Source organism: Pseudomonas zanjanensis (assembly GCF_014268745.2).
Classification (GTDB): domain Bacteria; phylum Pseudomonadota; class Gammaproteobacteria; order Pseudomonadales; family Pseudomonadaceae; genus Aquipseudomonas; species Aquipseudomonas zanjanensis.
In genome coordinates this window covers 115,344-172,809 of the sequence record NZ_JABWRB020000001.1, presented here as the reverse complement: position 1 = coordinate 172,809, position 57,466 = coordinate 115,344, and the positions used below count along the sequence as shown (strand labels likewise).

At 61.3% G+C, this 57,466-nt stretch carries 51 protein-coding genes (2 of these 51 only partly in view); 19 read left to right on the top strand and 32 right to left on the bottom strand.

Features of this window, described 5'->3' with window-relative positions:
* From pyrG to rpsB, 19 genes are all read right to left on the bottom strand, one after another.
* Window positions 1–1,489: the 5' portion of a CTP synthase gene (gene pyrG / locus HU715_RS00765; RefSeq protein ID WP_003184880.1), read on the bottom strand. The gene continues 143 nt to the left of window position 1, outside the view; the window shows 1,489 of its 1,632 coding nt (coding positions 1–1,489); the start codon lies at window positions 1,487–1,489; its stop codon lies off the left edge, out of view.
* Between the two features lie 274 nt (window positions 1,490–1,763).
* Entirely contained in the window at window positions 1,764–3,089 is a 1,326-nt protein-coding gene (gene tilS, locus HU715_RS00760; RefSeq protein WP_186705507.1) for a tRNA lysidine(34) synthetase TilS, read from the bottom strand.
* A 150-nt stretch (window positions 3,090–3,239) separates the two neighbouring features.
* Complete coding sequence (locus tag HU715_RS00755) at window positions 3,240–4,187, bottom strand: acetyl-CoA carboxylase carboxyltransferase subunit alpha (RefSeq protein ID WP_053182408.1); 948 nt, start codon at window positions 4,185–4,187, stop codon at window positions 3,240–3,242.
* A 149-nt stretch (window positions 4,188–4,336) separates the two neighbouring features.
* The gene (gene dnaE / locus HU715_RS00750) at window positions 4,337–7,858 is read right to left on the bottom strand and encodes a DNA polymerase III subunit alpha (protein ID WP_186705506.1); all 3,522 of its coding nucleotides are present in this window, start codon (window positions 7,856–7,858) and stop codon (window positions 4,337–4,339) included.
* A 190-nt stretch (window positions 7,859–8,048) separates the two neighbouring features.
* Entirely contained in the window at window positions 8,049–8,702 is a 654-nt protein-coding gene (rnhB, locus tag HU715_RS00745; protein WP_186705505.1) for a ribonuclease HII, read from the bottom strand.
* Window positions 8,699–9,829 (bottom strand): lipid-A-disaccharide synthase, encoded by a 1,131-nt coding sequence (gene lpxB / locus HU715_RS00740; protein WP_186705504.1) that lies wholly within the window; start codon window positions 9,827–9,829, stop codon window positions 8,699–8,701. The genes rnhB and lpxB overlap by 4 nt, the downstream gene beginning before the upstream one ends.
* Window positions 9,830–9,831: 2 nt before the next feature.
* Entirely contained in the window at window positions 9,832–10,608 is a 777-nt protein-coding gene (gene lpxA / locus HU715_RS00735) for an acyl-ACP--UDP-N-acetylglucosamine O-acyltransferase (protein ID WP_186705503.1), read from the bottom strand.
* Window positions 10,605–11,045 carry a 3-hydroxyacyl-ACP dehydratase FabZ gene (fabZ, locus tag HU715_RS00730; RefSeq protein WP_003184897.1) on the bottom strand — a complete coding sequence of 147 codons (441 nt, stop codon included), beginning with the start codon at window positions 11,043–11,045 and terminating at the stop codon, window positions 10,605–10,607. Before fabZ ends, lpxA begins: the two co-directional genes overlap by 4 nt.
* Window positions 11,046–11,150: 105 nt before the next feature.
* Window positions 11,151–12,206 (bottom strand): UDP-3-O-(3-hydroxymyristoyl)glucosamine N-acyltransferase, encoded by a 1,056-nt coding sequence (lpxD, locus tag HU715_RS00725; protein WP_186705502.1) that lies wholly within the window; start codon window positions 12,204–12,206, stop codon window positions 11,151–11,153.
* Window positions 12,207–12,209: 3 nt separating this feature from the next.
* Complete coding sequence (locus tag HU715_RS00720; RefSeq protein WP_003184901.1) at window positions 12,210–12,713, bottom strand: OmpH/Skp family outer membrane protein; 504 nt, start codon at window positions 12,711–12,713, stop codon at window positions 12,210–12,212.
* Between the two features lie 45 nt (window positions 12,714–12,758).
* Window positions 12,759–15,146 (bottom strand): outer membrane protein assembly factor BamA, encoded by a 2,388-nt coding sequence (gene bamA, locus HU715_RS00715; protein ID WP_186705501.1) that lies wholly within the window; start codon window positions 15,144–15,146, stop codon window positions 12,759–12,761.
* A 74-nt stretch (window positions 15,147–15,220) separates the two neighbouring features.
* Window positions 15,221–16,573 carry an RIP metalloprotease RseP gene (gene rseP, locus HU715_RS00710; RefSeq protein ID WP_186705500.1) on the bottom strand — a complete coding sequence of 451 codons (1,353 nt, stop codon included), beginning with the start codon at window positions 16,571–16,573 and terminating at the stop codon, window positions 15,221–15,223.
* Window positions 16,574–16,625: 52 nt separating this feature from the next.
* Window positions 16,626–17,816 (bottom strand): 1-deoxy-D-xylulose-5-phosphate reductoisomerase, encoded by a 1,191-nt coding sequence (ispC, locus tag HU715_RS00705; RefSeq protein ID WP_186705499.1) that lies wholly within the window; start codon window positions 17,814–17,816, stop codon window positions 16,626–16,628.
* Window positions 17,813–18,619: a phosphatidate cytidylyltransferase gene (locus HU715_RS00700; protein ID WP_186705498.1), complete on the bottom strand. Its 807-nt coding sequence runs from the start codon at window positions 18,617–18,619 to the stop codon at window positions 17,813–17,815. The genes ispC and HU715_RS00700 overlap by 4 nt, the downstream gene beginning before the upstream one ends.
* Entirely contained in the window at window positions 18,619–19,374 is a 756-nt protein-coding gene (gene uppS / locus HU715_RS00695) for a polyprenyl diphosphate synthase (protein WP_186705497.1), read from the bottom strand. The genes HU715_RS00700 and uppS overlap by 1 nt, the downstream gene beginning before the upstream one ends.
* A 13-nt stretch (window positions 19,375–19,387) precedes the next feature.
* Complete coding sequence (gene frr / locus HU715_RS00690) at window positions 19,388–19,945, bottom strand: ribosome recycling factor (RefSeq protein WP_060739001.1); 558 nt, start codon at window positions 19,943–19,945, stop codon at window positions 19,388–19,390.
* Window positions 19,942–20,685, bottom strand: coding sequence for a UMP kinase (gene pyrH, locus HU715_RS00685; protein WP_186705496.1), 744 nt, complete (start codon window positions 20,683–20,685; stop codon window positions 19,942–19,944). The genes frr and pyrH overlap by 4 nt, the downstream gene beginning before the upstream one ends.
* 216 nt (window positions 20,686–20,901) lie before the next feature.
* A complete protein-coding gene (gene tsf / locus HU715_RS00680; RefSeq protein WP_024619613.1) occupies window positions 20,902–21,765 on the bottom strand; it encodes a translation elongation factor Ts in 864 nt (287 codons plus the stop codon).
* Window positions 21,766–21,960: 195 nt separating this feature from the next.
* Entirely contained in the window at window positions 21,961–22,698 is a 738-nt protein-coding gene (gene rpsB / locus HU715_RS00675; RefSeq protein WP_003198231.1) for a 30S ribosomal protein S2, read from the bottom strand.
* 432 nt (window positions 22,699–23,130) lie between these two features.
* On the opposite strand from rpsB, the gene map reads away from it, so the two are divergent.
* From map to dapC, 3 genes are all read left to right on the top strand, one after another.
* Window positions 23,131–23,913 (top strand): type I methionyl aminopeptidase, encoded by a 783-nt coding sequence (gene map / locus HU715_RS00670; RefSeq protein ID WP_186705495.1) that lies wholly within the window; start codon window positions 23,131–23,133, stop codon window positions 23,911–23,913.
* A 53-nt stretch (window positions 23,914–23,966) separates the two neighbouring features.
* Window positions 23,967–26,669 (top strand): [protein-PII] uridylyltransferase, encoded by a 2,703-nt coding sequence (locus tag HU715_RS00665; RefSeq protein WP_186705494.1) that lies wholly within the window; start codon window positions 23,967–23,969, stop codon window positions 26,667–26,669.
* Window positions 26,670–26,791: 122 nt separating this feature from the next.
* Window positions 26,792–27,991: a succinyldiaminopimelate transaminase gene (dapC, locus tag HU715_RS00660; protein ID WP_181289171.1), complete on the top strand. Its 1,200-nt coding sequence runs from the start codon at window positions 26,792–26,794 to the stop codon at window positions 27,989–27,991.
* A gap of 385 nt (window positions 27,992–28,376) precedes the next feature.
* On the opposite strand, the gene HU715_RS00655 is transcribed toward dapC, so the two are convergent.
* Window positions 28,377–28,739 carry a DUF6124 family protein gene (locus HU715_RS00655; protein WP_039591988.1) on the bottom strand — a complete coding sequence of 121 codons (363 nt, stop codon included), beginning with the start codon at window positions 28,737–28,739 and terminating at the stop codon, window positions 28,377–28,379.
* Between the two features lie 686 nt (window positions 28,740–29,425).
* Between HU715_RS00655 and HU715_RS00650 the strand changes: the two genes are divergently transcribed.
* From HU715_RS00650 to HU715_RS00625, 6 genes are all read left to right on the top strand, one after another.
* Window positions 29,426–29,728: a type II toxin-antitoxin system HigB family toxin gene (locus HU715_RS00650; RefSeq protein ID WP_053118835.1), complete on the top strand. Its 303-nt coding sequence runs from the start codon at window positions 29,426–29,428 to the stop codon at window positions 29,726–29,728.
* A 5-nt stretch (window positions 29,729–29,733) separates the two neighbouring features.
* Window positions 29,734–30,105 carry a helix-turn-helix domain-containing protein gene (locus tag HU715_RS00645; protein WP_186705493.1) on the top strand — a complete coding sequence of 124 codons (372 nt, stop codon included), beginning with the start codon at window positions 29,734–29,736 and terminating at the stop codon, window positions 30,103–30,105.
* 844 nt (window positions 30,106–30,949) lie between these two features.
* Window positions 30,950–31,312, top strand: a complete 363-nt coding sequence (locus tag HU715_RS00640) for an ArsC family reductase (RefSeq protein WP_186728925.1) — start codon at window positions 30,950–30,952, stop codon at window positions 31,310–31,312.
* Window positions 31,313–31,344: 32 nt separating this feature from the next.
* Complete coding sequence (gene dapD / locus HU715_RS00635; protein WP_186705492.1) at window positions 31,345–32,379, top strand: 2,3,4,5-tetrahydropyridine-2,6-dicarboxylate N-succinyltransferase; 1,035 nt, start codon at window positions 31,345–31,347, stop codon at window positions 32,377–32,379.
* Between the two features lie 177 nt (window positions 32,380–32,556).
* Window positions 32,557–33,762, top strand: a complete 1,206-nt coding sequence (locus HU715_RS00630; protein WP_186705491.1) for an aminotransferase class V-fold PLP-dependent enzyme — start codon at window positions 32,557–32,559, stop codon at window positions 33,760–33,762.
* Complete coding sequence (locus tag HU715_RS00625; RefSeq protein WP_186705490.1) at window positions 33,759–34,163, top strand: SufE family protein; 405 nt, start codon at window positions 33,759–33,761, stop codon at window positions 34,161–34,163. Before HU715_RS00630 ends, HU715_RS00625 begins: the two co-directional genes overlap by 4 nt.
* Before the next feature lie 126 nt (window positions 34,164–34,289).
* Here HU715_RS00625 and tcdA read toward each other — a convergent pair whose 3' ends face one another.
* On the bottom strand, window positions 34,290–35,108 hold the full coding sequence (gene tcdA / locus HU715_RS00620; RefSeq protein ID WP_030139502.1) for a tRNA cyclic N6-threonylcarbamoyladenosine(37) synthase TcdA: 819 nt from the start codon (window positions 35,106–35,108) through the stop codon (window positions 34,290–34,292).
* Window positions 35,109–35,500: 392 nt separating this feature from the next.
* Between tcdA and dapE the strand changes: the two genes are divergently transcribed.
* The 3 genes from dapE (at window position 35,501) to HU715_RS00605 (ending at window position 37,918) form a co-directional block, all read left to right on the top strand.
* Entirely contained in the window at window positions 35,501–36,652 is a 1,152-nt protein-coding gene (gene dapE, locus HU715_RS00615; protein WP_186705489.1) for a succinyl-diaminopimelate desuccinylase, read from the top strand.
* Window positions 36,652–37,461, top strand: coding sequence for a putative RNA methyltransferase (locus HU715_RS00610; protein ID WP_186705488.1), 810 nt, complete (start codon window positions 36,652–36,654; stop codon window positions 37,459–37,461). Before dapE ends, HU715_RS00610 begins: the two co-directional genes overlap by 1 nt.
* Before the next feature lie 79 nt (window positions 37,462–37,540).
* The gene (locus HU715_RS00605) at window positions 37,541–37,918 is read left to right on the top strand and encodes a hypothetical protein (protein WP_186705487.1); all 378 of its coding nucleotides are present in this window, start codon (window positions 37,541–37,543) and stop codon (window positions 37,916–37,918) included.
* 148 nt (window positions 37,919–38,066) lie between these two features.
* Here HU715_RS00605 and HU715_RS00600 read toward each other — a convergent pair whose 3' ends face one another.
* Window positions 38,067–38,276 carry a cold shock domain-containing protein gene (locus tag HU715_RS00600; RefSeq protein ID WP_003198198.1) on the bottom strand — a complete coding sequence of 70 codons (210 nt, stop codon included), beginning with the start codon at window positions 38,274–38,276 and terminating at the stop codon, window positions 38,067–38,069.
* 250 nt (window positions 38,277–38,526) lie between these two features.
* Here HU715_RS00600 and plsB point away from each other — a divergent pair, with 250 nt between their 5' ends.
* The 4 genes from plsB to HU715_RS00580 all read left to right on the top strand — a co-directional run bounded on the left by plsB (window position 38,527) and on the right by HU715_RS00580 (window position 42,796).
* Window positions 38,527–41,025 carry a glycerol-3-phosphate 1-O-acyltransferase PlsB gene (plsB, locus tag HU715_RS00595; RefSeq protein ID WP_186705486.1) on the top strand — a complete coding sequence of 833 codons (2,499 nt, stop codon included), beginning with the start codon at window positions 38,527–38,529 and terminating at the stop codon, window positions 41,023–41,025.
* A gap of 190 nt (window positions 41,026–41,215) precedes the next feature.
* Window positions 41,216–41,578 (top strand): hypothetical protein, encoded by a 363-nt coding sequence (locus HU715_RS00590; protein ID WP_186705485.1) that lies wholly within the window; start codon window positions 41,216–41,218, stop codon window positions 41,576–41,578.
* 93 nt (window positions 41,579–41,671) lie between these two features.
* Window positions 41,672–42,076 (top strand): YbaY family lipoprotein, encoded by a 405-nt coding sequence (locus HU715_RS00585; protein ID WP_186705484.1) that lies wholly within the window; start codon window positions 41,672–41,674, stop codon window positions 42,074–42,076.
* Window positions 42,077–42,106: 30 nt separating this feature from the next.
* Window positions 42,107–42,796 (top strand): DUF4197 domain-containing protein, encoded by a 690-nt coding sequence (locus tag HU715_RS00580; RefSeq protein ID WP_186705483.1) that lies wholly within the window; start codon window positions 42,107–42,109, stop codon window positions 42,794–42,796.
* Window positions 42,797–42,984: 188 nt separating this feature from the next.
* Here the strand turns inward: HU715_RS00580 and HU715_RS00575 are convergent, their stop codons facing one another.
* Both HU715_RS00575 and HU715_RS00570 read right to left on the bottom strand, forming a co-directional pair.
* Window positions 42,985–46,050, bottom strand: coding sequence for an efflux RND transporter permease subunit (locus HU715_RS00575; RefSeq protein WP_186705482.1), 3,066 nt, complete (start codon window positions 46,048–46,050; stop codon window positions 42,985–42,987).
* Window positions 46,051–46,055: 5 nt separating this feature from the next.
* Window positions 46,056–47,156, bottom strand: coding sequence for an efflux RND transporter periplasmic adaptor subunit (locus HU715_RS00570; RefSeq protein WP_186705481.1), 1,101 nt, complete (start codon window positions 47,154–47,156; stop codon window positions 46,056–46,058).
* A gap of 93 nt (window positions 47,157–47,249) precedes the next feature.
* Here HU715_RS00570 and HU715_RS00565 point away from each other — a divergent pair, with 93 nt between their 5' ends.
* A complete protein-coding gene (locus HU715_RS00565; protein ID WP_186705480.1) occupies window positions 47,250–47,885 on the top strand; it encodes a TetR/AcrR family transcriptional regulator in 636 nt (211 codons plus the stop codon).
* A gap of 245 nt (window positions 47,886–48,130) precedes the next feature.
* Here the strand turns inward: HU715_RS00565 and HU715_RS00560 are convergent, their stop codons facing one another.
* Window positions 48,131–48,913, bottom strand: coding sequence for a class I SAM-dependent methyltransferase (locus HU715_RS00560; RefSeq protein WP_186705479.1), 783 nt, complete (start codon window positions 48,911–48,913; stop codon window positions 48,131–48,133).
* 109 nt (window positions 48,914–49,022) lie between these two features.
* On the opposite strand from HU715_RS00560, the gene HU715_RS00555 reads away from it, so the two are divergent.
* Window positions 49,023–49,643 carry an energy transducer TonB gene (locus tag HU715_RS00555; protein WP_186705478.1) on the top strand — a complete coding sequence of 207 codons (621 nt, stop codon included), beginning with the start codon at window positions 49,023–49,025 and terminating at the stop codon, window positions 49,641–49,643.
* Between the two features lies 1 nt (window position 49,644).
* On the opposite strand, the gene HU715_RS00550 is transcribed toward HU715_RS00555, so the two are convergent.
* The 7 genes from HU715_RS00550 to ppc form a co-directional block, all read right to left on the bottom strand.
* Window positions 49,645–50,343 (bottom strand): extensin-like domain-containing protein, encoded by a 699-nt coding sequence (locus tag HU715_RS00550; RefSeq protein WP_186705477.1) that lies wholly within the window; start codon window positions 50,341–50,343, stop codon window positions 49,645–49,647.
* Window positions 50,344–50,359: 16 nt separating this feature from the next.
* On the bottom strand, window positions 50,360–51,181 hold the full coding sequence (locus tag HU715_RS00545) for an isocitrate lyase/PEP mutase family protein (protein WP_186705476.1): 822 nt from the start codon (window positions 51,179–51,181) through the stop codon (window positions 50,360–50,362).
* 33 nt (window positions 51,182–51,214) lie between these two features.
* The gene (locus HU715_RS00540) at window positions 51,215–52,075 is read right to left on the bottom strand and encodes a DUF72 domain-containing protein (RefSeq protein WP_186705475.1); all 861 of its coding nucleotides are present in this window, start codon (window positions 52,073–52,075) and stop codon (window positions 51,215–51,217) included.
* On the bottom strand, window positions 52,075–52,383 hold the full coding sequence (locus HU715_RS00535; RefSeq protein WP_186705474.1) for a hypothetical protein: 309 nt from the start codon (window positions 52,381–52,383) through the stop codon (window positions 52,075–52,077). The genes HU715_RS00540 and HU715_RS00535 overlap by 1 nt, the downstream gene beginning before the upstream one ends.
* A 331-nt stretch (window positions 52,384–52,714) precedes the next feature.
* Complete coding sequence (gene tsaB / locus HU715_RS00530) at window positions 52,715–53,392, bottom strand: tRNA (adenosine(37)-N6)-threonylcarbamoyltransferase complex dimerization subunit type 1 TsaB (protein ID WP_186705473.1); 678 nt, start codon at window positions 53,390–53,392, stop codon at window positions 52,715–52,717.
* Window positions 53,393–53,486: 94 nt separating this feature from the next.
* Window positions 53,487–54,134, bottom strand: coding sequence for an adenylate kinase (gene adk / locus HU715_RS00525; protein ID WP_186705472.1), 648 nt, complete (start codon window positions 54,132–54,134; stop codon window positions 53,487–53,489).
* 291 nt (window positions 54,135–54,425) lie between these two features.
* Window positions 54,426–57,056, bottom strand: coding sequence for a phosphoenolpyruvate carboxylase (gene ppc / locus HU715_RS00520; RefSeq protein WP_186705471.1), 2,631 nt, complete (start codon window positions 57,054–57,056; stop codon window positions 54,426–54,428).
* 180 nt (window positions 57,057–57,236) lie between these two features.
* Here ppc and HU715_RS00515 point away from each other — a divergent pair, with 180 nt between their 5' ends.
* On the top strand, window positions 57,237–57,466 hold the 5' portion of the coding sequence (locus HU715_RS00515; protein ID WP_186705470.1) for a pilin assembly protein. 115 nt of this gene lie beyond the right edge of the window; the window shows 230 of its 345 coding nt (coding positions 1–230); its start codon is at window positions 57,237–57,239; the stop codon falls past the right edge of the window.

The following is a 57,466-nucleotide window of genomic DNA, read 5'->3' as shown; positions in this document are numbered from 1 at the left end:
CCAGCGCGCCGTCACCGGAGCGACCGGAAATCTTCAGGCCGGCCTCGATCAGTTGTGGCAGCAGGTTGTTGTTCACTTCGTAGCGATGACGGTGACGCTCGACGATCACATCCTTGGCGTAGCAATCGTGCACCTTGGAGCCGGCTTCGAGCAGGCATTCCTGGGCACCGAGACGCATGGTGCCGCCCAGGTCCGAGCTTTCGGTACGCACTTCCACGGCGCCGGTGGCATCTTCCCACTCGGTGATCAGGCCGACGACCGGGTGGCCGCTGGCGCGATCGAATTCGGTGGAGTTGGCGTCTTTCCAGCCCAGCACGTTACGGGCGAACTCGATGACCGCCACTTGCATGCCCAGGCAGATCCCCAGGTAAGGCACCTTGTTTTCACGAGCGTATTGCACGGCGGTGATCTTGCCTTCCACGCCCCGCAGGCCGAAGCCGCCCGGCACGAGGATCGCATCGGCGCCTTCGAGCAGGCCGGTGCCCTGGTTCTCGATGTCTTCGGAATCGATGTAGCGCAGGTTGACCTTGGTGCGGTTGCTGATACCGGCGTGACTCATCGCTTCGATCAGCGACTTGTAGGCGTCCAGCAGTTCCATGTACTTGCCGACCATGGCGATGGTGACTTCGTGTTCCGGATTGAGCTTGGCATCGACCACGGCGTCCCATTCGGACAGGTCGGCGCCGGCGCATTGCAGGCCGAAACGCTCGACGACGAAATCGTCCAGGCCTTGGGAATGCAGGATGCCCGGGATCTTGTAGATGGTGTCGGCGTCTTCCAGGCCGATGACCGCGCGCTCTTCGACGTTGGTGAACTGGGCGATCTTGCGGCGCGAAGAAATGTCGATCGGGTGATCGGAGCGGCAGATCAGCACGTCCGGCTGCAGGCCGATGGAACGCAGCTCCTTGACGGAATGCTGGGTAGGCTTGGTCTTGGTTTCGCCGGCGGTGGCGATGTACGGCACCAGTGTCAGGTGCATCAGCATCGCGCGCTTGGCGCCGATTTCGAAACGCAACTGGCGGATGGCTTCGAGGAACGGCTGGGACTCGATATCGCCCACGGTACCGCCGATTTCCACCATCGCCACGTCGGCGTCGCCGGCACCCTTGATGATGCGGCGCTTGATTTCGTCGGTGATGTGCGGAATGACCTGGATGGTCGCGCCCAGGTAGTCACCACGACGCTCCTTGCGCAGGACGTGCTCATAGACACGACCGGTGGTGAAGTTGTTGTTCTGGGTCATGGTCGTGCGGATGAACCGCTCGTAGTGGCCCAGGTCCAGGTCGGTCTCGGCGCCGTCGTGGGTGACGAACACTTCACCGTGCTGGAACGGGCTCATGGTGCCCGGGTCGACGTTGATGTACGGGTCCAGCTTGAGCATGGTGACCTTAAGTCCCCGCGCCTCCAGGATGGCCGCCAATGAAGCCGAGGCAATGCCTTTCCCCAATGAAGAAACAACACCGCCCGTGACGAATATGTAGCGCGTCATGAAAAACCCTAGAAGTCTGCGTTAAAGCGGTCCGAGCCGCCGGGGAAAGCGAAGGAAGGCCGAAGCCCCCGATCACCTGCATTAATCACAGTGCACCTTTCAAAAAAACCGCCGCGTTGGGACAGACCGGAAGTGAAATCACCGGTACGTTGCTCGCTACACATTTTTTGGAATCGCCCAGCAAAGACTGCTTGGTAATCGGCAACTCCTGCAATTCAGGCGAATCCACAGAAGTTGTATCAAGAAGGGAGCGTAGTCTACCGGAAAGCCCCTTTCAGCTCAAACCCAGATCTTGGTTTCCTGGCGTCCAGATCAATTGCCAACTGCCATCAGCCTGTGCATCGAGGCCGGCCAGGTTGGCCACCGCCAGCAATTGCTCGCCCTGATAGAGCAGCGGCAATCGGTCGCGAACGAACGCCGGCACGCCCTTTTCGTTGAGCAAACGCTTGAGATCACGATGACCACGGCCAGGTAGCACCATCACTTCGCCGCCTTGACGATAGCGCACGCTAAGCGGTCCCGCAGGCGGCTTGCCGTTGAGCACCAGCTGACCATTGCCCGGCAAGCGCAGCGCAACCGCCGGATCCGCCCAATCGACGGCGCCTGGCGGCGAAGACAGCCAGTGGTCGGATAACCACCAGACCCGCCCGCCGGCCCGGTGCAATTCGCCACCGGCCAGGCGCCAGACTGGCCGGGCATCGTCCGCGGCATCGCGCAACGAATCCCAGCTCGCCCAGTGATCGCTGTCGGGCAGCAGGGTCAGCGGCGCCAGCCAGTGGCTCAAGGCATTGCGCTGACGGGCCGGCGACAACGCCCGCAAAGGCGCCAGCGCCAGGGATTGCAGCCCAAGCCAGTCGAACGCACACGGGGTGGCGGCCTGGGCTAGGTCGATCCGCGCCAAGTCGTCCAGCAAGCCTTGGGCCTCGCCCATGTGCGCTGCGCCGCGAGCCAGCGTTGACGAGGCCTGCGGCCAGTGCTCGGCCAGCATCGGAAAAACCCGCTGGCGCAGGTAATTGCGCGCGTACCGGTGATCGTCGTTGGACGGGTCGTCGATCCAGCTCAAGCCTTGCTGCGCCGCATAGGCTTCCAGCTCCAAGCGGGACACATCGAGCAACGGCCGCAGCAGATGCCCCAGGCCCAATGGCCGCTGCCGTGGCATCGCCGCCAGCCCCCTCACCCCCGCCCCCCGCAGCAGGCGAAACAACAGGGTCTCTGCCTGATCATCACGATGTTGGGCGGTGAGCAGCACTTCATGACTGCCGATCGCCGCGACGAAGGCGGCGTAACGCGCCTCGCGGGCAGCGCGCTCGACACTGGCGCCGGGACGCACGTGTACATTCACCACGTCCAACGGCACGCCCAGGGCCGCACAGACCGAACGGCAATGCTCCGGCCACGCATCGGCCACAGCTTGAAGGCCGTGATGCACATGGATGGCGCTCAGCGCGGGCAAGGCGTGGTGTTGCGAAAGGGTCGCGAGCAGGTGCAACAGGACGGTGGAGTCGAGACCACCGGAGAAGGCGATGCGCCAGGTGGCGGCGTTGCGCCAGGGAATGAGCTGGGCCAGCAGGCGGCTTGGCAGATCGTTGCTTGCGTTCATCGGTCTCAGCCTTGGCACAAATCAAATGTGGGAGCGGGCTTGCTCGCGAAGGCGGTAAATCAGTCAACACATGGGCTGAATGTTAAACCGCTTTCGCGAGCAAGCCCGCTCCCACATCGGCTCCCCACAACTGCTGGAGGCTTGGTCAGATCAGAGACCGTAGCTCATCAACCGCTCATAGCGACGGGTCAGCAGCGCGTCGTTGTCGAACTTCTTGAGCATCGACAGCTGCGAACTCAGCTCCGCACGAATCAGCGCTGCGGCTGCGGCTGGGTCGCGATGGGCGCCGCCCACTGGCTCGTTGATCACTTTATCAACGATGCCCAGCCCCTTGAGACGCTCGGCGGTAATGCCCATGGCTTCGGCGGCATCCGGCGCCTTTTCGGCGGTTTTCCACAGGATCGAGGCGCAGCCTTCCGGCGAGATCACCGCGTAAGTGGAGTATTGCAGCATGTTCAGCTGGTCGCAGACACCGATGGCCAACGCACCGCCGGAACCGCCCTCGCCAATCACGGTGGCGATGATCGGGGTTTTCAGGCGCGCCATGACGCGCAGGTTCCAGGCAATCGCTTCGCTCTGGTTGCGCTCTTCGGCATCGATGCCTGGGTAGGCACCCGGGGTGTCGATGAAGGTCAGGATCGGCATTTTGAAGCGCTCGGCCATTTCCATCAGGCGGCACGCCTTGCGGTAGCCTTCCGGACGCGGCATGCCAAAGTTGCGGCGTACCTTCTCACGCACTTCGCGACCTTTCTGATGACCGATGACCATCACCGGCTGGTCGTCCAGGCGGGCAACGCCGCCGACGATCGCGGCGTCGTCGGAGAAGTGACGGTCGCCGTGCAGCTCATCGAACTCGGTGAAGATGTGGTCGATGTAGTCCAGGGTGTAGGGACGACGAGGGTGCCGCGCCAGGCGGGCAATCTGCCAACTGGTCAGCTTGCCAAAGATGTCTTCGGTCAGCGTGCGGCTTTTGTCCTGCAGACGAGAGATTTCATCGCCGATATTCAGCGAATTGTCATTACCGACCAAGCGCAACTCTTCGATCTTGGCTTGCAGGTCGGCGATCGGCTGTTCGAAATCTAGAAAATTCGGGTTCATAGGCGTCCGTCTAGGGTCGACGTCCAAGAGAGCTTGGGCCGGCCGGTTGTCTATTCGCGCCTACCTTAAGGGAGAGGCGCGTTCAGGTCGAGATTAAAAATTCGGGTCGAGATCAGGGGCTTTCCGGTTTCAACAGTGGCCCCTGGCCGTCAACGGTATTGGAGGAAGACGTTGTCTTTGCCGAACTGGTCACGCAAGGCTTGAATCAACGCATCCGCCGGATCGATCCGCCAGCCTTCGCCGAACTGCAGCACGGCCTTGGCATCGGGGCGTACGTACTCCATGGTGATCGGGCAAGCACCGCGATGGCGCTTGAACAACTCGCCCAACCAGCGTAGCTGATCGCCCTTCAGATCCTGGGTCTGCAACTTCAGGCGCAGGCTCTCGGCCAGGTTGGTGCGGGCATCTTCCATGCTCATCACCCGCTTGACCCGCAGCCGCAGGCCACCGGAGAAGTCATCGTTACTGACCTCGCCTTCCACCACCACCATCGCGTCGGTCTGCAACAACGACTGCGCCGAATGGAACGCATCGGCGAACAGTGACGCCTCGATACGCCCGGAGCGGTCGTCGAGGGTGATGAAGCCCATCTTGTCGCCCTTTTTGTTCTTCATCACCCGCAGGGCGATGATCATGCCGGCGACGGTCTGGGTGTCGCGCGCCGGCTTGAGGTCAATGATGCGCTGGCGGGCGAAACGGCGGATCTCGCCTTCGTATTCGTCGATCGGGTGACCGGTCAGGTACAGGCCCAGGGTGTCTTTTTCACCCTTGAGACGTTCCTTGAGGGTCAGCTCCTTGGCCTTGCGATGGTTGCCGTAGACATCGGCGTCCTCCTCGACGAACAGCCCGCCAAACAGGTCGGCGTGGCCGCTGTCGTGGGTGCGGGCGGTCTGTTCGGCGGCCTTGATCGCCTCTTCCATCGCCGCCAGCAAGACCGCGCGGTTGCGGTCGATGTTGGCCTGGTAGGCCTTTGGCTCGTCGTGGAAGTAAGGGCCCAGCCGGTCCAGGGCGCCACTGCGGATCAAACCGTCGAGGGTGCGTTTGTTGATGCGTTTGAGGTCGACCCGGGCGCAGAAGTCGAACAGGTCCTTGAACGGCCCATCCTGGCGCGCTTCGGTGATGGCTTCCACCGGCCCCTCGCCCACGCCCTTGATCGCGCCGAGGCCATAGATGATCCGGCCCTCGTCGTTCACCGTGAACTTGAACTCCGAAGCGTTCACGTCCGGCGCGTCGAGGCGCAGCTTCATGGTTCGCACTTCTTCGATCAAGGTCACGACCTTGTCGGTGTTGTGCATATCCGCCGACAGTACCGCCGCCATGAACGGCGCCGGGTAATGCGCTTTCAGCCACGCGGTCTGGTACGACACCAGGCCATAGGCGGCGGAGTGGGATTTGTTGAAGCCGTAGCCGGCGAATTTTTCCACCAGATCGAAAATGTTACCGGCCAGGTCAGGGTCGATGCCGTTGGTCGCGCAACCTTCAATGAAACCGCCGCGCTGCTTGGCCATTTCCTCGGGCTTTTTCTTACCCATGGCCCGGCGCAGCATGTCCGCGCCGCCGAGGGTGTAACCGGCCATGACCTGGGCAATCTGCATCACCTGTTCCTGATACAGGATGATGCCGTAGGTCGGTGCCAGCACCGGTTTCAAGCCTTCGTACTGATAATCCGAGTGCGGGTAGGCCAGCTCGGCGCGACCGTGCTTACGGTTGATGAAGTCATCCACCATGCCCGATTGCAGAGGCCCCGGACGGAACAGGGCCACCAGTGCAATAAGGTCTTCCAGGCAGTCGGGCTTGAGCTTTTTGATCAGCTCCTTCATGCCCCGGGATTCAAGCTGGAACACCGCCGTGGTTTCGGCTTTTTGCAACAGGCTGTAGGTCGGCTTGTCATCCAGTGGGATGAAGGCAATGTCCAGCGGTTCTTCGCCGACCTTGGCCCGGTCGCGGTTGATGGTCTTCAGCGCCCAGTCAATGATCGTCAGGGTCCGCAGGCCGAGGAAGTCGAACTTCACCAGGCCTGCCGCCTCGACGTCGTCCTTGTCGAACTGGGTCACCAGGCCGTCGCCTTCTTCGTCGCAATAGATCGGCGAGAAGTCCGTCAGCTTGGTTGGCGCGATCACCACGCCACCGGCGTGCTTGCCGACGTTACGCACCACGCCTTCGAGCTTGCGGGCCATCTCCCAGATTTCCGCGGCCTCTTCGTCGACCTTGATGAAGTCCCGCAGGATTTCTTCCTGCTCGTAGGCTTTCTCCAGGGTCATGCCGACTTCGAACGGAATCATCTTCGACAGACGATCCGCCAAACCGTAGGACTTGCCCTGCACCCGCGCCACGTCACGCACCACCGCCTTGGCGGCCATGGAACCGAAGGTGATGATCTGGCTCACCGCGTTGCGGCCGTACTTCTCGGCCACGTAGTCGATCACCCGGTCGCGACCGTCCATGCAGAAGTCGACGTCGAAGTCGGGCATGGAGACCCGTTCCGGGTTGAGGAAACGTTCGAACAGCAGGTCATATTCCAGCGGGTCGAGGTCGGTGATCTTCTGCACGTAGGCCACCAGGGACCCGGCACCCGATCCACGGCCAGGACCCACCGGCACGCCGTTGTTCTTGGCCCACTGGATGAAGTCCATCACGATCAGGAAGTAACCGGGAAAGCCCATCTGGATGATGATATCCAGTTCGAAATTCAACCGATCGACATAGACCTGGCGCTTGGCTTCGTAGTCTTCGGTGGTGTCCTTGGGCAACAGGACACTAAGGCGCTCTTCGAGACCGTCGAAGGACACCTTGCGGAAATATTCATCGATGGTCATGCCATCGGGAATCGGGAAGTTGGGCAGGAAGTGCTTGCCCAGCTTCACGTCGATGTTGCAGCGCTTGGCGATCTCGACGGTGTTTTCCAGCGCCTCGGGCAGGTCGCTGAACAACTCGGCCATTTCCTCGGCGCTCTTGAGGTATTGCTGATTGCTGTAGTTCTTTGACCGACGCGGGTCGTCGAGGGCGCGGCCCTCACCGATGCAAACCCGTGTTTCGTGGGCTTCGAAATCTTCCTGCTTGATGAACCGCACATCGTTGGTCGCCACCAGCGGCGCGCCGATCTTGTCGGCCAAGGCCACGGCGGCGTGCAGGTGTTCTTCGTCATTGGGACGGTTGGTGCGCTGCACTTCGATGTAGAAGCGATCCGGAAACACCGCCATCCAGTCGCGGGCCAGGGTCTCGGCTTCCTCGGGGTTGCCGCTGAGCAGGGCCAGGCCGATTTCACCTTCCTTGGCCGCGGACAGCATGATCAGCCCTTCGCTGGCCTCGGCCACCCACTCGCGCTCGATGATGATCGAGCCGTTGCGCTGGCCGTCGATAAAGCCGCGGGAGATCAACTCGGTGAGGTTGCGATAACCGAGGGCGTTCATCACCAACAGGCTGATCCGGCTCAGCGGCGCGTCCGGGTCCTTGTTCGACAGCCACAGGTCGGCGCCACAGATCGGCTTGATCCCGGCGCCCATGGCGGCCTTGTAGAACTTGACCAGCGAACACATGTTGTTCTGGTCGGTGACCGCCACGGCAGGCATGTTCATGCCCACCAGGGTCTTGACCAGGGGCTTGATCCGCACCAGACCGTCGACCAGGGAGTATTCAGTGTGCAGGCGTAGATGAACGAATGAAGCCGGCATAGTGATCCTGCGTTAAGTCATGAAAACAACAAGGCCCGGATTGTACCGGGCCTTGGGTAAAACATCAGCCAGCAACCGCGCTGTCCACTCGAACCCGTGGCGAGGGAGCTTGCTCCCGCTTGGGTGCGAAGCGCCCATAAGAAGGGGGGGCTGCTGCGCAGCCCAGCGGGAGCAAGCTCCCTCGCCACGATCAGGTGAACCCCTCGCTTTCGATCAACCCATCACGGGCCTCATAAGCCAGCCGCACCGGGGCAAACGATCGCCGATGAATCGGCGTTGGCCCAAGGCGCGCCAGGGCTTCGAGATGAACGGGGGTCGGGTAACCCTTGTGGCCACCGATGCCATACCCCGGGTAAATCAATTCGAAGGCGGCCATTTCCCGGTCGCGACTGACCTTCGCCAGGATCGAGGCCGCCGCAATGGCCGGCACCTTGGCGTCGCCCTGGATCACCGCTTCGGCGCGCATCGACAGTTTCGGGCAGCGATTGCCATCGATCATCGCCAGCTTCGGCGTGATATGCAGCCCTTGCACGGCACGCTGCATGGCGAGCATGGTGGCGTGCAGGATATTGAGTTCATCGATTTCTTCGACTTCGGCCCTGGCGATGCACCAGCTCAGGGCCTTCTCGCAGATTTCGTCGTAGAGTTTTTCGCGACGGGCTTCCGTGAGTTTCTTCGAATCATTCAGGCCGAGGATTGGCCGCTTCGGGTCGAGAATCACCGCCGCCGTCACCACCGCGCCACACAAAGGGCCGCGCCCCACTTCATCGACACCGGCCACCAGCTCTTCCACTTCGGCGACCAGGTTGAAGTCCAGGCCCATCTGTAGCTTTACGTTGCTCATGGTTTTGCGCCAATCAGGGTCAGTACCGCGTCAGCCGCCTGGTTGGAGGCATCGCGACGCAGGGTACGATGGATTTCGTCAAAGCCCCGGGTCTGTTCCTCGCCGCCATCGATCAAGGGCAACAGCGTGGTGGCCAGCGCCTCGGCGGTCGCATCGTCTTGCAGCAGTTCCGGCACCAACAGACGCTGGGCCAGCAGGTTCGGCAAGGAGACGTAGGGGCTCTTGACCATGCGCTTGAGAATCCAGAACGTCAGCGGCGCCAGGCGATAGGCGACCACCATCGGGCGTTTGAACAGCAACGCCTCAAGGGTAGCCGTGCCGGAGGCAATCAACACGGCGTCACAGGCCGCCAGTGCGTCATGGGAGCGACCGTCGAGCAACGTCACCGGCAAATCGCGACCGTCCAACAAGGCTTCCAGTTGGACGCGACGCTGGGCACTGGCACACGGCAGGACAAACCGCACACCGGGGCGCAGCGCCAGAAGACGTTCGGCGGTGTCGAAGAACAAGCCACCCAGGCGACTCACTTCGCCACCGCGACTGCCGGGCATCAAGGCCACCAGCGGTCCTTCGGGCAGGCCCAACGCCTGGCGAGCAGCCTCGCGGTCCGCTTCCAGGGGAATGGTGTCGGCCAGGGTGTGCCCGACAAACCGCACCGGCACGCCCTTTTCTTCGTAAAAGCGGGCCTCGAACGGCAGCAGCGTCAGCATCAGGTCGCAGCCTTCGCGGATCTTCAGCACGCGCTTCTGCCGCCAGGCCCAGACCGACGGGCTGACGTAGTGCACGGTCTTGATCCCGGCCTGACGCAACTTGAGTTCAATATTGAGGGTGAAATCCGGCGCATCGATGCCGATGAACACATCCGGTTTTTCGACAATCAGGGTCTGGATCAGCTTCTTGCGTCGAGCCAGCAGCTCACGCAGGCGACCGAGCACTTCCACCAGGCCCATCACCGACAGGCGCTCCATCGGAAAATAGGAGGTCAGGCCCTCGGCCTGCATCAAAGGCCCGCCGACGCCGATGAATTCCACCGCAGGGTGCTGCGCCTTGAGCGCTCGCATCAGACCCGCGCCCAGAATGTCACCGGAAGCCTCTCCCGCCACCAGTGCAACGCGCACGTTAGCCATGGTCAGCGAGTGATGCCGCGGGTCGAAGACTGGATGGAATCGCGGAAAATCGCGACTTCCGGGTGCTGTGCCGACGCCTCGGCCAGTTCGGCGAGCGCCTGCTCGACGGTCAGGCCCTGGCGGTACACCACTTTGTAGGCACGGCGCAGCGCGGTAATCGCCTCTTCGCTGAAACCCCGACGGCGCATGCCTTCGAAGTTCATGCTGCGGGCTTCGGCCGGGTTGCCGAACACCGTGACATAGGCTGGGACATCCTTGCCGATGGCGGTGCCCATGCCAGAAAAGCTGTGGGCGCCGATATGGCAATACTGGTGCACCAGGGTGAACCCGGACAGGATCGCCCAATCGTCCACGTGCACATGGCCGGCCAACGCGGTGTTGTTGACCAGGATGCAATGGTTGCCAATCACGCTGTCATGGCCGATGTGTGCGTAAGCCATGATCAGGTTGTGGTCGCCCAGGGTCGTTTCGGAACGGTCCTGGACGGTGCCACGGTGAATCGTCACGCCTTCGCGGATCACGTTGTGATCGCCAATGACCAGGCGGGTTTCTTCACCTTTGTACTTGAGATCGGGCGTGTCCTCGCCTACCGAGGAAAACTGGTAGATGCGATTGTGACGACCAATCCGGGTCGGTCCCTTGAGAATTACGTGGGGACCGATCACCGTACCCTCGCCGATTTCCACACCTGCGCCGATAATCGACCACGGGCCGACCTCGACATCGGCGGCCAGGACGGCCGTCGGATCGATGATTGCGCGAGGGTCAATCAAACTCATAGTTTGCGTTCCGCACAGATGATTTCAGCGGAGCAGACTGGCTTGCCGTCGACCGAAGCCTGGCATTCGAACTTCCAGATCTGGCGCTTGCAGCTGATGAACTTGGCTTCGAGGATCAATTGGTCGCCCGGCGTGACCGGCTGGCGGAAGCGCAGCTTGTCGGAACCGACGAAGTAGTAGAGCGTGCCGTCGGCAGGCTTTACGTCGAGCATTTTGAAACCAAGGATCCCGGCAGCCTGGGCCATCGCCTCGATGATCAATACGCCCGGCATGATTGGATGCGCGGGGAAGTGACCATTGAAGAACGGCTCGTTGATGCTGACATTCTTATAGGCGCGAATGCGCTTGCCTTCAACGTCCAGATCCACCACCCGATCCACCAGCAGGAACGGGTAACGGTGAGGCAGGTATTCGCGAATCTCGTTGATGTCCATCATTTCGGGGGGAAGCCTATGTAAAGATTGGGAGCGCACGAGTGACGCGCACTCCGCTAGCAAATCAAGATGCCCTAACGGCTGTGCACACTTGATATGGAAATGGTATCAGCCATCTGATGAAGCATTACCGCCAGGGGTCACGTCCCCTACACGCTTTTCCACCTGCTTGAGGCGCCGCGCGATGTCGTCGAGCTGGCGGATACGCGCCGCGCTCTTGCGCCATTCGGCTGCCGGCTGCATGGCTGTGCCGGAAGAATAGGCACCTGGCTCGGTAATCGAGTGGGTCACCATGGTCATCCCGGTCAGGAACACGTTGTCACAGATATCGATATGGCCCACCAGGCCTACGCCACCGGCGAGCATGCAGTGCTTGCCGATCTTGGTGCTGCCGGAGATGCCCACGCAGGCGGCCATGGCGGTGTGGTCACCGACCTGGACGTTGTGGGCGATCTGGATCTGGTTGTCGAGCTTGACTCCATTGCCGATGACCGTGTCGGCCAAGGCACCGCGGTCGATCGCAGTGTTGACGCCGATCTCCACGTCATCGCCAATGGTGACACCGCCGATCTGGGCGATCTTCTGCCAGATGCCCTTCTCGTTGGCAAAACCGAACCCTTCACCGCCCAGCACGGCACCGGACTGGATCACCACCCGCTTGCCGATGCGCACGTCGTGATACAGGGTAACCCGTGGCGCCAGCCAGCCGCCTTCGCCGATCTCGCTGCGCGCACCAATGACACAATGGGCGCCCAGCGTGACGCCGGCACCGATTCGGGCGGCGCTTTCGATGACCACGAACGGGCCGACGCTGGCCGTGGGGTCAACCACGGCATCTGCGGCGATCACTGCGCTGGGATGAATACCGGCGGCCGATGTCGGCTTGGGATCGAACAGATGGGAAATGCGGGCATACGCCAGGTACGGATCGGGCACGATCAAGGCATCGCCGGCAAAACCATCGGCATCGGCAGCCTTGAGCAACAACGCAGCCGCCCGGCAGTCAGCCAGATACTTGCGGTACTGGGGATTTGCCAGAAAGCTCAACTGAGCTGGGCCAGCCTCTTGCAAAGTGGCTAGCCCAGTAATTGCCTTCTCCGGGTCGCCACGCAGGGTGGCGCCGAGGAACTCGGCCAACTGGCCGAGCTTGATAGTCGCTGTCATGGATTACTTCAGCTGATTCATGCGCTCGATCACTTGGCGCGTGATGTCGTATTGAGGCTTGACATCGATCACTGCGCCACGCTCGAACACCAGGTCAAAACCACCTTTCTTGATGACTTCTTCCACAGCGCTGTCGAGTTTCGGCTTGAGTTGCTTGAGCATTTCGCGGTCGGCAACAGCTTTGGCTTCGTTCAGCTCCTTGGACTGGAACTGGAAGTCACGGGCCTTTTGCTTGAATTCAAGCTCCAGACGTTCGCGCTCACCCTGGGCCATCTTGTCGCCACCGGCGACCAGACGGTCCTGGATACCCTTGGCGCTGCTTTCCAGGCCCTTGAGCTTGGTCAGTTGCGGGCCGAATTTTTTCTCGGCATCCACGGCGTATTTCTTCGCCGCGTCGGATTCCAGCAGGGCCATCTGATAATTCAGCACGGCAATCTTCATGTCGGCAAAAGCCGGACCGGCAACCAGTACGGTCGCCAGGAGAACCAATTGAGTCAACTTACGCACGATGCACTCCTACAAAATCCATTGTCGTTATCTTGGGCCGGACGCTTAGAACGTCTGGCCGAGGGAGAATTGGAACACTTGGGTTTCAGCGTCATCCGGTTTCTTGATCGGCATCGCCAACGCGAAGCTCAAAGGACCCAGTGCGGTGACCCAGGTCACGCCCACACCGACGGAGCTGGCCAGGTTGCTGAGGCTGATGTCGTTGCACTCTGCGTTGGATGACGTGCCATTGTTGTTGGTAGGTTTATCGCAACTGGAGTCGAATACGTTACCCACGTCCCAGAATACCGAGGTACGCAGGGAGCGCTGATCCTTGACGAACGGCATGGGGAACAGCAATTCAACCCCGCCCTGAATCAGGACGTTACCACCGAATGGCAGCGGATCCTGATCCGGGTCCCGGATGGTCCCCTGGTTGCCAGTCTCAGCTGCACCGCGACTCGGCGTACTGCGTGGGCCTAAGGTACTGTCCTTGAAGCCACGTACCGAGTTGAAACCACCGGCGTAGTAGTTCTCGTAGAACGGCAGGCCATCGGTCGAACCGTAACCATCGCCATAACCAAGCTCGGTGTGCAAGCGCATGGTGTAGTTGTCAGACAGCGGCTGGAACAGCTGGCCGCGGTAGTCGAGCTTGAAGAACGACAAGTCGCTGCCAGGCGTGGTGGTTTCCAATACCAGGCTCTGGGAACGGCCACGGGTTGCCAACACACCCTTGTTCAAGGTCGACTCAGACCAACCAACAGAGGCTTTGAAGTTCAGGTATTTGTCGCCTTCCTTATCGACGAAATCGAAAATCTCGTCAACGGTATAGCGGCCAGTGCTGATCTCGTCCTGCTGGGCGGTGAGGCCGAATGTAAGACGCGAAGTCTCGCTGATTGGATAACCTACGTTGACGCCGGCACCCAAGCTGTCTACTGCATAGCTGGAGACATCGGAATCGAGTTCGTCATAGTCGGTGGTGCGGTAGAAGGCGTTGTAGCCCAGGCTCACGCCGTCAGCGGTCCAGTAGGGGTCCACGAAACCGAAGTTGTAGCGGGTCTGGTATTCGCTGCGGGTCAAACCGATGCTGACCTTGTTACCGGTACCCAGGAAGTTGTTCTGGGTGATCGAACCACCGAGGATCAGGCCGGCGCTCTGGGCGAAACCGACGCTGGCGGTGATCGAACCGGAAGCCTGCTCTTCGACGCTGTAGTTCACATCGACCTGGTCATCGACGCCCGGCACGGCCGGCGTCTCGACGTTGACTTCCTTGAAGAAGCCCAGGCGCTCCAGGCGGGTCTTGGACTGGTCGATCAGGTAGGTCGACGCCCAGCCACCTTCCATCTGGCGCATTTCACGGCGCAGCACTTCGTCCTCGGACTTGGTGTTGCCACGGAAGTTGATGCGGTTGACGTAGGCACGCTTGCCAGGGTCCACGGCGAAGGTGATGTCGACGGTATGGTCTTCATCGTGCGGCTGCGGCACGCCGCTGACGTTGGCGAAGGTGTAGCCCTCGTTACCCAGGCGGCGGGTGATCAGCTCGGACGTGGTGGTCATCAGCTTGCGCGAGAATACCTGGCCCTTCTGCACCAGCAGCAGCGACTTGACCTGGTCCTCGGGAACCTTCAGGTCACCGCTGAGCTTGACGTCACGAACGGTGTACTTCTCGCCTTCGTTGACGTTGACGGTGATGTAGACGTGCTTCTTGTCCGGGGTGATGGACACCTGGGTCGAAGCGATGTCCATGTTGATGTAGCCACGGTCCAGGTAGTAGGAACGCAGGCGCTCCAGGTCACCGGAGAGTTTTTCACGGGCGTACTTGTCATCGTTCTTGAAGAACGACAGCCAGTTGGTGGTCTTGAGTTCGAACAGGTCGATCAGGTCTTCATCCGGGAAAACCGTGTTGCCCACCACGTTGATGTGCTGGATGGCCGCCACGGTGCCTTCGTTGATGTTGACCTTCAGGCCGACGCGGTTGCGCGGCTGCGGCACCACTTCGGTGTCGACGGTGGCCGAGTAGCGGCCCTGGGCGACGTACTGGCGTTGCAGCTCGTTACGCACGCCTTCGAGGGTGGCGCGCTGGAAGATCTCGCCTTCGGCCAGGCCGGACTGCTTGAGGCCCTTCATCAGGTCTTCAGTGGAGATCGCCTTGTTGCCTTCGATCTCGATACTGGCGACCGACGGGCGCTCGACTACCGTGATGACCAGGACATTGCCGTCACGGCCCAGCTGGATATCTTGAAAGAAGCCGGTCTTGAACAGCGCACGCGTGGATTCCACCAGGCGCCGATCATCCGCCTGCTCGCCGACGTTCAACGGCAAGGCACCAAAGACGCTACCCGCGGAAACCCGCTGGAGGCCGTTGACGCGAATATCAGAGATAGTGAAGGACTCGGCGTGAACTTCGGCGATCATCAATACGGTGAGAACCGCAGTTAGCAGCAGACGTTTCATGAAGTCCTTTCTTATTCCAACTGGCAATAAACAAACTGCCGCAAAATGCGGCAGATTCGCAATTCAGCGAAGCGTTACAGACGACCCAGATCGTTGACGAGGGCAAGCAACATGACCCCGACCACCAAGCTGATACCGATCTGTATCCCCCAACCTTGCACCCGATCCGACAAGGGACGACCACGCGCCCACTCGATCAGATAAAACAGCAGATGCCCCCCATCCAGTACCGGGATGGGCAGCAAATTCAGAACCCCCAGGCTAATGCTCAGATAAGCAAGGAAATTCAGGAAATCAGCGACGCCCGACTGGGCAGAAGCGCCCGCCACTTTAGCAATGGTTATCGGTCCACTCAAGTTTTTTACCGAGAGCTCGCCGAACAACATTTTCTTGAGCGAGTCCAGCGTCAGGATGCTCATGGTCCAAGTACGACGCGCACCCTCGCCAATCGCCGCCACAGGGCCGAAACTGACTTCGCGGATCATTTCCGGTGGCCAATCGACCGCCTTGACGCCCGCCCCCAGGTAACCGGTCGGCGCCTTGCTTTCGCCACGGGCGGCCAGGGTCACCGGGACGTCGATTGGAGCACCGTCGCGCTCGATGCGCAGCATAATCTTGGTATCAGGACGTACACGAACCGAATCGACCACCTGCTGCCAGTCGCTGACCGGCTGGCCATCGAGGGCCAGCAACCGATCGCCGGTCTTCAGGCCGGCAGCCTGGGCCGGGCCTTTCGGGTCGAGTTCGGCGAGAACCGGCGGCAATGCCGGACGCCAAGGCTTGATTCCCAGAGAACGGATCGGATCCGGCTCGTCGGCGCCCTTGAGCCAGTTGTCCAGGATCAGTTCGCGCGGCGAATCCACCGTGGAACCCTGCTCGCGCACCATTAGCTGCAACGAACCGCTCTCACCCAGGCGACGTACCAGCTGCAGGTTGACCGCCGCCCAGCCCGATGTCGGCTCGCCGTCGATCGCGACGATTTCCTGCCCGGCACCCAGCCCGGCACGAGCGGCAACGCTGCCAGCCTCTACGCCACCGATGACCGGACGCACCTGCTCGCTACCCAGCATCGCAAGGCCCCAGAAAAACACCAAGGCCAGCAGGAAGTTGGCAATCGGTCCCGCCGCGACGATGGCGATACGCTGGCGGACGGTCTTGCGATTGAAGGATTGGTCGAGCTGATCGGCCGGGACTTCGCCTTCACGCTCGTCGAGCATCTTGACGTAGCCGCCCAGCGGGATAGCCGCCACGACGAACTCGGTGCCTTGCTTGTCGTGCCAACGCAGCAATGGCATGCCAAAGCCCACGGAAAAACGCAGGACCTTGACGCCACAGCGACGCGCGACCCAGAAATGACCGAATTCGTGAAAGGTGACCAACACCCCCAGCGCAACCAGGGTGCCGACAATCATATAGAGCGCGCTCATCTGTTTTCTCCGCAATCCTGTCCAGGGCAACCCTGGCTAACGTATCGCAGCTTCAACGCCCGTGGCGCTGCAGCCATTGGCCCGCCAACTCACGAGCCCTGGCATCCGCCGTGAATACCGTATCGAGGTCCTCGACCGAAACCACGGCTTCGAGGTTCAAGACTTCCTCGATGATACTCGCGATCTCGAGATAACGGACACGTCCATCGAGAAACGCGGCAACGGCCACCTCATTGGCAGCGTTAAGCATGGCCGGTGCACTGTTGCCCGCCTCGGCCGCCTGGCGCGCCAGGCGCAGGCAGGGGAAACGCTGCTCATCGGGCGCCTGGAAATCCAGGCGCGCGATGGCGAACAAATCCAGCGGCGCAACGCCCGAGTCGATGCGCTCCGGCCAGGCCAGGGCGTTGGCGATCGGCGTGCGCATGTCCGGATTGCCCAACTGGGCCAGCACCGAACCGTCGACGTAGTCCACCAGGGAGTGAATCACGCTCTGGGGGTGAATCACCACCTCGACCTGCGCCGGCTTGGCATCGAACAGCCAGCAGGCCTCGATCAGCTCCAGCCCCTTGTTCATCATGCTGGCCGAATCCACCGAGATCTTGCGCCCCATGGACCAGTTCGGGTGCGCACAGGCCTGCTCGGGAGAAACATGCACCAATTCTTCCAGCGGCGTCTGCCGGAACGGACCACCGGAGGCCGTCAGCAAAATCCGCCGAACCCCTACCGCATCGAGACCACGGGAAAAATCCTGCGGCATGCATTGAAAAATCGCATTGTGTTCGCTGTCGATGGGCAACAACACCGAGCCGCTTTTGCGTACAGCCTGCATGAACAGCGCGCCGGACATCACCAACGCTTCTTTATTGGCCAGCAGGATCTTCTTGCCGGCTTCCACCGCCGCCAGCGTCGGACGCAAGCCCGCCGCACCGACGATCGCCGCCATCACGGCGTCGACTTCGGGGTCGGAAGCCACTTGGCAGAGGCCCTCCTCCCCTACCAACACGCGGGTTTGCAAGCCGGCTGCGCGCAGATCGTCCTGCAACGCCCGCGCCACGCCAGCCTCAGGCACCACGGCAAACCGCGGGGCGTGGCGAATGCACAACGCCAGCAATTCACTCAAGCGCGTGAAGCCACTGAGGGCAAACACCTGGTAGCGCTCCGGATGCCGACCGATGACGTCAAGCGTACTCAGGCCAATCGAACCGGTCGCGCCAAGAACAGTGATCTGCTGGGGGCGACTCACGATGCCGCCATCCACAACAGCACCGCAAAGATCGGGATCGCCGCCGTCAGGCTGTCGATGCGATCCAGCACGCCGCCGTGACCGGGCAACAGGTTACTGCTGTCCTTGATCCCGGATTGACGCTTGAACATGCTTTCGGTCAGGTCGCCGACCACCGACACAAAGACGATCAGGGCCGCGCCAATAAGGCCCATGAACAGTTGCGCGACCGTCCAGTCCCGTACGAAGCCGACCACCGTGGTGATCACCAGGCTCAGGACCAGGCCACCATAGACCCCTTCCCAGCTCTTGCCAGGACTGACTTTCGGCGCCAGCTTGCGCTTGCCGAAGGCCTTGCCGGAGAAGTAGGCCCCGACATCGGCGCCCCAGACCAACACCATCACGGCCATGATCTGCCAGTTGCCCAGCGGACCTTGCTTGATCCAGATCAGCCCCTGCCAGGCCGGCAGCAGGATCAACAGGCCGATGACCAGCTTGGTCGCCGCGTTGGCCCAGTGATGCGTGGTCCGTGGGTAGGTCAGGACCAGGAAGGTCGCCGTCGCCCACCACAGCACCGCAGCACCCAGCACCCAAGGCGCGAGGCCGGGCACCACGTACATGATGAACAGCATGGCCGCCACGGCCGCTGCGTAGGCCACCCGCGCCGACTGTGCAGCAAAACCCGCCAGCCGCGCCCACTCCCATGCGCCCAGGGTCACGACCAGCCCGATGAACAGCGCAAAACCGGCGCCTTCGAGCAGGAAGAAACCACCCAGGGCGATGGGCAACAGGATCAAGGCAGTGATGATTCGTTGTTTAAGCATTAAATCCGGGCTCCAGCTTCGATCTGCTCGCTCGTTTTACCGAAACGACGCTGACGGGAAGCGAAATCGGCCAATGCGGTGCGCATGGCTTCGTGTTTGAAGTCCGGCCAGAACAGGTCGGAGAAGTACAGCTCGGCATAAGCCAATTGCCAGAGCAGGAAGTTGCTGATGCGATGATCGCCACCGGTACGGATGCACAGGTCCGGCAACGGCAGGTCACCGGTCGCCAGGCAAGTCTGTAGCAGCTCAGGGGTGATGTCTTCTGGACGCAAGTGCCCGGCCTGGACTTCCCGCGCCAGCCGCTGGGCAGCCTGGGCAATGTCCCATTGGCCACCATAGTTGGCGGCGATTTGCAGGACGAACCGATTGGCACCCGCCGTCGCGGCTTCGGCTTCACGCATCGCAGCCTGCAATTCAGGATGGAAGCGCGAGCGGTCACCGATGATGCGCAAGCTGATCTTGTTATCGCTGAGGCGCTTGGCCTCGCGACGCAGGGCCTTGAGGAACAGGTCCATCAAGGCGCTGACTTCATCGGCCGGGCGCTGCCAGTTCTCGCTGGAGAAGGCGAACAGGGTCAGCACCTCGACCCCTGCCTCGGCGCACACCTCGATGACCGCACGCACAGCGTCGACCCCCGCCTTGTGCCCGGCGACGCCAGGCATAAAGCGTTTCTTGGCCCAGCGGTTGTTGCCGTCCATGATGATCGCCACGTGGCGCGGCACCGCGAACGGCACGGCCTGCTTGGTCTTTTCCATGAAAACGAGACCCTTATACGGCCATCAGGTCTTTTTCTTTCTCGTCCGTGGCCTTGGTGATCTGGGCCTCGGATTCTTTGGTCAGCTTATCGATATCAGCGATGGCACGACGCTCTTCGTCTTCACTGATTTCCTTGTCCTTGACCAACTTCTTCAGCTCACCCAACGCGTCACGACGGATATTGCGCACAGCGACACGCGCATCTTCCGCTGCGCTACGGGCTTGCTTGGTGAAGCCTTTGCGCGTTTCCTCGGTGAGGGCCGGCATCGGGATCAGCAGCAGCTCCCCCAGGTTAGTTGGGTTGAGGTTCAGGCCGGCGCTCTGGATCGCCTTGTCTACGGCAGCGAGCATGTTGCGCTCGAAAGCCACGACCTGCAGGGTGCGCGAGTCTTTCACGGTGACGTTGGCAACGCTGCTCAGCGGTGTGTCAGTGCCGTAGTAAGGCACCATGACGCTGCCGAGGATGCTGGGGTGAGCCTTGCCGGTACGAATCTGGCCGAATGCGTGGTTCAGGGAGTCCAGGGATTTCTGCATGCGCTCTTGAGCGTCTTTTTTGATTTCATTGATCATTGTTGAGCTTCCTCGATCAGTGTTCCTTCGGCGCCGCCATGGACGATATTCAGCAGGGCGCCCGGCTTGTTCATGTTAAAGACGCGCAACGGCATCTTGTGGTCGCGGCACAGGCAGATAGCCGTCAGGTCCATGACACCCAGCTTGCGATCCAGCACTTCATCGTAGGTCAGATGATCGAACTTCTCGGCATGCGGGTCCTTGAACGGGTCAGCGGTATACACGCCGTCGACCTTGGTTGCCTTGAGCACGACATCGGCATCGATCTCGATCGCTCGCAGGCAGGCGGCCGAATCCGTGGTGAAGAACGGATTACCGGTACCGGCGGCAAAAATCACCACTTCCTTGGAATTGAGGTGGCGCATGGCTTTGCGGCGGTCGTAGTGATCGGTCACGCCAACCATGGAAATGGCCGACATCACGATGGCCGAGATATTGGCACGCTCCAGCGCGTCGCGCATAGCCAGGGCGTTCATCACAGTGGCCAGCATGCCCATGTGGTCGCCCGTGACCCGATCCATGCCGGCCGCGCTCAGCGCTGCGCCGCGGAACAGGTTGCCGCCGCCGATGACCAGGCCGACCTGAACGCCGATCCCGACCAACTGGCCGACTTCCAGGGCCATGCGATCCAGCACTTTCGGATCGATCCCGAACTCTTCCGAGCCCATCAGGGCCTCGCCGCTAAGCTTGAGTAGAATGCGTTTATAGCGAGCCTGATAACCACTGCCCTGCTGAGCCATTGCGAATCTCTCCTGCGGCGTATGTGTTCAAAAAATTCTTTGCCGGCTGTTTTCAGCCTGCGTTCACTCTAGCTTGACGCTGACACAGCGCCATCGGAACACGGCTTTGTAAGCCAGTTCCGACAGGAAACCAATATAAATCGGCATCCTCATCCAAAAAGAGGCTGCGCGCGTTAAGCGGGCAGCCTCTTCAGGGCGACAGTTATACAAACTGTCTTATTGCTTGCTGGCAGCCAGCTGAGCAGCTACTTCTTCAGCGAAGTTGTCTACTGGCTTCTCGATGCCTTCGCCCACTTTGAAGTAAGTGAAGGAAACGATTTCAGCGCCGCCCTTCTTGGCCAGTTCACCGACCTTGATTTCAGGGTTCTTGACGAACGCCTGCTCAACCAGGCTGGCTTCAGCCAGGAACTTGGTGATACGACCGGCAACCATTTTTTCAACGATTTCGGCAGGCTTGCCTTTGATCTTGTCTTCGTTGAGCTGCATGAACACGGCTTTTTCGCGCTCGATGGCATCAGCGGAAACTTCCGACGGCAGCAGGAACTCAGGGTTGCTGGCAGCGACGTGCATTGCGATGTCCTTGGCCAGCTCGACGTTGCCGCCTTTGAGGGCCACAACAACACCGATCTTGTTGCCGTGCAGGTAAGAACCGACAACATCGCCTTCGACACGAACCAGACGACGGATGTTGACGTTTTCGCCTACTTTGGCAACCAGGGCCTCACGAGCCGATTCCTGAGCGGCGATCAGCGGAGCTGCGTCGGTCAGTTTGTCGGCGAATGCTTTTTCGACGCTGGCGGCAACGAATGCCTTGAAGTCGTCTTGCAGGGCCAGGAAGTCAGTCTGCGAGTTGACTTCGATGATAACGGCAGCTTTACCGTCATCCTTGATACCGATAGCGCCTTCAGCGGCAATGTTGCCAGCCTTCTTGGCAGCCTTGATGGCGCCCGAAGCACGCATGTCATCAATGGCTTTTTCGATGTCGCCGCCAGCCTTGGTCAAGGCTTTCTTGCAATCCATCATGCCTTCGCCGGTACGCTCGCGCAGTTCTTTGACCAACGCTGCAGTAATCTCTGCCATTTCAAAATCCTCTTGGATAGGTTTTCAACCATTCCACCCGATCGAACGGGCGATCAATTCTTCCTGGAAAACCACTGCTTATAGGCCACGGCAGGTTACAAACAAGTCACTGCGCTGGCGGCAAATGGTTTTCGAGGTGGCAAAAAGGGGGCCAAGCCCCCTTTTTGCTTACTGAGTCAACGCCAGGGGCGTCGATTACTCAGCGGCTGCTGCCGGAGCTTCTTCAGCGAAGACTTCGGTGCCGCCGTTAACATTGTTGCGACCACGGATTACAGCGTCAGCCATCGAACCCATGTACAGCTGGATGGCGCGGATGGCGTCATCGTTGCCTGGGATGATGTAGTCAACGCCTTCCGGGCTGCTGTTGGTGTCGACAACGCCGATGACCGGGATACCCAGCTTGTTGGCTTCGGTGATCGCGATGCGCTCGTGGTCAACGTCGATCACGAACAGTGCGTCAGGCAGACCGCCCATGTCCTTGATACCGCCCAGGGAGCGGTCCAGCTTCTCAAGATCGCGAGTGCGCATCAGCGCTTCTTTCTTGGTCAGCTTGGCGAAAGTACCGTCTTCGGACTGGACTTCAAGGTCACGCAGACGCTTGATGGAAGCGCGAATGGTCTTGAAGTTGGTCAGCATGCCGCCCAACCAGCGGTGATCGACGTACGGCGAACCGCAACGTGCTGCTTCTTCAGCAACGATCTTGCCAGCGGAACGCTTGGTGCCGACGAACAGAATCTTGTTTTTGCCCTGGGCCAGGCGCTCTACGAAGGTCAGTGCTTCGTTGAACATCGGCAGGGTTTTTTCAAGGTTGATGATGTGGATCTTGTTACGCGCGCCGAAAATGTACTTGCCCATTTTCGGGTTCCAGTAACGGGTCTGGTGACCGAAGTGCACACCGGCCTTCAGCATATCGCGCATGTTGACTTGGGACATGATAGTTCCTTGATAAGTCGGGTTTGGCCTCCACGTATCCCAATGACCAACCAGCGGCTATATAAGCCGAAGGCACCCAGGTCATCGTGTCGACACGTGTGTGGATTTAAGCTTACGGGGTCATCCCCGGAAAGCGGCGCATTTTATACCACAGCAAGGGCGAAAACGGAACACGGATTCTCAAATCCCTGTGGCGAGGGGATTGTGGGAGCAAGGCTTGCCCGCGAAAAGGCGATGCGGTCCTTTAGAAATCGAGTCGCCTGGATCGCGAGCAAGCTTTGCTCCCACTCTCGCGCCCAGGCCACAGAGTTCCGGGCTGGGGAGTTCTTTGCGCTGATCGTCTGTTAGAATCGCCTCTTTCAGGGCCACGCGAGTCATCATCCGCCGCCCATTTCGTTTTGAACAGCGCCGTCGGGCGCAGAGAGAGCCTGTATGACCGTTACCCTCAAGACGCCCGAGGACATCGCCAAAATGCGTGTCGCCGGCAAACTCGCCGCCGAAGTGCTGGAGATGATCGCCGACTACGTCAAGCCGGGCGTGACCACCGAAGAGCTGGACCGTATCTGCCACGACTACATCGTCAACGAGCAGAAAGCCATCCCCGCCCCGCTCAACTACAAAGGCTTCCCGAAGTCGATCTGCACGTCGATCAACCACGTGGTCTGCCACGGCATCCCCAACGAAAAACCGTTGAAGGATGGCGACACCCTGAACATCGACGTCACCGTCATCAAGGACGGCTATCACGGCGACACCAGCCGTATGTTCCATGTCGGCAACGTACCGGAGTGGGCCGAGCGCCTGTCCAAGGTCACCCAGGAATGCATGTACATGGCCATCGAACTGGTGAAACCGGGCTGCCGCCTGGGCGACATCGGCGAAGTGATCCAGAAGCATGCGCAGAAGAACGGTTTCTCGGTGGTGCGCGAGTTCTGCGGCCACGGCATCGGCAAGGTGTTCCACGAAGAACCGCAGATCCTGCACTACGGCCGCGCCGGTACCGGCATGGAACTGCAGGCGGGCATGACCTTCACCATCGAGCCGATGATCAACCAGGGCCGCGCCGACACCAAGGTGCTGGGCGACGGCTGGACCGCCATCACCAAGGACCGCAAGTTGTCGGCCCAGTGGGAACACACCCTGCTGGTCACCGAGACCGGCTACGAAATCTTTACCCTGCGCAGCGATGACACCATCGCGCGCGTTTCCGCCTGATCCGTACCCAGCCTATAGATCCAACAGATATAGATAGAAAGGAAAGCCATTCAATGCCGCAGGTGGATCCCGAACTCTTCGACCGCGGCCAGTTCCAGGCTGAACTGGCCCTGAAGGCAAGCCCCATCTCGGCATTCAAGAAGGCCATCCGCCAGGCCCACGAAGTGCTCGACCAGCGCTTTCGCAATGGCCGGGACATTCGTCGGCTGATCGAGGACCGCGCCTGGTTCGTCGATAACATCCTGCAAAAGGCCTGGGAGCAGTTCGATTGGAGCGAGGATGCCGACATCGCCCTGGTGGCGGTGGGCGGCTATGGGCGCGGCGAGCTGCACCCCTACTCCGACATCGACCTGCTGATCCTGCTGGACAGCGCCGATCATGAAATTTTCCGCGACTCCATCGAGCGCTTCCTGACGCTGTTGTGGGACATCGGCCTGGAAGTCGGCCAAAGCGTGCGTTCGGTACAGGAATGCGCCGACGAGGCCCGCGCCGACCTGACAGTGATCACCAACCTGATGGAAAGCCGCACCGTTGCCGGCCCCGAGCACCTGCGCCAGCGCATGCTCGATGTCACCAGCACGGCGCACATGTGGCCCAGCAAGGACTTTTTCCTGGCCAAGCACGCCGAGCAGAAAGCCCGTCACCACAAGTACAACGACACCGAATACAACCTGGAACCCAACGTCAAGGGCTCGCCCGGCGGGCTGCGGGACATCCAGACGATCCTGTGGGTCGCCCGCCGCCAGTACGGCACGCTGAACCTGCGCGCCCTGGCCGGGGAAGGTTTCCTGGTGGAAAGCGAAAACGCCTTGCTGGCCTCGTCCCAGGAATTCCTGTGGAAGGTCCGCTACGCCCTGCACATGCTCGCCGGGCGCTCCGAGGACCGCCTGCTGTTCGATCACCAGCGCTCCATCGCCGGCCTGCTGGGCTTCGAGGGGCAGGATGCCAAGCAGTCCATCGAAAACTTCATGCAGCAGTACTACCGCGTGGTGATGAGCATCGCCCAGCTCAGCGAACTGATCATCCAGCACTTCGAGGAAGTCATCCTCGCCCCCGAGGACGAAGAACCGCCGCTGCCAATCAACTCACGTTTTCAGTTGCACGACGGCTACATCGAAGCGCGTAACGCCAACGTGTTTCGCCGCACGCCCTTCGCCATGCTCGAGATTTTCGTGCTCATGGCCCAGCAGCCGGAAATCAAGGGTGTACGCGCCGATACCATCCGCCTGCTGCGGGAAAACCGTCATCTGATCGACGAGGATTTCCGTCACGACATCCGCAACACCAGCCTGTTCATCGAGCTGTTCAAATGCAAGATCGGCGTGCACCGCAACCTGCGCCGGATGAACCGCTACGGGATCCTCGGGCGCTACCTGCCGGAGTTCGGCTTCATCGTCGGGCAGATGCAGCACGACCTGTTCCACATTTATACGGTCGATGCCCACACATTGAACCTGATCAAGCACCTGCGTAAGTTGCAGTACACCCAGGTGTCGGAGAAATTCCCACTGGCCAGCAAGCTCATGGGCAAGCTGCCCAAGCCCGAGCTGATCTACATGGCCGGGCTGTACCACGACATTGGCAAGGGCCGCCAGGGCGACCATTCCGAGATCGGCGCGGTGGACGCCGAAGCGTTCTGCCAGCGCCATCAACTGCCCCTGTGGGACAGCCGGCTGATCGTCTGGCTGGTGCAGAACCATTTGGTGATGTCGACCACCGCCCAGCGCAAGGACTTGTCCGATCCGCAGGTCATCCATGACTTCGCCCAGACCGTTGGCGACGAAATCCGCCTGGATTATCTCTATGTGTTGACCGTGGCCGATATCAACGCCACCAATCCAACCCTGTGGAACTCCTGGCGCGCCAGCCTGTTGCGCCAGCTCTACACCGAGACCAAGCGGGCCTTGCGCCGCGGCCTGGAAAACCCGGTGGACCGCGAAGAGCAGATCCGTCGTACCCAAAGCGCAGCCCTGGACATCCTGGTCCGCGGCGGCACCGACCCGGACGATGTCGAGCAGCTCTGGTCGCAATTGGGCGATGATTACTTCCTGCGCCACACCGCCGGCGACGTGGCCTGGCACAGCGACGCGATCCTGCAGCAACCGGCCGATGGCGGGCCGCTGGTGCTGATCAAGGAAACCACCCAGCGTGAGTTCGAGGGCGGTACGCAGATCTTCATCTATGCCCCGGACCAGCACGACTTCTTCGCGGTGACGGTGGCGGCGATGGACCAGCTCAACCTCAACATTCATGACGCCCGGGTCATTACGTCCACCAGCCAGTTCACCCTCGACACCTACATCGTGCTCGACACCGACGGCGATTCGATTGGCGACAACCCGGCGCGGGTCAAGCAGATTCGCGACGGCCTCACCGAGGCCCTGCGCAACCCGGCGGACTACCCGACCATCATCCAGCGCCGGGTGCCGCGCCAGCTCAAGCACTTCGCCTTCGCGCCGCAAGTGACGATTCATAACGACGCCCAGCGCCAGGTCACGGTGCTGGAACTCAGCGCGCCGGATCGCCCGGGCCTGCTGGCGCGGGTCGGCCATATTTTCCTGGAGTTCGACCTGTCGCTGCAAAACGCCAAGATCGCCACCCTCGGCGAACGGGTGGAAGACGTATTTTTCATTACCGATGCTCAGAACCAGCCGTTGTCCGATCCGCAACTGTGCAGCCGCTTGCAGGAAGCGATCGTGCAGCACTTGAGCGTCAACCAGGAACCTGATGCCCACCTGACACGCATCAGCATCTGAATCAACATATTCCCCCTGTGGGAGCGAGCCTGCTCGCGATGGCGGCGGAACATCCAGCATTGATGCTTCCTGATACACCGCTATCGCGAGCAGGCTCGCTCCCACATTGAAAGAGGCCCTCAATGAACAACGCTCTGAACCAGCTCCAGCCCTACCCGTTCGAAAAACTCCGCGCCCTGCTCGGCAGCGTCACGCCCAACCCGGACAAGCGCCCAATCGCGCTGTCCATCGGCGAGCCCAAGCATCGCTCGCCAAGCTTCGTGGCCGAGGCCCTGGCCAGCAATCTGGAAAAGATGGCCGTGTACCCGACCACCCTCGGCATCCCGGAACTGCGCGAAGCCATCACCGGCTGGTGCGAGCGCCGCTTCAACGTGCCGAACGGCTGGCTGGACCCGGCGCGCCACGTGCTGCCGGTCAACGGCACCCGTGAAGCCCTGTTCGCCTTCACCCAGACCGTGGTCAACCGGGGCGACGATGCCTTGGTGGTCAGCCCGAACCCGTTCTACCAGATCTACGAAGGCGCGGCGTTCCTGGCCGGGGCCAAGCCGCACTATCTGCCGTGCCTGGACGCGAACGGCTTCAACCCGGATTTCGATGCCGTTTCGCCGGACGTCTGGAAACGCTGCCAGATCCTGTTCCTGTGCTCCCCGGGCAACCCGACCGGCGCGCTGATCCCGGTGGACGTGCTGAAGAAACTCATCGCCCTGGCGGATGAATATGACTTCGTCATCGCCTCGGACGAGTGCTACAGCGAATTGTATTTTGACGAACAGACCCCGCCGCCAGGCCTGCTCACCGCTTGCGTCGAACTCGGTCGCAAGGACTTCAAGCGCTGCGTGGTCTTCCACAGCCTCTCCAAGCGCTCCAACCTGCCTGGCCTGCGCTCCGGCTTCGTGGCCGGCGACGCGGACATCCTCAAGGGTTTCCTGCTGTACCGCACTTACCACGGCTGCGCGATGCCGGTTCAAACCCAACTGGCAAGCATTGCCGCGTGGAACGACGAAGTGCACGTACGGGCCAACCGCGCGCTGTACCGGGAGAAGTTCGACGCCGTGTTGGAAATCCTCAGCCCAGTGCTGGACGTGCAACGTCCCGATGGCAGCTTCTATCTGTGGCCGAACGTGGCGGGCGACGACGCAGCCTTCTGCCGTGACCTGTTCGAACAGGAGCACGTGACCGTCGTGCCGGGCTCCTACCTCTCCCGCGACGTGGACGGCGTCAACCCAGGCGCCGGCCGCGTGCGCATGGCCCTGGTCGCGCCATTGGCTGAATGCGTGGAAGCGGCGGAGCGGATCCGCGCGTTCATCCAGCGTCGGGGTTGATGGCTGTATCGCACTGAAGCGGACCGCTGTTGTGGCGAGGGAGCTTGCTCCCGCTGGGCTGCGCAGCGGCCCCCGAAGCAGTCAACTCAATCTGCCTGACATACCGCGTTACCCGATTTCAGGGCCGCTTCGCAGCCCAGCGGGAGCAAGCTCCCTCGCCACAGGGGCTGGTGTCGCCCCCATATCTGCGAACACCACAAATCCCCTGTGGGAGCGGGCTTGCTCGCGAAAGCGGTGGTTCAGCTTGCACCCATGTTGAATGGGCCTACGTCTTCGCGAGCAAGCTCGCTCCCACAGAGGGTTGATGTTGATCGCGCGTCCTGTGAACAATACCCAACCACTGTGGGAGCAAAGCTTGCTCGCGATGAGGCCAGCACTTATTACATCAAGTCCGAAGCTCTACCCGATCCAGGCACTTGTTCGCCAGCAACATCCCCAACTCAATCATCTGCGCCACCCCCAACGCTACATGCCGTCGCGAGCCGTCCTGATCGAAGGCAAGGTCATTGAGCATCGCATTGGCCGAAGCCAGGGTTTCGCTGAGGTTGGCCAGCAACACTTCGGTGTCGATACCGTCAGCCACCGTGAATAACTGTACTGAAGGCTTGGGTTCTGACTTGCTGTCGTCATCAGGCTTGAGATATTGATCCAGCACACGGTCAGCTGCCTCTTGCAGCTTTTCGGGGGCATAGTCGCCGTAGGGAAAAGTGGAGGCTGATTTTGGTGGGTTTGGAGTTTCTTTGATCATTTGGATGCTCCTTGGGTGTTGGAGCCGCCACAAAGCCTTCTCACGGACTAGAGAGTGGCAGCCGTACGCGGGGTGAGAATCCGGGTCAAACACCCACTAAATACCCGGCCATGTCGAAACATGCCCGCGCACAGCCGCCATAACATGATGTATGGACGAAACGCGCCTGCACTTTATATGGCGGGCGCTTATGCGCATAGTGGGTATTCGGATTCTCACGTCCGGTCGCTGAATTGGTAGCGACACCCAGAGGCTAGAGCCCTCGCTTCCGACGGACAACCTTAAAAACGTGTCGGAAACTTCGGTGCGTCTGACAGACCATAAGCGCTTACTCAGACAAGAAAAGAAATAAAACGCACCTCATCAAAGCAAGCCCTTGATTTTACGGGTTTAACACCTCAACAAAACTCATGCAGCCCTGTTTCAAGAATCAAGCTCGCTTGAATTCGCTGATACCAGTAGCCATGATCGCCCCCGTCACCGGTGAACGCTGGCAGGAGTCTGGGTCCCTCTCCGGGTTGACCCAGCCACGCAGACGGGGCAGAGCAAGCTCAGTTGCGTGTCGATTGAAGCCGCCTTCGGGCGGCTTTGCTTTTTATGAGGTTAAGGATGAGTGCCCGGCAGGACCGCAAGCTGTTGCTTGTGAATGCTTGCAAAAGTCCCACCATGGGACTACATTCTCACCCATGAGAATTATCGCCATCAGTCACCTGAAAGCCTTCTGGGAGAAATACCCAGATTCCGAACAGCAGCTTAAGGCTTGGCTTGACGATGCCAAAAAAGCCACTTGGACCAACCCAAACGACATCAAGGCGCAATACGGTAACGCAAGCATTCTCAAGAGTCGCCGCGTGGTATTCAACATCAAGGGTAACGACTACCGCCTGGTGGTCGCCATTGCCTACCGCTTCGGCGCTGTGTACATCAAGTTTGTCGGCACTCATCGTCGGTACGATGAGATCGACGCAAACACCGTGGAAATGGAGTAATCACCATGAACATTCGTCCAATCCGCACCGATGACGAATACCGGGTAGCTCTCAAAGAGATCTCTCCCCTATTTGAGAATGAGCCTGAACTTGGCACCCCGGAAGGCGATGCTTTTGAAGTCATGGTCACTCTGATCGAGGCCTACGAAACCAAGAACTTCCCGGTTGATCTGCCTGACCCAATTGAAGCCATCAAGTTTCGCATGGAGCAATCCGGACTCACCGCGGCCGATCTGGTTCCCGCTATCGGAAAAACGAACCGCGTATACGAGGTGCTCAACCGTAAACGCTCGTTAACTCTGCCCATGATCTGGAAGCTTCACGATATGTTCGGCATCCCAGCAGAAAGCCTGATAAAGCCAGTAAAAGCTGCCTGATACTAGCCCGGACAGTCCGGGCTTCTTATGTCTTCCAGAAACGACAAAGCCCACATCTGCGGGCTTTGTCGTTAGGTTAAGGATCAGAAAACGGATGTGATCTCGATGATCGCAATTGTTGACCTTCTGAATCCCTCTCGGGGTTGACCCAGCCACGCAGACGGGGCAGAGCAAGCTCAACTGCGTGTCGATTGAAGCCGCCTTCGGGCGGCTTTGCTTTTTATGAGGATAGGGATGTACCCGCACTAAGCCAGCCCCAGAGTCTGATCTTGGGGCGCAAAAGACAGGCAAGAAAAAGCCGAACTTTCGCTCGGCTTCAAGAATAGATAGGGCCAGTAGGCCCTCATGGAGCATCAACAACCAAAAGGTTGAGGGGTTAGCCGCTGCCTAACCATCCCATTACTTACCCTTTACGGGCTGACCATGGGCGGTGCTACGCAGGCCTCATCTGGATTTAACGAGCGGGAGGCTCATGCACACTCGTGGCAAACATTAGAGAAGGGTGTACATCTTGTAAAGCCCATCATAAGGCTAGGTCCGCCTTGCAATGCCAACTACACACATCCAGCAACAGCTTGCCGTTGAAGTGCCATATTAACCGCCTAGCATTAGCCTGACCGTTACACCTATGTCGCAGCCTGCCCTGTGGAATGAGCCAGTGGGAGCAAAGCTTGCTCGCGATGAACGATGGCACAGTGTTGCAGTTGAACCGTGTCGCCTGTATCGCGAGCAAGCTTTGCTCCCACAGGTTTTGTAGCGCATCAACCTGGGCCGCCGCGAAACCGTCCGGTCATGGCATAATCCTTCACCTTTTATTTCCAGCACCTGCAAAGGGGGCAGTTCCTTGACCGATTCAAGCAAAACGTTGCACCTTTTCGGCATCAAAGCCTGTGACACGATGAAAAAGGCGCGCACCTGGCTCGATGATCACGCTGTGCATTACGATTTTCATGACTACAAGACCGCCGGCATCGACCGTGAGCACCTGACCCAATGGTGCGACGAGCATGGCTGGCAAGTGGTGTTGAACCGTGCCGGTACGACCTTTCGCAAACTCGACGACGAACGCAAAGCCGATCTCGACCAGACGAAAGCCATCGAACTGATGCTCGCCCAACCCTCGATGATCAAGCGCCCGGTGCTCGATCTCGGTGACCGAACCCTGATTGGCTTCAAGCCAGATATTTATGCGGCAGAGATCAAGTAAGCCTGCCCAGTCCATTTTGTAGAGGTAATTTCATGTCCACTACCCTGTTCAGCCTGGCCTTCGGCGTCGGCACCCAAAACCGTGAAGGCGCTTGGCTGGAGGTGTTCTACGCACAGCCGATGCTCAAGCCGTCGGCTGAGATCGTTGCCGCTATCGCGCCGATCCTGGGCTACAGCGAAGGCAACCAGGCCATCACCTTCACCACCGCCCAGGCTTCGCAGTTGGCTGAGGCACTGCGCAACGTCGATGCCGCGCAAGCCAAGCTGCTGACCCGCCTGGCCGAAAGCCACAAGCCACTGGTCGCCACCTTGCTGGCCGAAGATGCCCAACTGAGCTCCACGCCTGAGGCCTACCTCAAGCTGCACCTGTTGTCCCATCGCCTGGTCAAGCCCCACGGCCTGAACCTGGCCGGCATTTTCCCGCTGCTGCCGAACGTGGCCTGGACCAGCCAGGGCGCGATCGACCTGGCCGAACTGGCCGAGCACCAGCTCGAAGCCCGCTTGCGCGGCGAGCTGCTGGAAGTGTTCTCGGTGGATAAATTCCCGAAAATGACCGACTACGTGGTCCCGGCCGGCGTGCGTATCGCCGATGCCGCGCGCCTGCGCCTGGGCGCCTACGTGGGCGAAGGCACCACGGTCATGCACGAAGGTTTCGTCAACTTCAATGCCGGCACCGAAGGCCCGGGCATGATCGAAGGCCGTGTCTCGGCGGGCGTGTTCGTCGGCAAGGGCTCGGACCTGGGCGGCGGTTGCTCGACCATGGGCACCCTGTCGGGCGGCGGCAACATCGTGATCAAGGTGGGCGAAGGCTGCCTGATCGGCGCCAACGCCGGCATCGGTATCCCGCTGGGCGACCGCAACACCGTAGAGTCGGGCCTGTACGTGACCGCCGGCACCAAAGTGAAGCTGCTGGACGAAAACAACCAACTGGTCAAAGTGGTCAAGGCCCGCGACCTGGCCGGCCAGCCCGACTTGTTGTTCCGTCGCAACTCCGAAACCGGTGCAGTGGAATGCAAGACGCATAAGTCGGCCATCGAGCTGAACGAAGCACTGCACGCTCACAACTAAGCTTCACTCCCTCACCTGTGGGGGCGAGCTTTTTTTGTGGGAACTGAGCTTGCTCGCGATGGCAGCGACACGGTTTACCGCGAGACCGTGTCATCGTTCATCGCGAGCAAGCTTGGCTCCCACAGATAAAAGCCCGCTCCCACAGGGTCCGGCGTAACTCCAGCAGGGCCCGAAAGCATGTTGATCCAATCCCCTTGGCGCGCCGACTTCCCGGCCATCGCCGCCCTGCAACGGCAAGGCCAGACCTACCTGGACAGCGCCGCCACCACGCAAAAACCCCAAGCCCTGCTGGACGCCCTGACGCACTATTACGCCAACGGCGCGGCCAACGTGCACCGTGCGCAACATTTGCCCGGAGCGCTGGCCACCCAGGCATTCGAAGACAGTCGCCTCAAGGTTTCGCAATGGCTCAACGCGAGGGACTGCGGACAGATCGTTTTCACCCACGGCGCCACTTCGGCGTTGAACCTGCTCGCCTACGGACTGGAACATCTGTTCAACCCTGACGATGAAATTGTTGTCAGCGCCCTGGAGCATCACGCCAACCTGTTGCCTTGGCAGCAACTGGCCGAGCGTCGCGCGTTGAAGCTCGTAGTGCTGCCGCTGGATGCCGATGGAGTGATCGATACCCATGCCGCCGCCGAGCTGATCGGGCCGCGCACGCGCTTGTTGGCCGTGAGCCAGTTATCCAACGTCCTCGGCACCTGGCAGCCATTGCCGGCATTGCTGGCGATGGCCAAGGCGCAAGATGCGCTGACGGTGATCGATGGCGCCCAGGGTGTCGTCCATGGCCGCCACGATGTGGAGGCACTGGGCTGCGATTTCTATGTATTTTCCAGTCACAAGCTGTACGGCCCCGAAGGCCTGGGGGCGTTGTTCGGTCGCACCGAAGCGCTCAGCAAACTGCGTCACTGGCAATTTGGCGGCGAAATGGTCCAGCAAGCCGATTACCACAGCGCCACCTTCCGCCCGGCGCCGCTGGGTTTCGAGGCCGGCACACCGCCCATCGCCAGCGTGATTGGCCTGGGGGCGACACTCGACTACCTGTCCGGTCTCGACGGGCAAGCGGTCATCGACCATGAAACAGCGTTGCACGACTATTTGATTAGCGGCCTGCTGGCGCGCAACGGCGTGCGCCTGGTCGGCAACCCACGCCTGGCCCTGGTCAGCTTCGTGGTCGAAGGTATCCACAACGCCGACCTGGCGCACCTGCTGACCGAGCAAGGCATCGCCGTGCGCGCCGGGCATCACTGCGCAATGCCGCTGTTCAAGCATTTGAAGCTGTCCGGGGCGATTCGGGTATCGCTGGCGCTGTACAACGATTCCGCCGATCTCGAACGTTTCTTCGAAGCCCTGGACCAGGCCTTGGAGATGCTGCGATGAGCCTGCCCGCCGACGCCCTCACCGCGTTGCAGATTTTCCAGGAAGCCTCCGGCTGGGAACAACGGGCCCGTCTGCTGATGCAATGGGGCGAACGCCTGCCGCCCCTGAGCGACGCCGACCAGTGCGAGGCCAACCTCGTCCACGGCTGTGAGAGCCAGGTGTGGCTGGTGGGTCGCTTGCACGACGGGCATTGGCAGTTTTCCGCCAGCAGCGATGCGCGGTTGATCCGGGGGTTGGTGGCGTTGTTGCTGGCGCGGGTCAATGGCTTGTCCGCTGACGAGTTGCAGCAGGTGGATTTGCCGGATTGGTTCAATCAGTTGGGGTTGTCGCGACAGCTATCGCCGTCGCGCAGCAATGGGTTGAATGCGGTGTTGAAGCGGATGTTTGAGCTGACGCAATAACTGTGGCGAGGGAGCTTGCTCCCGCTTGAGTGCGAAGCGCTCATGAAAATGGGGACTGCTGCGCAGTCCAGCAGGAGCAAGCTCCCTCGCCACAGGTTCACCACTCCCTTAGTGAGCAGCGTTGCATTACTGACCGGGCTTGACCCGATCCGCCGGCCGTCGCACGCCCGCCACGATCTTATCCACAGCCTTGGTCGCCGCGACCATGCCGAACGTGGCCGTGACCATCATCACCGCGCCAAACCCACCCGCGCAGTCGAGCTTGACGCCGTCACCGACAAAACTCTTCTGCAAGCAAATGCTGCCGTCCGGCTTCGGGTAGCGCAGTTGTTCGGTAGAGAACACGCAAGGCACGCTGTAGTGGCGGGTCACGGTGCGGGAAAAGCCGTAGTCGCGGCGCAAGGTGGAGCGCACCTTGGAGGCCAGTGGATCGTTGAACGTACGGTTCAAGTCGCAGACCTGGATCAGTGTCGGGTCGATCTGCCCACCCGCGCCGCCGGTGGTGATGATCTGGATCTTGCGGCGCTTGCACCAGGCGATCAGCGCGGCCTTGGCGTTGACGCTGTCGATGCAGTCGATCACGCAATCGATGTTCGGCGTGATGTACTCGGCCATGGTGTCGCGGGTGACGAAGTCCGCCACCGCGTGCACCGTGCAGTCGGGGTTGATCCCGCGCAACCGCTCGGCCATGACCTCAACCTTGGGCTTGCCGACGGTGCTGTCCAGGGCGTGCAACTGACGGTTCGCGTTGCTCACGCAGACATCGTCCAGGTCGAACAGCGAAATCTCGCCCACGCCGCAACGGGCAATGGCTTCCGCCGCCCAGGACCCGACACCGCCGACGCCGACAATCGCCACATGGGCCGCCCGCAGGCGCTCCAGGCCTTCGATGCCATACAAACGGGCGATGCCGGCAAACCGTGGATCTTCTGTACTCATGACCATTACCCCAAAAACCGGCGCGCATTATAGGGCTTTGCCGTGGCAATTCGAGCTGTTCGCGACATGAATCTCACCCCATCTCCTCTGTGGGAGCGAGCCTGCTCGCGAAGGCGATGTGTCAGTTAAATCGATTCTGCTGATCCAACGCTTTCGCGAGCAGGCTCGCTCCCACAGGTTTTGTGTTCCACCTGTCCCCCGCCAGGGGCCCATGAGGGTCGTTTTGCTATAAGATAACCGCCATTTTGTAGCCTCGGCCGAATACCATCCAACGGTCGAACTCAGGACCTGTGGGAGCGGGCTTGCTCGCGAAGGCGTCATCACTGACGCTAAGAGCTTCGCGAGCAAGCCCGCTCCCACATGGACTGCGATCTCCTTTCCTGCTTCCGGAGTTTTCCATGACGGCCCACGCCGACCTCTCGCCGACCCTGCAACTCGCCTGCGACCTGATTCGCCGTCCGTCCGTGACGCCGGTGGATGCCGATTGCCAAAACATCATGATGCAGCGCCTGGGCGACGCCGGTTTCAAGCTTGAGCCGATGCGTATCGAGGATGTGGATAACTTCTGGGCCAGCCATGGCAAGCATGACGGGCCGGTGCTGTGCTTCGCCGGGCACACCGACGTGGTGCCGACCGGTCCGGTGCAGGCCTGGCAGCTCGACCCGTTCAACGCGGTCATCGACGAGCAGGGCATGCTCTGCGGCCGTGGCGCGGCGGACATGAAAGGCAGCCTGGCGGCGATGGTCGTGGCGGCCGAGCGGTTCGTCGCCGACTACCCGGACCACAAGGGCTCGCTGACTTTCCTGATCACCAGCGATGAAGAAGGCCCGGCCCACCACGGCACCAAAGCCGTGGTCGAACGCCTCAAGGCCCGCCAGGAACGACTGGACTGGTGCATCGTCGGCGAGCCGTCGAGTACCACGTTGGTGGGCGACGTGGTCAAGAATGGTCGTCGCGGCTCCCTCGGCGCGAAGCTGACCGTGCGCGGCAAGCAAGGCCACGTGGCTTATCCACACCTGGCGAAGAACCCGATCCATCTGGCCGCGCCGGCCCTGGCTGAATTGGCGGCCGAGCATTGGGACCACGGCAACGATTTCTTCCCGCCGACCAGTTTCCAGATCTCCAACCTCAATTCCGGCACCGGTGCGACCAACGTGATCCCCGGTGACCTGGAGGCGGTGTTCAATTTCCGTTTCTCCACCGAATCCACCGTCGAAGGCCTGCAACAACGCGTCGCCGATATCCTCGACAAGCATCAACTGGACTGGCACATCGACTGGGCCTTGTCCGGCCTGCCCTTCCTCACTGAGCCGGGTGCCTTGCTGGACGCCGTGTCGTCGAGCATCAAGGACGTGACCGGACGCGAAACCAAAGCCTCCACCAGCGGCGGCACGTCCGACGGTCGTTTCATCGCCACCATGGGCACGCAAGTGGTAGAACTGGGGCCGGTCAACGCGACCATCCATCAGGTCAACGAACGTGTGCTGGCCGCCGATCTCGACGTGCTCACCGAGATCTACTACAAGACGCTGATCAAGTTGCTCGCCTGATGCTTGCCTGTCCGATCTGCAGTGAGCCGCTGAACGCGGCGGACACCGGCGTGGTGTGCCCGGCCGGGCATCGGTTCGACCGTGCGCGGCAGGGTTACCTGAACCTGCTGCCGGTGCAGCACAAGAACAGCCGCGACCCTGGCGACAACCAGGCGATGGTCGAAGCTCGCCGCGACTTTCTCAACGCCGGGCATTACGCCCCGGTCGCCCGGCGCCTGGCCGAGCTGGCCGCCGAACGTGCGCCTGGGCGCTGGCTCGACATCGGTTGCGGCGAAGGCTACTACACCGCGCAAATTGCCGAAGCGCTGCCCAATGCCGATGGCTATGCCCTGGACATCTCTCGCGAAGCGGTCAAACGAGCCTGCAAGCGTAACCCGCAACTGACCTGGTTGATCGCCAGCATGGCCCGGGTGCCGCTGGCGGACGGCTGTTGCCAGTTCCTGGCCAGCGTTTTCAGCCCGCTGGACTGGCAGGAGGCCAAGCGCTTGCTCAGCCCCGGCGGCGGACTGATGAAAGTCGGCCCCACCGCCGGCCACCTGATGGAATTGCGCGAGCGTCTCTACGACGAAGTACGCGAATACACCGACGACAAGCACCTGGCCCTGGTACCACCGGGCATGGAGCTGGATCACAGCGAAACCCTGGAATTCACACTGGTGCTCACCGATGGCCAGGACCGCGCCAACCTGCTGGCGATGACGCCCCATGGCTGGCGAGCCAGTGCCGAACGCCGTGCCAGCGTGATCGAGCAGGCCGAGCCGTTCGAAGTCACGGTGTCGATGCGCTACGATTATTTCATTCTTCAATAATGACCTTTAGGCCTCGGGCAATCGCCTGGGGCCAGTTAAATCCGCGAATGGATTTTTCAAGACCGCAGCGAGGACATCCATGCGCCAACCCGATATCGAGATTTACCTGAAGGACGCCGACGTCGACCACAAGGCCATTGCCCACTGGCTCGGCCAGGCCCTGGGGCCTTGCAGCGACTGGGTACAGAAAGGCCAGACCTACAAGTGCAAGGCTGGCAACATCCCGGTGACCTGGCTGCCGAAGGCCGTGGGCAAATGGAACAGCCTGTACCTGGAAAGCGACCAGACCCCGTGGGAAGACGACATCGCCTGCGCCCGCGCCGCCTTCGCCGCGCTGAACGTCGAAGTGCGCTGCGCGCCTGGCTCCTGGGTGGAAGAGGAAGGGGAAGAATCGGCGGACCGCTGGATTCGCATCAGCGCCGATGGGGAAGAAGAGATTACCTGGAAGACGGCGTGACCCTAGTCTCAGGTCCAACCTGAACCTAAATGTGGGAGCGGGCTTGCTCGCGAAAGCGGTATATCAGGCAATATTTTCATTGGCTGACACACCGCTTTCGCGAGCAAGCCCGCTCCCACAAGGGATTTGCGGTGACTGCAAGAACGGGTTACAACCCCACCACATCCTCAGCCTGCAAGCCCTTCTGCCCTTCCACCACCGCGTACTCGACCTGCTGGCCTTCAGTCAGTGAACGGTGGCCTTCGCCGCGAATCGCGCGGTAGTGCACGAATACATCCGCGCCGCCTTCACGCTGGATGAAGCCGTAACCCTTCGCGTCGTTGAACCACTTCACACTGCCGGTTTCCCGTGCTGCCATGATGCTCACTCCCATCTCTTATTATTAAGTCGGCTTTTCCCGCCCGACTGCAAAAGGCAAAGCCGTACGAACCTAAGCCACCGTCCGGCCGTCCATGGAGAAGGCCGGAGCAGTAACCGGCCGAGTATATGACACCCGGAAAAACTCTCAACTGACTTTACTTCGGTGCTTTTTTGCCGATTTTCGATGAATCCGGCACACTAGCGAGCCCGAGCAGCCGCTCGGTTTTATCCACTCATGCAGAAGCCGTATGACCCGCTCCCCGTTCCGCCGTCTTGTGTTTGGCACCCTGCGCCGACTGTTGTACCTCTGGGTTCGCTCCGAGACGATCAACCAGTCGTCCTTCACCCTCAACCTCGACCGCAGTCGTCCGGTGTTCTACGTCCTGCAAGATCCCTCGCTCACCGACCTGGCGGTGCTCGACACCGAATGCACCAAGGCCGGCCTGCCCCGTCCGGTGCTCCCGGTCTCGGTGGGCAACCTGCTGGAGCCGGCGGCGTTTTTCTACCTGACGCCAGCGCCAGACTGGATCGGGCGCCAGGACAAGCGCGGCGCACCGCCCACCCTGACGCGGCTGGTCGACGCCCTGACCCACAACGCCGCCGAAGATGCACAAATCATCCCGGTCAGCGTGTTCTGGGGGCAGTCGCCGGACAGCGAATCCAGCCCCTGGAAGCTGTTGTTTGCCGACAGCTGGGCCGTTACCGGGCGCCTGCGTCGCCTGCTGAGCATCATGATCCTGGGGCGCAAGACCCGCGTGCAATTCTCCGCGCCGATCCACCTGCGCGAATTGATCGAACACGACAAGGGCCACGAACGCACCGTGCGCATGGCCCAGCGGATTCTGCGGGTGCACTTCCGCAATCTGAAGGCGGCGGTCATCGGCCCTGACATTTCCCACCGACGCCACTTGGTCAAGGGCCTGTTGAACCAGCCGCTGGTCAAGCAGGCGATTGCCGAGGAAGCCGAGCGGGAAAAGATCTCCCCGGAAAAAGCCAAGGCCCAGGCCCTGCGCTACGGCAACGAAATTGCCTCGGACTACACCTACACCGCGATCCGTTTCCTGGAAGTGGTGCTGAGCTGGTTCTGGAACAAGATCTACGACGGCATCAAGGTCAACCACATCGAAGGCGTGCAGAACGTCGCCCAGGGCCACGAAGTCATCTATGTGCCGTGCCACCGCAGCCACATCGACTACCTGCTGCTGTCATACCTGCTGTTTCGCAACGGCCTGACGCCGCCGCACATCGCTGCCGGCATCAACCTCAACATGCCGGTGATCGGCGGCCTGCTGCGCCGTGGCGGAGCGTTCTTCATGCGCCGCACCTTCAAGGGCAACCCGCTCTACACCTCGGTGTTCAACGAATACCTGCACACGCTGTTCACCAAAGGCTTTCCGGTGGAATACTTCGTCGAGGGCGGTCGTTCGCGCACCGGGCGCATGCTGCAACCCAAGACCGGCATGCTCGCCATCACCCTGCGCAGCTTCCTGCGTTCGTCACGCATGCCCATCGTCTTCGTGCCGGTCTACATCGGTTATGAACGGGTACTGGAAGGCCGCACCTACCTGGGCGAACTGCGTGGGGCCAGCAAGAAAAAAGAATCGATCTTCGACATCTTCAAGGTCATCGGCGCCCTCAAGCAGCGCTTCGGCCAGGTGGCGGTGAACTTCGGCGAACCCATCAAGCTGGCGGAATTCCTCGACAGCGAACAACCGGATTGGCGCCAACAGGAATTGGGCCCGCAATTCAAACCGGCCTGGCTCAACGCGACCACCCACCGCCTCGGCGAACGCGTGGCCCGGCACCTGAACGAAGCCGCGGCCATCAACCCGGTCAACCTCGTCGCCCTGGCGCTGCTGTCCACCAGCCGCCTGGCCCTGGACGACCGCGCCATGGCCCGGGTGCTCGACCTGTACCTGGCGTTGTTGCGCAAAGTCCCGTACTCGCCCCACACCACCCTGCCCGAAGGCGATGGCCAAGCGCTGATCAAGCACGTCAAAGGCATGGACCTGCTGTCGGAACAGAGCGATGCCCTGGGCAAGATTCTGTACCTGGACGAGCAGAACGCGGTGCTGATGACCTACTACCGCAACAACGTGCTGCACATCTTCGCCCTGCCGGCGTTGCTGGCGAGCTTCTTCCAGAGCAGCTCGCGCATGAGCCGCGAACAAATCCTGCGCTACACCCATGCGTTGTACCCGTACCTGCAATCGGAGCTGTTCATTCGCTGGTCGCTGGAAGAACTGGACGGCGTGGTCGACCAGTGGCTCGACGCGTTCGTCGAACAGGGCCTGCTGCGTTTCGAAAACGACCTGTACCTGCGTCCGGCGCCAAGTTCGCGGCACTTCGTGCTGCTGACGTTGCTGTCGAAAAGCATCGCCCAGACCTTGCAGCGCTTCTACATGACCGTCTCGCTGCTGCTCAACAGCGGTCAAAACACCGTCAGCGCCGAAGAACTGGAAGACCTCTGCACCGTCATGGCCCAGCGCCTGTCGATCCTGCATGGCCTGAATGCGCCGGAATTCTTCGACAAGAGCCTGTTCCGCCACTTTATCCAGACGATGCTCGACCTCGACGTGCTGCGCCGGGACGAAGCGGGCAAGCTCAGCTATCACGAGCTGCTCGGCGAACTGGCCGAAGGTGCGGCCAAGCGGGTGCTGCCGGCGGAGATTCGTTTGTCGATCCGCCAGGTGGCATTGCATCGCAGTGAAGACGCGGCGGAGGTCGCCGTCAGCCCCGACCTTTGACGCATGCCGATCACTCACCGTGAACCATGGAACGGTTCTGGTGAGTGAGTGGGTCAATCGCCAGGCCTACTCCGACGCTTCGCAGCGGCCAAGACGACGTCAAACGAAGAAAAGACCTACAGAGAACTTTGGAGCAGCTCTCTAGGATGGGCTTACGTCAATCTCGACGTATTGAAAAGGAATTCAACTCATGAAACACGCAATCAACGTAACACTGCGTCTGCCAGACGATTATCAAGTCCCACAAACAGGCGCAGGGGATTATGCAATTTCCATCGAAAAAAAGACCGGTCTGCCAGGCGCCTATCCTGCCATCAGCTCCAACGTATTTCCGGCGGGAACACCTCTGGTCTTTTCCTTCCACATCGTTCCCGATTTCGACCCGGCTGTCCCAGGGGATGAGTTCTCGGTGAAGATGCAAATCAACCATGAAGGCACTGACCTTCTAGCCGATAACGAACATGCCTTCATTTGGAATGGAGGCGATCAAGACGTTGAGATCGATCTGAGCCTGGCGCCCTCGTCGGCCAGTGAGATCGCGTCCAACATCTGAGTCGTTACGTTTCGGCTGGATTTTTGGTGCCGATTCCTCCAGATTCTCTTTGACGCCAGCGTGTTGCTGGCGTCAAAGGAAAGGTACTTCCACATGAAAAAATGTCTTCTGCTTGCATTCACTTCACTGCTGGCCGCGTGCCAATCATCAACGCCACCCGCCGCCTCCGTCGCGAGCCTCGATGGCGAAGTCTTCTATCTGCAACGCATCGCCCTGCCGCCCAACGCCACCTTGAGCGTGAGCCTGCAGGACGTTTCCCTGGCCGACGCTCCTGCGGTGGTGCTCGATGAGCAGCGCGGCCCAGTCAAAGGCCAGGTCCCGTTGCCGTTCCACCTCAGTTATGATGCCAATCAGGTCAAGCCCGGCCATCGTTATGCCGTGAGCGCCCGCATCGAAGTGGACGGCCAGTTGATGTTCATCACCACTGAACAGCATACGGTCCAACTCGATGGCAAAGATCCGCAGCCGTTGAAGATTCGCGTCAACGCCGCACGCTGATTCCTTTTAAATTCCATCAAGGAAGCTGCCATGCTCCGCCCTACCCTTCGTTTCACCGGCCTGTGTGCCGGCCTGTTGATCTGCGCCAATGCCATGGCCCTGTCCCTGGGCGACCTGTCGCAACAAGATGCCACGGGTGGCCTCAAGGACGCCTTGACCCAAGGCGCACAGGTGGCGGTCAAGCAACTCGGCACTCCCGGCGGCTTCAGCAACAACCCGGACGTGAAGATCGAACTGCCAGGCAAGCTGGGCAAAGTTGCCAGCAAGATGAAGGCCTTCGGCATGGGCGAGCAGGTCGATCAATTGGAAACCAGCATGAACCAGGCTGCTGAGGCCGCCGTGGTCCAGGCCCAGCCGATCCTGGTCAATGCCGTGAAGAACATGAGCGTGAGCGATGCCAAGGGCATCTTGAGCGGCGGCAACGACTCGGCCACGCAATACCTGAACAAGAGCAGCCGCGAGCAGATCCGCGCCAAGTTCCTGCCCATCGTCAAGCAAGCCACCGACAAGGTCGGCCTGGCCCAGCAATACAATGCCTTCGCCGGCCAGGCCGCCACTTTCGGCGTGCTGGATGCCAAGAGCGCCAACATCGAAAACTACGTGACCGAACAGGCGCTGGACGGCTTGTTCGAAATGATCGGCAAGCAGGAAGCCACCATTCGCCAGAACCCGGCGGCTGCGGCGACCAGTTTGGCGAAGAAGGTGTTCGGTACGCTCTAAGCCAAGCGCAAAAACACTGTGGGAGCGAGCCTGCTCGCGATGAATACACCGTCTATCTGACAAACCACAATCCTGTGGCGAGGGAGCTTGCTCCCGCTGGGCTGCGCAGCGGCCCCAAGCTTTTGCGGTTGCTGCGCAACCGAGCGGGAGCAAGCTCCCTCGCCACAGGTTAGGTGTACACCTGTTGATCAGGTTTTCTTGACCCTGAACCACGCCGCATACAACGCCGGCAGGAACAACAGCGTCAACGCCGTGGCCACGATCAGGCCGCCCATGATCGCCACCGCCATCGGCCCGAAGAACAAACTGCGCGACAGCGGGATCATCGCCAGCACCGCCGCCAGTGCGGTGAGCACGATGGGGCGGAAGCGTCGCACCGTGGCTTCGATGATCGCCTGCCAAGGCGCCAGCCCGGCCTTGATGTCCTGCTCGATCTGGTCCACCAGGATCACCGAGTTGCGCATGATCATCCCCGACAGCGCAATGGTGCCCAGCATGGCGACGAAGCCGAACGGCTGGCGGAACACCAGCAGGAACAGCGTGACGCCGATCAATCCCAGGGGCGCCGTAAGGAACACCATGGCCGTGCGTGAGAAGCTGCGCAGTTGCAGCATCAGCAGCGTCAGCACCACCACGATGAACAACGGCACACCGGCATTCACCGATTTCTGGCCACGGGCCGAATCCTCCACCGTACCGCCCACTTCCAGCAGGTAACCGTCCGGCAGCTCGGCGCGAATCGGGTTCAGGGTCGGGAAGATCTGTTGCACCAGGGTCGCCGGTTGTTCCTTGCCGTAGATATCGGCCCGCACGGTCACGCTCGGCAGCCGATTGCGGTGCCAGATCACGCCCTCCTCGAAACCGTATTCCAACGTCGCGATCTGCGACAAGGCAACACTCTTGCCGTTGTCGGTCGGCACTGCCAGGCTCGGCAGCAACGACAACTCGGTGCGCTCATGCACCGTACCGCGCAGCAAAATCTCGATCAGTTCATTGTCTTCCCGGTACTGGCTGACGCTGGAGCCGGTGAGGGAGCTGCGCAGGAAACTCGCCAGGTGGGTGGTGCTGACACCCAGGGCCCGGGCGCGGTCCTGGTCAACGTTGAGGTACACCACCTTGCTCGGCTCCTCCCAGTCCAGATGCACGTTGACCACGTAGGGGTTTTCGCGAACTTTTGTCGCCACTTTCCGCGCCAGGGCCCGGACTTCTTCGATGTGCTCACCCGTGACGCGAAACTGCACCGGATAGCCGACCGGCGGGCCGTTTTCCAGGCGCGTGACCCGCGAGCGCAGGGTCGGAAATTGCTCGTTCAGGGTCGAAATCAACCAACTGCGCAACGGCTCGCGGTCTTCGATGGTCTTGGCCAGCACCACGAACTGGGCGAAGCTGGAGGCCGGCAGCTGTTGGTCCAACGGCAGGTAGAAACGCGGTGAACCGGTGCCGACGTAGGCCACATAGTTGTCGATGCCAGCATGGTCCTTGAGCAGCGCTTCCAGGCGCTTGACCTGCTCGGCGGTATTGCTCAGGGAGGCGCCTTCCTGCAGTTTCAAGTCGACCATCAGTTCCAGCCGCCCCGATGCCGGAAAGAACTGCTGCGGCACGAACCGGAACAACGCCACCGAGCCGACAAACAACAGCACGGTCAGCAGGATGACGGTTTTGCGCCGACGCACGCACCACTCCACCATCCGCCGGACACGCTGATAGAACGGCGTGCCGTAAGGGTCGGTCTGGCCGTCAGTCGTGCCATGTTTGGCCGCGTGAATTTTCGCCAGGTCCGGCAGGAGCTTTTCCCCCAGGTACGGCACGAACACCACGGCGGCCACCCAGGAGGCCAGCAATGCCAAAGTCACCACCTGGAAAATCGAACGGGTGTATTCGCCGGTGCCCGATTGCGCGGTGGCGATCGGCAGGAAGCCCGCCGCCGTAATCAAGGTACCGGTGAGCATCGGGAATGCGGTGCTGGTCCAGGCGAAGCTGGCCGCCTTGATCCGGTCGAAACCCTGCTCCATCTTGATCGCCATCATCTCCACCGCAATGATCGCGTCGTCCACCAGCAACCCCAGGGCCAACACCAGCGCACCGAGGGAAATCTTGTGCAGGCCGATCCCCAGGTAATACATGGCGGCGAAGGTCATCGCCAACACCAGCGGAATCGCCAGGGCCACCACCATCCCGGTGCGCAACCCGAGGGAGAAGAAGCTCACCAGCAACACGATCGTCAGGGCTTCCACCAGCACCTGGACGAACTCACCGACCCCGGTCTTTACCGCCGCCGGCTGGTCCGACACCTTGTGCAATTGCATGCCGGCCGGCAGTGAGTTCTGGAGGCGAGCAAAGTCGACCTCAAGGGCCTTGCCCAGAATCAGGATATCCCCGCCTTGCTTCATCGCCACGGCCAGGCCAATGGCGTCTTCGCCCATGAAGCGCATGCGGGGCGCCGGCGGGTCGTTGAAACCGCGACGCACGTCCGCCAGGTCGCTGATACGGAACGTACGATCGCCGACCCGGATCGGGAAGTTGCGGATCTCCTCCACGGTCTGGAAATTCCCCGAGACCCGTAGCTGCAAACGCTCGCTGCCGGTTTCGAAGAAGCCGGCGGTGGAAACCGTGTTCTGCTCTTCAAGGGCCTGCTGGACCGCCGCCAAGGGCAGGCCGAGGGTCGCCAGCTTAACGTTCGACAACTCGATCCAGATCTTCTCGTCCTGCAAACCGATCAGTTCGACCTTGCCTACATCCTTGACCCGCTGCAGCTGGAGCTGGATGCGATCGGCGTAGTCCTTGAGCACGGCATAGTCGAAGCCTTCGCCGGTCAGTGCGTAGATATTGCCGAAGGTGGTGCCGAATTCATCGTTGAAGAACGGCCCCTGGACATCCGGCGGCAAGGTGTGGCGGATGTCGCCGATCTTCTTGCGCAACTGATACCACAGCTCGGGAATCTGCGCCGAATGCATGGAATCACGCGCCGCGAAAGTCACCTGGGATTCCCCCGGGCGGGAGAACGAGACGATCTTTTCGTAATCGCCGGTTTCCATCAGCTTCTTTTCGATACGCTCGGTGACTTGGCGCGACACTTCCTCGGCCGTCGCTCCCGGCCACACGGTGCGAATGACCATGGCCTTGAAGGTGAACGGCGGATCCTCGCTCTGGCCGAGCTTGGTGTAGGAAAGCGCCCCGACGATGGCCAGCAACAGCATCAGGAACAGTACGATCTGGCGGTTACGCAACGCCCATTCGGAAAGATTGAAACCCATTGGGATTACTCCTTGGCCGCCAGGTTGACCACGCGGTTGGAGCGATCCACCGGCCGCACCTGCTGGCCGTCGAGGAGCACATGTATGCCAGCCGCCACCACCCAGTCATTGGCGCTCAAGCCTTCGAGCACCGGCACGGTTTTTTCGCCGAAGGCACCCACGCGCACCGGGGCTTTCCTGACCGTGTTGTCCGGGTTGACGACCCAGACGTAGGTGGCGCCATTCTCGGCAGTGAGGGCTGATAGCGGCACTGACAGCGGCGCCTTTTCAGCCGTCTGGATAAACACCCGGGCACTTTGGCCCAGCTCCGCCGGAACACTGCCGGCGGTGAAGGCCACGCGGGCGGCGAAGGTGCGGGACTTGGGGTCGGCGGCCGGCGACAGCTCACGAATCCGCCCGCTGAAGCGCTGGTCAGGCTGGCTCCACAACTCGACCGACACCGGCTGGCCAATCTTGAACCGGCCAAAGCCCTGTTCCGGCAGGCTGATCAGCACTTCACGCTCGCCATCGGTGGCCAGGGTAAAAACGGTTTGCCCGGCCGAAACCACCTGCCCGACTTCCACCGAGCGCCGGGCCACCACGCCATCCTGGGGCGCACGCAGCACCGAATAGCTGGCCTGGTTGTTGGCGACATCGAACTCGGCCTTGATCTGCTTGAGCCGCGCGGTGCCGGAGCGGTAGAGGTTTTCGGCGTTGTCGTATTGGGAGCGGCTGACCATCTGCCGCTCCATCAAGGTCTTGTAGCGGTCACGTTCGGCGCGGACCAGGTTCAGGTTGGCCTCGGCAGCGGCGACCTGGGCACGGGTCGCTTCCAGTTGCAGGCGTACGTCCTCGGGGTCGAGCTCGGCCAGCGGTTGATTGGCCTTGACCCGCTGCCCCTCTTCCACCAGTCGTCGGCTCACCTTGCCGCCAATGCGAAAGGCCAGTTCAGGCTCAAAACGTGCCCGCACTTCGCCAGGGTAACTGTCCATCGCCTGGGCCGACGGCTCGGGCTTGACCACCATGGCGGGACGCACGGCGACGGGCACCGGCTCGTCATGACCGCACGCAGACAATAAAAAAGCCAGGGCGACTGGCATGGCGAGGGGCAGGGCATAGCGGAACATGGCGAGTGACCTTTCGCTAATGGTGCTTGGAATAATTATACTGGCGAGTATGTTATTAATAGCAAACTCACCAGTCCAGTATTAAAGCGAAGAATGTCGAACAATCCTTCAACCCCCAGCGGCCCTGGCCGCCCCAAGGACCTGGCCAAGCGCCAGGCCATTCTCGACGCGGCGAAACGCCTGTTCCTGAGCATGGGGTATGCCAATACCAGCATGGACGCCGTCGCCACCGAGGCGGGCGTTTCGAAGCTGACGGTCTACAGCCATTTCAACGACAAGGAGACGCTGTTTTCCGCTGCCGTGATGGCCAAATGTGAAGAGCAGGTGCCATCGCTGTTTTACGAATGGCCTGACGGCGTTCCCATCGAACACGTGTTGCTGAACATTGCCCGCGGGTTCAACCAACTGATCAACAGCGATGAATCGTTGAACCTGCATCGCCTGATCATGGCCCTGGGCAGCCAGGACCCGAAGCTGTCGACGATTTTCTACGAAGCCGGTCCGCAACGGATGCTCTCAGGCATGGAGCGGCTGCTGACCAAGGTCAACCAGAGCGGCGCCCTGAGCATCGATAAACCGCGCAATGCCGCCGAGCATTTCTTCTGCCTGATCAAGGGCGCGGCGAACTTCCGCTTGTTGTCAGGCTGCGGCCCGGCCCCGGAACCGGAAGCCGCCGAGGCTCATGTGCAGGAAGTGGTGGGGTTGTTCGTGCGGGCTTATCGGCCTTAGCCTTTCGCTGGCTGGGAGGGCCCCATCGCGAGCAAGCTCGCTCCCACAGGGTCTGATGAACACCACAGATCCAATGTGGGAGCGGGCTTGCTCGCGAAGGCGATGGCACAGCCAACATCACCGTCTCAGACAAACCGCTATCGCGAGCAGGCTCGCTCCCACAGTTGACCGGTGCGAACACATCTCCATCATTCGACGACAAACCCTGTGGGAGCGAGCCTGCTCGCGATGCAGGCAACTCGGTCTCAAGGTTTGAGCGCTTTCTTCGGATAGATGTCGTAGCGACTGGACTTGCCATCGAGCCCATGGCTCGGCTTCGGCCCTTCGATGCACGGGGCCTTGCGTGGGCGCTTGACCACCACTCGATGAGTCGCCAAGGCCAGGGCCGCGGCGAGCAGCGCCGGGGCGTCCGGGTCATCGCCCACCAGGGGCCGGAACAAGCGCATCTCCTTCTTCACCAAGGCGGTTTTCTCACGATGAGGGAACATCGGGTCCAGGTAGATCACCTGGGGCGGTTCGCCTTCCCAGTTGCGCATCACCTCGATGGAGTTGCCCTTGAGCAAGCGCATGCGCGCCACGATCGGCGCCACGTCGAAGTCCTCTGCGCCACGGGCCAGGCCATCCTCCAACAAGGCCGCGATCAGCGGCTGACGCTCGATCAAGCTCATTTCACAGCCCAGGCTGGCCAGCACAAACGCATCCTTGCCCAACCCGGCGGTGGCATCCAGCACCCGCGGGCGCACACCCTGGGCGATCCCGACTGCCTTGGCGATCATCTGGCCACTGCCGCCGCCGTACAACCGCCGATGGGCCGCCCCACCCTCGACGAAGTCCACGCGCACCGGCCCTGGCGCATCCGGGCCCAACTGCTGCAACTGCACCCCTTGCTCACCGACCTGCAAGGCGAACTCGCCTTCGTCCCCTTGCAAAGGCAGGCCAAGCCGCTCGGCCCAGTGTTCGGCCTGCGGTTGGAAGGCCGGGGCCAGGGCCTCGACATGGATGCGGCAGGCCGCGGGTTGCTCACTCATGGAAGTTGTTCACTTATGGAAAACATGCTCAAAAAATTAAGGATCGGCAAAAACGGCCGATAACAACGGTGAACGGCATTTTGCCAGAGCTGAGCGTCGACCGAGAAAAATGTCAGACATTCAATCCACATCGATAGGCGTTATCTCCCCTTACGGCGATTACAGCCTGCGTAACACCCAAGCGCTGAGCGGCGTCAGTCACCTGTGGCAGGATTTTTTTGCCCGGGCCCTGGCCGATCAACTGGGTGATAACGCACCGGCACCTGGCAGCTACCAGCCAGAGCCCCTCGATGAGGCCGTTGAACCGACCCTCGGTGCCGAACTGCTGGCGCACATTGTCAGCCAGCGTACCTGCGAAGTGACCGAAACACAGGTCAAGCCGCCTGAGCCGCTGTTCCTGCCCATCGCCGAATTCGAACTCGACCTGCTGGATAAACCCTTCCCGCCGTTCCCGCCAGAAGAAATCGTTGCCCAGCAACACCAGCAGACCTTCGAAAGCAACTGGGTCCGCCCACTTGTCCTCACCGCCGGCCAACCACTGCCGGAACCGAGCCCGGCGCCACAACCGCGTCCGTTGCACCTGCCGATCGCCGAATTCGAACTCGAGCTGCTGGACAAGCCGTTCCCGCCGTTCCCGGAAGAGGAATTGGTGGCGCAGCAGAAACAACTGGACTTCGACACCCGCTGGGCACGTCCGATCGTGCTGCAGAACCTGCGCATCGCCGCTTAAATCAGCGACAGATCCACCATGGCCCCAAATCCAGATGAAAATGGTTGCGGTGCGCCGCGTTGTAATCCGGGCTCAAGACCACACTGAACATATCGCAGGCGCCATCCCGTGCCTGACGCAAGAAGCGCGCATCGGCCGTGTCCTTGGGCCAGTCCCTGAGCACGCTGATCGTGCGCCCATCGGCCAGGCGAAACCCGGCGATGTCCAGCGCGCTGGCGGTGGCGTGCTGGCTTCGCGCCCCGCTCTCACGCCCGTACATGTTGCGACAGGCGAAACTGCCCAAGTGATCGACGCGCGTCACTTTCTGCCCGTAGACCGCCATTGCCGCCGGCTGCAACCCGTGACGCTCGAACAACGCAAACGCCACCGCCAGCGGGCAACTGGCGAGGAAGCTGCTGCTCAACGCCACCTCACCGCCCTGCACCCTCAACACATTGGTCATTGGGCATGTGGTATTGGCGCCGCTGTCGGCCTGGCGCGCGGTGCGCAGCCCGGAGGTAGCGAGGGCCTGGTCGCACAGCTGCGGGTCGTTGCGCAGGGCCATGAGTTTGAAACGGGTGAGCAGATTGGGCGCCAGGTTGACGTCCAAAGGCGCCCAGGGATTCCATTGGGGCGGCAGCGCCACCCAGCCGCGCCATACCCCCAGCACGGCAAGGCCAATGAGCAGGGCCACGACCGCAAGCGCTTTCAAAAACCGCACGATATTGCCTCGGGCATCAACCCTTGAATAATTGGTTGGCCTGCTTGAACGGCATCGAGCGGCGCGTGAAGGTGAATGTGCCCTGTTCCTGGATCTCCTCGGCGGCGCGGAAGAACTCGCCATACGCGGCCAGGGCCAGCGCCGAGCCGACACTGATGCGCTTGACGCCCAGCTCGCTCAACTGCGCCACCGTCAGGTCCAGCGCCCCGGACATCAGCACGTTTACCGGTTTTGGCGCCACGGCCTTCACCACCGCGAGCACTTGTTCGGCGCTGCTCAGCCCCGGGGCGTACAACACGTCGGCCCCCGCGTCCGCGAAGGCCTTGAGGCGGCGAATGGTGTCGTCCAGGTCCGGATTGCCATGCAGGAAATTTTCCGCCCGGGCCGTCAGCATGAAGGGAAACGACAAGCTGCGCACGGCCTCGGCGGCGGCCTTGACCCGAGCTACCGCGTGGTCGAAGCAATAGATCGGGCTGTCTTCGCGCCCCGTGGCATCTTCGATCGAACCACCCACCGCGCCGGCCTCTGCCGCCCGGACCAGGCTGCGGGCGCAATCCTCGGGGGCATCGGCAAAACCGTTCTCCAGGTCGACGGCCACCGGCAGGTCAGTGGCCGCGACAATCGCCCGCACGTTAGCCAGCGTGTCATCCAGGCCCAGCGCGCCATCGGGTCGGCCCAGGGAAAAGGCGTGACCGGCACTGGTGGTCGCCAAGGCTTCAAAACCCAGGCTGGCCAGCATCTTGGCCGAACCGGCGTCCCACGGGTTGGGAATGACAAAAGCCCCTTCGCGTTCGTGCAAGGCCTTGAACGCCTGGGCTCGACGAATGTGCGCTTCCATGTAGTTCGCTCCTGAGCAGAGAGGGAGTGGGCCTCAGAGCAAACCCAGTTGCTCGGCGGCGGGCTCTCTATATAGCGCAGGCAGGGCCGGCAAGCCAGGCAATCGATGCATCAATCGCTCGTGAAAACGTTGCGCGAGCCTGGCGGCCAGCCGGTTGTCGGCGGTGTGCAGGAAGATATAGGGCGTGCGCCCTTCTTCGATCCAGCCGGCGATTTTCTCCACCCACGGCGTCAGGAACGGCTCGTTGGCTTCGAGCACCGGATGACCGATGAAACGCACTTGCGGACATTGGGTGAACGCCGCGGGCCGGGGCGGCACGCGGGGCTTTTTCGATTGTGCGTGAAGCACGGCGGGATCAAGGGAGGTGCAACTGAACAAGGCCCGAGGATCGAGGCAGATGCGTTCGACGCCGCGATCGAGCAACAGGCGATTGAGCCGTCGTTCGGCGTCGCCCTTGGCAAAAAAATCGTCGTGACGGACTTCGACGGCCAAGGGGCGCTGCAAGGCGTCGATGAACCCCGCCAGTTCCGGCAACCGATTCGGGGTAAAGGTCTTGGACAGTTGCAGCCAGTACGGCGCAACGCGCTCGCCCAAGGGGCTGAGCAGTTGCAGGAAGGTTTCAGTGGCCGTCAGCCGTTCGCGCAGGTCGCCATTGTGGCTGATGTCGCCAGGAAACTTGGCGGTGAAGCGAAAGTGCTCGGGCATGATTTCGGCCCAGCGCTGCACGGTCGGCGCAGACGGGCTGGCATAGAAGGTCGTATTGCCTTCCACGGCATTGAACACTTGGGAATAGAGATCGAGGAAATCGGTGCTTTTCGCATCCTGGGGATAAAGGTAATCGCGCCAGGCGTTTTCGCTCCAGGACGGGCAGCCCAGGTAGTAAGGCAAGACCATCAGATGTAGAGATCGAGTCCCAGCACTTCCATATCCCAATCGACGAAACCGGCGGTGCTCAGGTAGCTCGCCAGGGCCGTGGAGACACTGCGGCTCATCGCACGGTGATAAAGCATGTCTTGCTGACGGGCGGGGAGATTGCTCAGGCGTTGCGCAGAGGCTTTGGCGGCGCGGGCGGCCAGTTGCTCTTCAGACGGAAATTCCACCTCGCCATCGATGTCATCGAAGTTTTCCGGCTCGCTGGCTTTACCCGCACGAGGCCGACGCTTGATGGGGTAGGACTGGGATGAAACGCCGTCTATACGCATAACAGAATGCTCGGTATCAATGATGGCAATTTAGCGGCACTTTCGCAGCCGCGCAAATGCGCAAGTGATAACTAGAACACATAAAGTCAAAAAGGTTTAAAAACGGGCGGAAAAAGTGACGACTGGCATTATTTGAGTGTGACTTTTGGCGGCGAAAATGACTTTGTGGCGAGGGAGCTTGCTCCCGCTGGGCTGCGAAGCGGCCCCAAAAAATTGATTTCAATCTGGCAAGATAAGGTGCGAATGAAATTTTAGGGGCGCTTCGCGCCCCAGCGGGAGCAAGCTCCCTCGCCACAACTGTGCCCACTTGGGAATGCGGTCAAGTCTGGGTTTACCGCTCGGACTTGGGCGTTGCGACCTTGTCCCGCAGGTACACCGGCTGCGCATCATCGGCTGGAATGGCCTCGCCGCGTTCCCAGGCGAAACGTGCCAGGGCCAGCAGGTCCTCGGCATGGGGCAGCATCGAGGCGTCCTGGCCGATGAGGCTGACACCGATCCGCTCGCCATAGCCCCAACCAGTGCCGGCGCCGAACCAATCACCGCTGGCATCGCCCGGCAACGCCGCCGCTTCGGGCGGCAACACCGCTTCAGCACCGACCAGGCGCATCTCGCCGTCGGTTTCGCGGTAGCAGCCCCAATACACCTCATCCATGCGCGCATCGATGGCCGCGGCAACTTGGCGAGCGCCCTGTTCGCGCAAGGCACGCTGGGCCAGCACCGCCAGGTTTGACACTGGCAGCACTGGCCGCTCCAGGGCAAATGCCAGGCCTTGCACCACGCCGATGGCGATGCGCACGCCGGTAAAAGCTCCTGGCCCACGGCCAAAGGCAATCGCGTCCACCGCCTGCAAGGTCGTGCCGGCATCGCTCAACAGTTTCTGGATCATCGGCAGCAGCTTCTGCGCATGCAGGCGCGGGATCACCTCGTAATGGCTCGTGACCTTGCCGTCGTGCAGCAAGGCAACGGAGCAAGCTTCAGTCGCGGTGTCCAGGGCCAGCAAGGTGCTCATCGATGTGTCCGTAAATCAGGTGGGGAAAAAGTGCGCCAGTATAAACAACTACGGCCCGCAAGCGGGCCGTAGTTGATGCAACTGATCAGGCTTTTCAGCTCAGCGCTTCGAGCACCTTGCCGGTGATCGCATCGACCGAGCCAACGCCCGGGATGTGGCTGTACTTCGGCTTGCCCTGGGCAGCCGACAGATTCTGGTAGAACGCCACCAGCGGCTTGGTCTGGGAATGGTAGACCGACAGGCGATGACGCACGGTTTCTTCGGTGTCGTCCTTGCGCTGCACCAGCTCTTCACCGGTGACGTCGTCCTTGCCCGCAAGTTTCGGCGGGTTGTAGACGGTGTGGTAGACACGGCCGGACGCCTCGTGGACACGACGACCGGCAATGCGCTGGACGATCTCTTCGTCGTCGACCGCGATTTCGACCACGTGATCGAGCTCAACACCGGCAGTCACCAGGGCTTCAGCCTGGGGAATGGTGCGCGGGAAGCCATCGAACAGGAAGCCATTGGCGCAGTCGGGTTGAGCGATGCGATCCTTGACCAGGGCGATGATCAGGTCATCCGACACCAGGCCGCCGGCATCCATGATGCTCTTGGCTTGAACACCCAGTGGCGTGCCAGCCTTGACCGCGGCACGCAGCATGTCGCCGGTGGAGATTTGCGGGATACCGAATTTTTCGGTGATGAACTTTGCCTGAGTACCTTTACCGGCCCCGGGAGCTCCCAGCAGAATGACGCGCATCGATGTGCTCCTCAATTTTTTTATGTAAAACGCTCGGATTCGCCTCGCGGGGCCAATCTTCGAAAAACTTGATCGTGACCGCCCAAACGGCCAAAGGCTGATCAAGATACACAGCAGGCCCGACCCACACAAGCCGCCGAAAGTCGGAGGAACCCGCGCCCGATACGACCTTCGGAGGGGGTGGCGAGCGTCGCAACCGGGCAACAAACTGTCGCCTGGCCGACCTGTCCCCGCCCCCGCAGAACAACGCCCGGGAACGCCGGGCGAGCCGTTTCGGTGCGCTGCCTGATCTTAGCCGGTATTGCGCAACCCGGCGGCAATCCCCGCCACAGACACCAGTAATGCCTGTTCCACGGGGCTGCCTTGGGCAACTTCCTGCTGGCGTGAGCGCGCCAACAGTTCGGCCTGCAACAGGTGCAACGGGTCGAGGTAGGTGTTGCGCAGGCGGATGAATTCCAGCGTGGCTGGGCTATGTGCCAGTAGCTGCGACTGACCGGTCAAGCCAAGCACCACCGTGCAGGCCTGCGACAATAGGTCGCGTAAATGCGCACCCAAAGGCAGCAGCCCAGGCTCCACCAAACGCTCGTCGTAAGAGCGGGCGATATCGGCGTCGGCCTTGGCCAGCACCATCTCCAGCATGTCGATGCGGGTCCGGAAGAACGGCCATTGCTCGCGCATCTGCCCCAGCAACTCCCCTTCGCCGCGCTCCAGGGCCTTGCTCAGTGCGGTTTCCCAACCGAGCCAGGCCGGCAACATCAGGCGGGTCTGGGTCCAGCCGAAAATCCACGGAATCGCCCGCAAGCTTTCGATGCCGCCGGCGCGACGCTTGGCCGGCCGGCTGCCCAGCGGCAGGCGCCCAAGTTCCTGCTCGGGGGTGGACTGGCGGAAGTACTCGACGAACTGCGGATTCTCCCGCACCACCGCGCGGTAGGCACTGACGCCATCGGCCGCCAGTTCATCCATCAAATCCCGCCACTGCGGCGTGGGTGGCGGCGGTGGCAGCAGCGTCGCTTCAAGCACCGCAGCGAGATACAGATTGAGGTTCTGTTCGGCGATGTCCGGCAGGCCGAATTTGAAACGAATCATTTCGCCCTGCTCGGTGGTGCGGAAACGCCCGGCCACCGAGCCCGGTGGCTGGGACAGGATCGCCGCGTGCGCCGGACCGCCACCACGGCCCACGGTGCCGCCACGACCGTGGAACAACAACAGTTCGACTTGCTGCTCGCGGCAGATGTCCACCAGCCGTTCCTGGGCCCGATATTGCGCCCAGGCCGCCGCCGTGGTCCCGGCATCCTTCGCCGAATCGGAATAGCCGATCATCACTTCCTGAGGGCCTTGCAGCCGTGAACGATAGCCCGGCAGCAGCAACAGCCGCTCGATCACCGGCCCGGCGTTGTCCAGGTCGGCCAGGGTCTCGAACAGCGGCACCACCCGCATCGGCCGCAACACCCCGGCGTCCTTCAACAACAGTTGCACAGCGAGGACATCGGACGCCGCGCCGGCCATGGAGATCACGTAGGAACCCAGGGACGCCGCCGGCGCCGCGGCCACTTCCCGGCACGTCGCCAGCACTTCCGCCGTGTCGGCCGAGGGCTTGAAATGGGCCGGCAGCAGTGGACGCCGGTTGTTCAGCTCCTCCAGCAAAAAGCTGATGCGCTGCTCCTCGTTCCAATCCTCATAGCGACCCAGGCCCAGGTAGTCGGTGATTTCCGTCATGGCGGCGGTATGGCGCGTCGAGTCCTGGCGCACATCGAGGCGCACCAGGAACAAGCCGAAGGTCACCGCCCGCCGCAGGCAGTCGAGCAGCGGCCCATCGGCAATCACGCCCATGCCGCATTCGTGCAGGGAGTGGTAGCACAGCTCAAGGGGGTCCAGCAGTTCGCGGTTGTGCTGCAACACCTCGGCGCTTGGCGGCGTGGCGGCACTCAAGGAGGCGTGGGCCCAGTTGCGGGTGGCGCGCAGGCGTTCGCGCAGTTGCTTGAGCACGGCACGATACGGTTCGGCGCTGTCGCCGGCCTGGGCCCGCAAGGCCTCGCTGGCGTTTTGCATGGACAGTTCGGCCGCCAGTTGGTCGACGTCACGCAGGTACAGGTCCGCCGCCATCCACCGCGCCAATAACAGCACCTCGCGGGTCACGGCGGCGGTGACATTCGGGTTGCCGTCACGGTCGCCGCCCATCCACGAGGCAAAGCGGATCGGCGCGGCCTCCAGCGGCAGGCGCAGCCCGGTGGCGGCATGCAAGGCCTGGTCGGCCTTGCGCAGGTAATTGGGGATGGCGTGCCACAGCGAATGCTCGATCACCGCGAAGCCCCACTTGGCCTCGTCCACCGGGGTCGGCCGGGTGCGGCGGATTTCTTCGGTGTGCCAGGCTTCGGCGATCAAGCGTTGCAGGCGCTCGTGGATCTGCGCGCGCTCGGCACTGGTCAGGTCGCGGTGATCCTGGGCCGCCAGTTGCGCGGCGATGGCGTCGTATTTCTGGATCAGGGTACGGCGGGCCACTTCCGTGGGGTGAGCGGTGAGGACCAGTTCGATTTCCAGGCGGCCCAACTGCCGGGCCAGGGCCTCGGCGCCATGGCCTTCGGCCCGCAGCCGGGCAAGCAACTCAGGCAGGACCCGTGCCTCGAAAGGCGCCGGTTGCGATTCTTCGCGGCGATGGATCAGTTGGTACTGTTCGGCGATGTTGGCGAGGTTGAGGAATTGGTTGAACGCGCGCGCCACCGGCAGCAGTTCGTCCTCGCTCAGTTGATTGAGGCTGGCACTGAGTTCGGCATCCACGGAACCGCGTCGGTCAGCCTTGGCGCCCTTGCGGATCTGCTCGATCTTGTCGAGAAACGTGTCCCCGTACTGTTCGCGGATGGTATTGCCCAGCAGTTCGCCAAGCAGGTGGACATCCTCGCGCAAGCGGGCATCGATATCGGTCATCAGCATTTCTCCAGCAAAAAAGTCCGGACAGCTCTTGGATCAGAGAGTGCCGATGCCCGTCGCTTATGACAAGCGACGAAGGGACTTTAAACCTTGCACAACAAAGCTAGTCTCATGGGTAAGCCACACAACGGCTTGTCACTCACCGCGCCTGCCACGAGCAGGCTAATTGAGGTCATCATGAAAATTCGTGAACTTGCCCAGCATTGGGAAGCAAACGCCAAGGGCCGCCTGACCCAGACGGGCTACACGATCCATCTGGACGTCGAAGCCGCCGCACGCCTGGCTGCGATCTGCGACATGTACCCCAAGCGCCAGCCCGAGGAGCTGCTGGGCGAGCTGATCGGGGCCGCATTGGAAGAGCTTGAAGCCAGCTTCCCCTACATCAAGGGTTCGCAAGTTGTCGCCAC

Excerpts from the sequence above, each read along its gene's own strand:
- HU715_RS00605 (WP_186705487.1), top strand. The coding sequence starts at position 37,541 with ATGCGCCAACCCGATATCGAGATTTACCTGAAGGACGCCGACGTCGAC.
- dapC (WP_181289171.1), top strand. The coding sequence starts at position 26,792 with ATGAACAACGCTCTGAACCAGCTCCAGCCCTACCCGTTCGAAAAACTC.
- HU715_RS00560 (WP_186705479.1), bottom strand. The coding sequence starts at position 48,913 with ATGAGTGAGCAACCCGCGGCCTGCCGCATCCATGTCGAGGCCCTGGCC.
- tcdA (WP_030139502.1), bottom strand. The coding sequence starts at position 35,108 with ATGGTCATGAGTACAGAAGATCCACGGTTTGCCGGCATCGCCCGTTTG.
- bamA (WP_186705501.1), bottom strand. The coding sequence starts at position 15,146 with ATGAAACGTCTGCTGCTAACTGCGGTTCTCACCGTATTGATGATCGCC.
- map (WP_186705495.1), top strand. The coding sequence starts at position 23,131 with ATGACCGTTACCCTCAAGACGCCCGAGGACATCGCCAAAATGCGTGTC.
- dapE (WP_186705489.1), top strand. The coding sequence starts at position 35,501 with ATGACGGCCCACGCCGACCTCTCGCCGACCCTGCAACTCGCCTGCGAC.
- HU715_RS00755 (WP_053182408.1), bottom strand. The coding sequence starts at position 4,187 with ATGAACCCGAATTTTCTAGATTTCGAACAGCCGATCGCCGACCTGCAA.
- HU715_RS00600 (WP_003198198.1), bottom strand. The coding sequence starts at position 38,276 with ATGGCAGCACGGGAAACCGGCAGTGTGAAGTGGTTCAACGACGCGAAG.
- HU715_RS00555 (WP_186705478.1), top strand. The coding sequence starts at position 49,023 with ATGTCAGACATTCAATCCACATCGATAGGCGTTATCTCCCCTTACGGC.
- frr (WP_060739001.1), bottom strand. The coding sequence starts at position 19,945 with ATGATCAATGAAATCAAAAAAGACGCTCAAGAGCGCATGCAGAAATCC.
- HU715_RS00655 (WP_039591988.1), bottom strand. The coding sequence starts at position 28,739 with ATGATCAAAGAAACTCCAAACCCACCAAAATCAGCCTCCACTTTTCCC.
- HU715_RS00535 (WP_186705474.1), bottom strand. The coding sequence starts at position 52,383 with ATGCGTATAGACGGCGTTTCATCCCAGTCCTACCCCATCAAGCGTCGG.
- HU715_RS00650 (WP_053118835.1), top strand. The coding sequence starts at position 29,426 with ATGAGAATTATCGCCATCAGTCACCTGAAAGCCTTCTGGGAGAAATAC.
- HU715_RS00545 (WP_186705476.1), bottom strand. The coding sequence starts at position 51,181 with ATGGAAGCGCACATTCGTCGAGCCCAGGCGTTCAAGGCCTTGCACGAA.
- HU715_RS00645 (WP_186705493.1), top strand. The coding sequence starts at position 29,734 with ATGAACATTCGTCCAATCCGCACCGATGACGAATACCGGGTAGCTCTC.
- HU715_RS00630 (WP_186705491.1), top strand. The coding sequence starts at position 32,557 with ATGTTGATCCAATCCCCTTGGCGCGCCGACTTCCCGGCCATCGCCGCC.
- tsf (WP_024619613.1), bottom strand. The coding sequence starts at position 21,765 with ATGGCAGAGATTACTGCAGCGTTGGTCAAAGAACTGCGCGAGCGTACC.
- lpxA (WP_186705503.1), bottom strand. The coding sequence starts at position 10,608 with ATGAGTTTGATTGACCCTCGCGCAATCATCGATCCGACGGCCGTCCTG.
- HU715_RS00585 (WP_186705484.1), top strand. The coding sequence starts at position 41,672 with ATGAAAAAATGTCTTCTGCTTGCATTCACTTCACTGCTGGCCGCGTGC.
- HU715_RS00625 (WP_186705490.1), top strand. The coding sequence starts at position 33,759 with ATGAGCCTGCCCGCCGACGCCCTCACCGCGTTGCAGATTTTCCAGGAA.
- HU715_RS00540 (WP_186705475.1), bottom strand. The coding sequence starts at position 52,075 with ATGGTCTTGCCTTACTACCTGGGCTGCCCGTCCTGGAGCGAAAACGCC.
- rnhB (WP_186705505.1), bottom strand. The coding sequence starts at position 8,702 with ATGAGCAACGTAAAGCTACAGATGGGCCTGGACTTCAACCTGGTCGCC.
- HU715_RS00700 (WP_186705498.1), bottom strand. The coding sequence starts at position 18,619 with ATGCTTAAACAACGAATCATCACTGCCTTGATCCTGTTGCCCATCGCC.
- tsaB (WP_186705473.1), bottom strand. The coding sequence starts at position 53,392 with ATGAGCACCTTGCTGGCCCTGGACACCGCGACTGAAGCTTGCTCCGTT.
- rpsB (WP_003198231.1), bottom strand. The coding sequence starts at position 22,698 with ATGTCCCAAGTCAACATGCGCGATATGCTGAAGGCCGGTGTGCACTTC.
- dnaE (WP_186705506.1), bottom strand. The coding sequence starts at position 7,858 with ATGCCGGCTTCATTCGTTCATCTACGCCTGCACACTGAATACTCCCTG.
- adk (WP_186705472.1), bottom strand. The coding sequence starts at position 54,134 with ATGCGCGTCATTCTGCTGGGAGCTCCCGGGGCCGGTAAAGGTACTCAG.
- HU715_RS00570 (WP_186705481.1), bottom strand. The coding sequence starts at position 47,156 with ATGTTCCGCTATGCCCTGCCCCTCGCCATGCCAGTCGCCCTGGCTTTT.
- HU715_RS00565 (WP_186705480.1), top strand. The coding sequence starts at position 47,250 with ATGTCGAACAATCCTTCAACCCCCAGCGGCCCTGGCCGCCCCAAGGAC.
- plsB (WP_186705486.1), top strand. The coding sequence starts at position 38,527 with ATGACCCGCTCCCCGTTCCGCCGTCTTGTGTTTGGCACCCTGCGCCGA.
- fabZ (WP_003184897.1), bottom strand. The coding sequence starts at position 11,045 with ATGATGGACATCAACGAGATTCGCGAATACCTGCCTCACCGTTACCCG.
- lpxB (WP_186705504.1), bottom strand. The coding sequence starts at position 9,829 with ATGGCTAACGTGCGCGTTGCACTGGTGGCGGGAGAGGCTTCCGGTGAC.
- HU715_RS00610 (WP_186705488.1), top strand. The coding sequence starts at position 36,652 with ATGCTTGCCTGTCCGATCTGCAGTGAGCCGCTGAACGCGGCGGACACC.
- ppc (WP_186705471.1), bottom strand. The coding sequence starts at position 57,056 with ATGACCGATATCGATGCCCGCTTGCGCGAGGATGTCCACCTGCTTGGC.
- pyrH (WP_186705496.1), bottom strand. The coding sequence starts at position 20,685 with ATGGCTCAGCAGGGCAGTGGTTATCAGGCTCGCTATAAACGCATTCTA.
- HU715_RS00580 (WP_186705483.1), top strand. The coding sequence starts at position 42,107 with ATGCTCCGCCCTACCCTTCGTTTCACCGGCCTGTGTGCCGGCCTGTTG.
- HU715_RS00665 (WP_186705494.1), top strand. The coding sequence starts at position 23,967 with ATGCCGCAGGTGGATCCCGAACTCTTCGACCGCGGCCAGTTCCAGGCT.
- uppS (WP_186705497.1), bottom strand. The coding sequence starts at position 19,374 with ATGGAAAAGACCAAGCAGGCCGTGCCGTTCGCGGTGCCGCGCCACGTG.
- HU715_RS00575 (WP_186705482.1), bottom strand. The coding sequence starts at position 46,050 with ATGGGTTTCAATCTTTCCGAATGGGCGTTGCGTAACCGCCAGATCGTA.
- dapD (WP_186705492.1), top strand. The coding sequence starts at position 31,345 with ATGTCCACTACCCTGTTCAGCCTGGCCTTCGGCGTCGGCACCCAAAAC.
- tilS (WP_186705507.1), bottom strand. The coding sequence starts at position 3,089 with ATGAACGCAAGCAACGATCTGCCAAGCCGCCTGCTGGCCCAGCTCATT.
- lpxD (WP_186705502.1), bottom strand. The coding sequence starts at position 12,206 with ATGACAGCGACTATCAAGCTCGGCCAGTTGGCCGAGTTCCTCGGCGCC.
- HU715_RS00590 (WP_186705485.1), top strand. The coding sequence starts at position 41,216 with ATGAAACACGCAATCAACGTAACACTGCGTCTGCCAGACGATTATCAA.
- rseP (WP_186705500.1), bottom strand. The coding sequence starts at position 16,573 with ATGAGCGCGCTCTATATGATTGTCGGCACCCTGGTTGCGCTGGGGGTG.